43 protein-coding genes (1 of these 43 only partly in view) are annotated in these 57671 nt (G+C 59.0%); 14 read left to right on the top strand and 29 right to left on the bottom strand.

The window, feature by feature from the left end; genetic code table 11:
• Positions 1-1790: the 5' portion of a glycosyltransferase gene (locus J4D99_RS15595; protein ID WP_208132667.1), read on the bottom strand. It extends 49 nt beyond the left edge of the window; only the first 1790 of its 1839 coding nucleotides appear in the window; the start codon lies at positions 1788-1790; its stop codon lies off the left edge, out of view.
• A 151-nt stretch (positions 1791-1941) separates the two neighbouring features.
• On the opposite strand from J4D99_RS15595, the gene J4D99_RS15590 reads away from it, so the two are divergent.
• A complete protein-coding gene (locus J4D99_RS15590; RefSeq protein WP_208132666.1) occupies positions 1942-2571 on the top strand; it encodes a nitroreductase family protein in 630 nt (209 codons plus the stop codon).
• A gap of 95 nt (positions 2572-2666) precedes the next feature.
• On the opposite strand, the gene J4D99_RS15585 is transcribed toward J4D99_RS15590, so the two are convergent.
• Positions 2667-4565 carry an alpha-amylase family glycosyl hydrolase gene (locus J4D99_RS15585; RefSeq protein ID WP_208132665.1) on the bottom strand — a complete coding sequence of 633 codons (1899 nt, stop codon included), beginning with the start codon at positions 4563-4565 and terminating at the stop codon, positions 2667-2669.
• Between the two features lie 198 nt (positions 4566-4763).
• Positions 4764-8033, bottom strand: a complete 3270-nt coding sequence (locus tag J4D99_RS15580; protein WP_208132664.1) for a lamin tail domain-containing protein — start codon at positions 8031-8033, stop codon at positions 4764-4766.
• Positions 8034-8287: 254 nt separating this feature from the next.
• Between J4D99_RS15580 and J4D99_RS15575 the strand changes: the two genes are divergently transcribed.
• The 4 genes from J4D99_RS15575 (at position 8288) to J4D99_RS15560 (ending at position 11292) form a co-directional block, all read left to right on the top strand.
• The gene (locus J4D99_RS15575) at positions 8288-8704 is read left to right on the top strand and encodes a DUF6960 family protein (RefSeq protein WP_208132663.1); all 417 of its coding nucleotides are present in this window, start codon (positions 8288-8290) and stop codon (positions 8702-8704) included.
• A 49-nt stretch (positions 8705-8753) separates the two neighbouring features.
• Positions 8754-9623, top strand: a complete 870-nt coding sequence (locus J4D99_RS15570; RefSeq protein WP_208132662.1) for an urease accessory protein UreD — start codon at positions 8754-8756, stop codon at positions 9621-9623.
• A gap of 157 nt (positions 9624-9780) precedes the next feature.
• On the top strand, positions 9781-10611 hold the full coding sequence (locus tag J4D99_RS15565; protein ID WP_208132661.1) for a phosphatase PAP2 family protein: 831 nt from the start codon (positions 9781-9783) through the stop codon (positions 10609-10611).
• 216 nt (positions 10612-10827) lie between these two features.
• Positions 10828-11292, top strand: a complete 465-nt coding sequence (locus tag J4D99_RS15560; RefSeq protein ID WP_208132660.1) for a DUF7832 domain-containing protein — start codon at positions 10828-10830, stop codon at positions 11290-11292.
• 61 nt (positions 11293-11353) lie between these two features.
• Here the strand turns inward: J4D99_RS15560 and J4D99_RS15555 are convergent, their stop codons facing one another.
• From J4D99_RS15555 to J4D99_RS15540, 4 genes are all read right to left on the bottom strand, one after another.
• A complete protein-coding gene (locus J4D99_RS15555) occupies positions 11354-12823 on the bottom strand; it encodes a glutamate synthase subunit beta (protein ID WP_208132659.1) in 1470 nt (489 codons plus the stop codon).
• A 41-nt stretch (positions 12824-12864) separates the two neighbouring features.
• Positions 12865-17370 (bottom strand): glutamate synthase large subunit, encoded by a 4506-nt coding sequence (gene gltB, locus J4D99_RS15550; RefSeq protein ID WP_208132658.1) that lies wholly within the window; start codon positions 17368-17370, stop codon positions 12865-12867.
• A gap of 288 nt (positions 17371-17658) precedes the next feature.
• Positions 17659-18411: an urease accessory protein UreG gene (ureG, locus tag J4D99_RS15545; protein ID WP_208132657.1), complete on the bottom strand. Its 753-nt coding sequence runs from the start codon at positions 18409-18411 to the stop codon at positions 17659-17661.
• 140 nt (positions 18412-18551) lie between these two features.
• Complete coding sequence (locus tag J4D99_RS15540) at positions 18552-19217, bottom strand: urease accessory protein UreF (RefSeq protein WP_208132656.1); 666 nt, start codon at positions 19215-19217, stop codon at positions 18552-18554.
• Positions 19218-19446: 229 nt separating this feature from the next.
• On the opposite strand from J4D99_RS15540, the gene J4D99_RS15535 reads away from it, so the two are divergent.
• Positions 19447-21000 (top strand): FAD-dependent oxidoreductase, encoded by a 1554-nt coding sequence (locus tag J4D99_RS15535; protein ID WP_208132655.1) that lies wholly within the window; start codon positions 19447-19449, stop codon positions 20998-21000.
• Positions 21001-21015: 15 nt separating this feature from the next.
• On the opposite strand, the gene J4D99_RS15530 is transcribed toward J4D99_RS15535, so the two are convergent.
• The 16 genes from J4D99_RS15530 to J4D99_RS15455 all read right to left on the bottom strand — a co-directional run bounded on the left by J4D99_RS15530 (position 21016) and on the right by J4D99_RS15455 (position 37559).
• On the bottom strand, positions 21016-21423 hold the full coding sequence (locus J4D99_RS15530; RefSeq protein WP_208132654.1) for an endonuclease domain-containing protein: 408 nt from the start codon (positions 21421-21423) through the stop codon (positions 21016-21018).
• A 91-nt stretch (positions 21424-21514) separates the two neighbouring features.
• Complete coding sequence (gene ureC, locus J4D99_RS15525; protein WP_208132653.1) at positions 21515-23236, bottom strand: urease subunit alpha; 1722 nt, start codon at positions 23234-23236, stop codon at positions 21515-21517.
• 16 nt (positions 23237-23252) lie between these two features.
• Positions 23253-23786, bottom strand: coding sequence for a hypothetical protein (locus J4D99_RS15520; RefSeq protein WP_208132652.1), 534 nt, complete (start codon positions 23784-23786; stop codon positions 23253-23255).
• Between the two features lie 15 nt (positions 23787-23801).
• A complete protein-coding gene (locus tag J4D99_RS15515; RefSeq protein ID WP_208132651.1) occupies positions 23802-24557 on the bottom strand; it encodes a J domain-containing protein in 756 nt (251 codons plus the stop codon).
• Positions 24505-25233 (bottom strand): urease subunit beta, encoded by a 729-nt coding sequence (locus J4D99_RS15510; protein WP_208132650.1) that lies wholly within the window; start codon positions 25231-25233, stop codon positions 24505-24507. The genes J4D99_RS15515 and J4D99_RS15510 overlap by 53 nt, the downstream gene beginning before the upstream one ends.
• A gap of 145 nt (positions 25234-25378) precedes the next feature.
• Positions 25379-25975: an urease accessory protein gene (locus tag J4D99_RS15505; RefSeq protein WP_208132649.1), complete on the bottom strand. Its 597-nt coding sequence runs from the start codon at positions 25973-25975 to the stop codon at positions 25379-25381.
• Between the two features lie 83 nt (positions 25976-26058).
• Positions 26059-26550: a GNAT family N-acetyltransferase gene (locus J4D99_RS15500; protein WP_208132648.1), complete on the bottom strand. Its 492-nt coding sequence runs from the start codon at positions 26548-26550 to the stop codon at positions 26059-26061.
• A 45-nt stretch (positions 26551-26595) separates the two neighbouring features.
• A complete protein-coding gene (locus J4D99_RS15495) occupies positions 26596-27540 on the bottom strand; it encodes a Rossmann-fold NAD(P)-binding domain-containing protein (protein ID WP_208132647.1) in 945 nt (314 codons plus the stop codon).
• Between the two features lie 118 nt (positions 27541-27658).
• Positions 27659-30895: a carbamoyl-phosphate synthase (glutamine-hydrolyzing) large subunit gene (gene carB / locus J4D99_RS15490; RefSeq protein ID WP_208132646.1), complete on the bottom strand. Its 3237-nt coding sequence runs from the start codon at positions 30893-30895 to the stop codon at positions 27659-27661.
• Positions 30896-30950: 55 nt separating this feature from the next.
• Positions 30951-31343: a hypothetical protein gene (locus tag J4D99_RS15485; RefSeq protein WP_208132645.1), complete on the bottom strand. Its 393-nt coding sequence runs from the start codon at positions 31341-31343 to the stop codon at positions 30951-30953.
• 1 nt (position 31344) lies between these two features.
• Positions 31345-32448, bottom strand: a complete 1104-nt coding sequence (gene carA, locus J4D99_RS15480) for a glutamine-hydrolyzing carbamoyl-phosphate synthase small subunit (protein ID WP_208132644.1) — start codon at positions 32446-32448, stop codon at positions 31345-31347.
• A 71-nt stretch (positions 32449-32519) separates the two neighbouring features.
• Positions 32520-33683, bottom strand: coding sequence for an aspartate aminotransferase family protein (locus J4D99_RS15475; protein ID WP_208132643.1), 1164 nt, complete (start codon positions 33681-33683; stop codon positions 32520-32522).
• A 35-nt stretch (positions 33684-33718) separates the two neighbouring features.
• On the bottom strand, positions 33719-34489 hold the full coding sequence (locus J4D99_RS15470) for a hypothetical protein (protein WP_208132642.1): 771 nt from the start codon (positions 34487-34489) through the stop codon (positions 33719-33721).
• A gap of 56 nt (positions 34490-34545) precedes the next feature.
• Positions 34546-35535 (bottom strand): N-acetyl-gamma-glutamyl-phosphate reductase, encoded by a 990-nt coding sequence (argC, locus tag J4D99_RS15465; protein WP_208132641.1) that lies wholly within the window; start codon positions 35533-35535, stop codon positions 34546-34548.
• Positions 35536-35718: 183 nt separating this feature from the next.
• The gene (argG, locus tag J4D99_RS15460) at positions 35719-36903 is read right to left on the bottom strand and encodes an argininosuccinate synthase (RefSeq protein ID WP_208132640.1); all 1185 of its coding nucleotides are present in this window, start codon (positions 36901-36903) and stop codon (positions 35719-35721) included.
• Between the two features lie 113 nt (positions 36904-37016).
• Positions 37017-37559, bottom strand: a complete 543-nt coding sequence (locus J4D99_RS15455; protein WP_208132639.1) for a GNAT family N-acetyltransferase — start codon at positions 37557-37559, stop codon at positions 37017-37019.
• A 405-nt stretch (positions 37560-37964) separates the two neighbouring features.
• Here J4D99_RS15455 and argB point away from each other — a divergent pair, with 405 nt between their 5' ends.
• The 4 genes from argB to J4D99_RS15435 all read left to right on the top strand — a co-directional run bounded on the left by argB (position 37965) and on the right by J4D99_RS15435 (position 44745).
• The gene (argB, locus tag J4D99_RS15450) at positions 37965-38750 is read left to right on the top strand and encodes an acetylglutamate kinase (RefSeq protein ID WP_208132638.1); all 786 of its coding nucleotides are present in this window, start codon (positions 37965-37967) and stop codon (positions 38748-38750) included.
• The gene (locus J4D99_RS15445; RefSeq protein ID WP_208132637.1) at positions 38738-39805 is read left to right on the top strand and encodes a M20 family metallo-hydrolase; all 1068 of its coding nucleotides are present in this window, start codon (positions 38738-38740) and stop codon (positions 39803-39805) included. The genes argB and J4D99_RS15445 overlap by 13 nt, the downstream gene beginning before the upstream one ends.
• A 10-nt stretch (positions 39806-39815) precedes the next feature.
• The gene (argH, locus tag J4D99_RS15440; protein ID WP_255555113.1) at positions 39816-41228 is read left to right on the top strand and encodes an argininosuccinate lyase; all 1413 of its coding nucleotides are present in this window, start codon (positions 39816-39818) and stop codon (positions 41226-41228) included.
• A gap of 73 nt (positions 41229-41301) precedes the next feature.
• Positions 41302-44745, top strand: coding sequence for a pyruvate carboxylase (locus tag J4D99_RS15435; RefSeq protein WP_208132635.1), 3444 nt, complete (start codon positions 41302-41304; stop codon positions 44743-44745).
• A gap of 59 nt (positions 44746-44804) precedes the next feature.
• Here the strand turns inward: J4D99_RS15435 and J4D99_RS15430 are convergent, their stop codons facing one another.
• Positions 44805-45737 carry a PAS domain-containing protein gene (locus J4D99_RS15430; RefSeq protein ID WP_208132634.1) on the bottom strand — a complete coding sequence of 311 codons (933 nt, stop codon included), beginning with the start codon at positions 45735-45737 and terminating at the stop codon, positions 44805-44807.
• A gap of 270 nt (positions 45738-46007) precedes the next feature.
• Between J4D99_RS15430 and J4D99_RS15425 the strand changes: the two genes are divergently transcribed.
• Together J4D99_RS15425 and J4D99_RS15420 are read left to right on the top strand one after the other, a co-directional pair.
• The gene (locus tag J4D99_RS15425) at positions 46008-46721 is read left to right on the top strand and encodes a hypothetical protein (protein WP_208132633.1); all 714 of its coding nucleotides are present in this window, start codon (positions 46008-46010) and stop codon (positions 46719-46721) included.
• A gap of 30 nt (positions 46722-46751) precedes the next feature.
• Positions 46752-48071, top strand: coding sequence for a M20/M25/M40 family metallo-hydrolase (locus J4D99_RS15420; protein ID WP_208132632.1), 1320 nt, complete (start codon positions 46752-46754; stop codon positions 48069-48071).
• 43 nt (positions 48072-48114) lie between these two features.
• On the opposite strand, the gene J4D99_RS15415 is transcribed toward J4D99_RS15420, so the two are convergent.
• The 4 genes from J4D99_RS15415 to J4D99_RS15400 all read right to left on the bottom strand — a co-directional run bounded on the left by J4D99_RS15415 (position 48115) and on the right by J4D99_RS15400 (position 52804).
• Positions 48115-48588, bottom strand: a complete 474-nt coding sequence (locus J4D99_RS15415) for an META domain-containing protein (RefSeq protein WP_208132631.1) — start codon at positions 48586-48588, stop codon at positions 48115-48117.
• Between the two features lie 113 nt (positions 48589-48701).
• The gene (locus J4D99_RS15410; protein ID WP_208132630.1) at positions 48702-49559 is read right to left on the bottom strand and encodes a transporter; all 858 of its coding nucleotides are present in this window, start codon (positions 49557-49559) and stop codon (positions 48702-48704) included.
• 153 nt (positions 49560-49712) lie between these two features.
• Entirely contained in the window at positions 49713-52205 is a 2493-nt protein-coding gene (locus J4D99_RS15405) for a M1 family aminopeptidase (protein ID WP_208132629.1), read from the bottom strand.
• A gap of 146 nt (positions 52206-52351) precedes the next feature.
• Positions 52352-52804 carry a CHRD domain-containing protein gene (locus tag J4D99_RS15400; protein WP_208132628.1) on the bottom strand — a complete coding sequence of 151 codons (453 nt, stop codon included), beginning with the start codon at positions 52802-52804 and terminating at the stop codon, positions 52352-52354.
• A 359-nt stretch (positions 52805-53163) separates the two neighbouring features.
• Here J4D99_RS15400 and dnaK point away from each other — a divergent pair, with 359 nt between their 5' ends.
• Both dnaK and J4D99_RS15390 read left to right on the top strand, forming a co-directional pair.
• The gene (dnaK, locus tag J4D99_RS15395) at positions 53164-55095 is read left to right on the top strand and encodes a molecular chaperone DnaK (RefSeq protein WP_208132627.1); all 1932 of its coding nucleotides are present in this window, start codon (positions 53164-53166) and stop codon (positions 55093-55095) included.
• Between the two features lie 617 nt (positions 55096-55712).
• The gene (locus tag J4D99_RS15390) at positions 55713-56408 is read left to right on the top strand and encodes an LEA/WHy family protein (RefSeq protein WP_208132626.1); all 696 of its coding nucleotides are present in this window, start codon (positions 55713-55715) and stop codon (positions 56406-56408) included.
• Between the two features lie 136 nt (positions 56409-56544).
• Here J4D99_RS15390 and J4D99_RS15385 read toward each other — a convergent pair whose 3' ends face one another.
• On the bottom strand, positions 56545-57648 hold the full coding sequence (locus J4D99_RS15385; protein ID WP_208132625.1) for an endonuclease/exonuclease/phosphatase family protein: 1104 nt from the start codon (positions 57646-57648) through the stop codon (positions 56545-56547).
• Positions 57649-57671 lie beyond the last annotated feature (23 nt).

Below are 57671 nucleotides of genomic sequence, written 5' to 3'. Positions count from 1 at the left end.
AGGTTTTTCCAGTCGAAAATATCGGCCGAGCTCTCCACGCGGTTGCGCTGGGTGATGCGCTCGCGGCGATTGAGCAGCACGAAGTTCCAGAGCATCTCGGTGAGCTCTTCGGCGGCCTGGTCGAAGCTGCGCTCCTGGCGGCGCACCACGAAGATGCCTTTTTCTTCGTGGTCGGGCACGTTTTTCTGCACGTAGTCGCCAAAGCCGGAGAGGTCGCTGGTCACGGCCGGCACGCCGCGGGCCACGCACTCGAGCGGGGTGTAGCCCCAGGGCTCGTAGTAGCTCGGAAACACGCCCAAGTGGCACCCGCGCACAAACTGCCCGTAGTCCATGCCAAATAGGGGCGAGGTAGTGCTTACGAAATCAGGGTGATACACAATCTTTACCCGGTCGTGGCGGTGGTTGATGAGGTTGGCCCGGCGCACGAAGTTCAGGATGTCGTCGTCTTGGTCATTGACCAGGTTGTGGGTGATGACCGACGGCAATTGCGAGGTTTTCCAGCTTTGCAGGCCGCGCCGGTAGCGCAGCTTCCAGTAGTCGTCGACCATGCTATCGAGGTCGGGCAAGCGGTGGTCGTGGCTAGCGGCGGCGGCGTAAAACAGGCGCTCGCCCACCTGCTCCTCAATGGCGCGGCAAGTCTGGCGTACTTCTTCGAGCTGGGCGCGGCTTTGCAGCACCAAGGGGTTGATGCTGGTGTAGGGTCGCTTGGTAATGAAAAACATCACCACCTGGCCTTCGAGCCCGCTTTGCTGCAAGCGGTGGTTGAGGCGGGCTAGCGCCTCCAGCGTCAGGTCGAAGCCTTTGTTATGGTACTCGTAGCGGCCCGAGGTAAAGAGGTAAATCGTCTGGTCGAGGTCGAAAGAATACGACTGGAAGAAGTGCGCCATCACAAACTCGTGGATTTTATCCTTGTAGAGCTTGTGCAGGTTTTGAAACTCGTGCAAGGCCACAAATCGCTCGATGTTGAGGCCGTTGGGCAGCACCGCATCGGGTATTCTATCGAGCAGATAAATGCACTCGCGCACCGTCAGCTCGCTCACGGTGGTAAACACGTGGCTGCCGTGGGCAGCGGCGCGCTCCATGCTCACGGCCGGCTCGATGTTGAAGTGCCGGGCCTGGGCGCGCCAGTCTACGAGCATCAGGTTGTCGTAGAAGTTGGGGTCGTTCATGGCCAGGTAGCGGCCTAGTAGGGTGGCGTGGGTGGTAAAGAGCAGGTGCGCGGGCACCTGGCGGCGGCGCAGCTCCGGGATGGCCACACCCGTCATCCACTCGTGGAAGTGCGCGATTACTTTCCATTGGTCCACGGTTTGGCGGGCTACAGTTTCGATAAACTGCTGAGCCAGGTGCCCGAAGGCGATAACCTGGTGCAGGAGGTCGTCGTTGTCGGGCGCGGGTATCTGGTGGTCGCGCCAGAGGTCGCTCTTGAGCGTAGCCAGGCGGTCATATACCTGAAAAGGATTGATGAGCACGGCGCGGGGCCGGCCCGTCACGAGCCACACCCCGATGCAGATGTCCATGCCCTGCGAGCGCAGCGTGCGCACTGCCTGGGCGTAGGGGTCGTTCATGCCAGCCAGCTGCTCCTCGTCGTAGGCTTCAAACTCGCCCTGGGCCTGCTGCGGAAAGTAGGGCCCTAGCAGGCAGTAGCGCCCACCCCAGGCCGGCATGGTAGCCGGCACCTTCGAGCGGATAACGGTATAGATGCCACCTACCTGGTTGCACACCTCCCAGGCTACTTCGATTAAGAGAGAATCAGGAAACAAGGCGTCGGGCGCGGAAGAATGAGTCTGCATGAGGCAAATGAGCGTCGGGCGGGGAAATGGTGCTGGCAAGGTAAGCCAACTGGTAGCTACTTCCTACGCGAAAAAGCGGGCAGCAGTAGCGGCCGAGCCAAAACATAAAGTGGCCCCGGTACCTTTATAGGCGTCCATTTCACCTTTTTTTATGTCTGAGCTCACCAATGTGCTCCAGCCCGAGCATCCCATTCTGCCCCAGCTTGCCCAGCGCCGCAGCCCACGCGCCTACACCGCCCAGCCCGTGCCCGCCGAGGCCCTGAATCAGCTTTTCGTGGCCGCTGGCTCGGCCGCCTCGTGCTTTGGCGAGCAGCCCTGGCGCTACCTGGTCGGCAATAAAGAAGCGCATCCCGAGGCCTTTGCTAAAATCCTGAGTGCGTTGGGTGAATACAACCAGGTATGGGTTCAGCATGCGCCCGTGCTGGCCGTGAGCCTAGCCAAAACCACGTTCTCGCACGATGGCAACCCCAACCGCTATGCCCTGCACGACGTGGGCCAGGCCACGGCTACCCTAGCGGTGCAGGCGGTAGAGCTGGGCCTGCAAATTCACCAAATGGCGGGCTTCTCGCAAGACGCCGTACGGACCAGCTTCAGCATTCCGGCCGAGTATGAGATTGCGGCCGTATTCACCATCGGCTACCCCGGCGCCCTCGACCAGCTACCCGACGCCCTGCGCGAGCGCGAGCTAGCCCCCCGCGTGCGCAAACCCCTGACGGAGTACGTGTTTGAGGGTGGCTGGCCACAGCTTTCCACCGAGCGCTACGACCAGGCGCCGGTATAAGCACCGGGTTTAGCGAAGCAAAAAGAGGTTACGCCAGGCTGACATACTGTCAAGCTTGGCGCAACCTCTTTTTACGTCGCGAACCCTGGCGCTGGCTAGCGCGAGAGTATCACGGCTGCATACGGCCCCAGGTCGAAGCTGGCGTGCTGCGGGTAGCCGTCGTAGTCGCCGGTTTCGGTAGTGGTGCCGAAGCAGGAAAAGTCTTGAAAATCCTGGTCGTAGCCGTGCCAGTCTGAATTGAAGCGGACCGTCCAGTTACCTGCGGCGGGCAGGCCAATGGTGTAGCCCTGATGCGCCTGATTGGCGAAGTTGACGAGCACGACGGTGGCATTGCCAGGGTCGCCATCCCAACGAGCGAAGGCCAGCACCTTGTCGTCGTTATTAACGTGAAACACGTGGCAGCCCTGACCGCGCAGGCCGGGCGTGACACCGCGCAGGTCGCGCCGTAGGGCAATCAGGTCGCGGTAGAGCTGCGTGAGGCCGCCGTGGGCCGCGGCCCAGTCCCACTCCAGCGGTTCAGTATCGTTGAAGGAGCCGGGCGCCAGAAACTCCTGGCCCTGAAACAGCATCGGGATGCCGGGCGCTGTGAGCGTGAGCGCTGCCCCTAGCACCATGCGCTTCTTGGCGAAGTAGTTTTCGACATCGCCGGGCACTATTTCTTCGGGCAGGCGGCTCTTGCCATTGGCTACCTCGTCGTGGCTTTCGGTGTAGATAACCCGCTGAAAGGCATCGCCATTGTACGCCGTGCACACCGCCCGCCCAATGGCGTGCATGTCGCGGTCGCGGTCTTCCATCGTAGTCAGCGCGTCGTGCACGGGGTAGATAAACGAGGCCGACCACTGCGCCGAAAAGCCCTCGCCGCCCTGCTCGGTAGGCCCCGTGATGGCGGGGTTCGAGCGCAGGTCTTCGGCGATGGTGATTTTCCAGGGCTGCCGCTTCTTGATTTCCTCATTCACCCAGCGCATCAGGCTCCAGCCGTCGGGCAGGTCGGCGCCGGGGTCTTCCTCGCCGTGCACGTTGCGGATGAACGCAATGGCATCCATGCGCAGGCCATCGCAGTGGTAGTCTTCGAGCCACATCAGGGCATTGTCGAGGATGTAGCGGCGCACTTCGGGGCGGCCATAGTCGGGGCGGTTGTGGCCCCAGGGCGTTTCGGCACGCCAGTCGTTGTAAAAATAGATGCCGCCCCCGTCATTTTCCTGCCAGCCATCAAACTGCCACAGGTCGAGGTCGCCGGGCCCAAAGTGGTTGTACACCACATCGAGCACTACCGCAATGCCGTGCTGGTGCGCCGCCTTCACAAGTTCGCGGAAGGCCTCGGCCCCGCCGTAGTCGCTTTCAAGCGCAAAAGGGTTTGATGGGTTGTAGCCCCACGAATAGGCCCCCGGAAACTCGGTGGCGGGCATTATTTCGATGCAATTGATGCCCAGCCCTTGCAAGTAGTCGAGGCGCTCTATTACGTCGCGGAAGGTGCCGGGCTTGCCGGTTTCCTTTACATTGAAGGTGCCAATGTGCAGCTCGTAGATGACGAGCTCATTCCAGGCTGGCATCTGGAAATTATCGCCTTCCCAGTCAAAATCCAGCGGGTCGAACACCAGCGAGTGGCCCGCCGAGTTGGTCACGGAGCGGGCATACGGGTCATTGCGCGTGAGTTCGCCGGCCGGCGTTTGCAGCACAAACTTGTAGCCATCGCCGGGCTTCACGCCGGGCAGGTCGGCGGCCCAGTTGCCGCCTTCTTCGGCTTGCAGGGGGCTAGCAGCTTTGTCCCAATTATTAAAAGTGCCGATAACCGACACAGCGCTGGCGGCCGGTGCCCACACCCGAAACGTGGTGCCCTGGGCATGGGGTAAGGCTCCGAATCCATCGCGTAGGGGCGCGGCAGGGGTAGGCGAAGCAGCAGTAGCAGAAACAGCAGCGGCGGTTTTTGTATTGGCAGGCGAAGCGGCCGAGGCAGCCTTTTTGGGCTTAGAAGAGGCTAGGGTAGGGGTAGACATAAAAAAAGCCGCCGCGCGGGCTCTTACTGATGAGCCCCACAGGCGCGGCAAGCGAATAGATGGGCTTTTACGGCGCTAACCCGATTAGGATATGAAGAATCGCTAAGCGGGCTGGCAAAAGCCAAACAGGCTGCTAGTCCAAAGGCCCTCGCCGACAATCGGCAAGAGCCCCTGGGCTAGCGGCCCGGCAGCATCAGCCTACTCCTTCGCGAAGCGCTGCACTACCCTCCCCTCGGCCGTGCGCAATTCCAGGAAGTAGACTCCCGCCGGCAGTCCGGCCACGGGCACCGTAGCTGGCCCGCTAGCCACCGTGCCACTCAGCAGCACCTGGCCCAGCACCGAGCGCACGGTGTAAGCCGCGGGGTGCTCGGTAGTCAGGGTGAGGAGGTCGTGGGCCGGGTTGGGGGCTAGTCGCAGCTCGGTGGCCGGGCCGGTGGCCACGGCCACTACGGGCGAGAAATGGCTGGTGCCATCGCGGTCTACCTGGCGCAGGCGGTAGTAGAGCCGGGTAGCCGGCGCATTGCCATCGAGATGGGCATAGCCGCGCGGGTGCAGCGAAGTGCCAGCCGCAGCGGCTTGGCCGATAGCGGTAAACACACTTCCATCGAAGCTGCGCTCAACGTTAAAATGCGCGCTGTTGGCTTCGGAAGCGGTGGTCCAGGCCAGAGCCACCAGTCCGCCTGGCCGCCGGGTGGCCGTGAAGGCGGCTAGCTGCACGGGCAGCGGGTTGGTCGCCACCACAGGGTCGGTGCTGCCCAAGGCAAAATCGGAGAAAAACCGGAAGTCGCCCGAGGTAACGGTGCCGGCACTTACCGTATTTGGGCCTGTGCTAGTGCCCTGGCGGCCCACATTATACCAGGGCTGGGTGGCATCGGCGCGCTTGGCAATGACCAGGGAGCTAGCGTTAGGGGTGGCCACGCCATCATCGGCCCCGTAGCTCAGCGTCACGTTGCCTAGAAAGCCCTGCGGCTGCGTCACTATAGGCACCACATCAGTGCCGTAGGGCGTAAGCGTGAAGTAGCGGCGCTGGCTCACGCGCGTCAGGTCGGTGCCGCTAGGGTCAGGCAGGGTAAGGCTACGGCTGGCATTGCCCTCAAACTGCTCGGCTCGGTAAATGGTGGTGCTCGACTGGGTGGCTATGGTGAGGGTAATGGGCCGGTAAGCCGTGCCCTTGCCCACCGGAAACACGAACGGCGTGCTGCTCGTGATGGGCCCGATGGGCCGCTGCACGGGTCCGCTTACAAAGCTGGCGTCGGAGCCGCCCTGCACCGGGGAGGTGGCAAGCAGACTCAGGGGGCTGGCCGCATCGGTGGTGAGCACGCCGCTGGTGAGTACGAGCGTATTGCTCAGAGTGACGGGAGTGCGCAGCGTGACCCCGGCGGGGTTATTGATTTCGAGCTGCACGGCCGCGCTCAGGTATGAATCGGTGCCAGCGCTGGGGTCGGCCAGCGCTGTGCCGGCTATGATTTGCGGCGCAGTGCCCTGCAGTAGCAGGCGCGCTGTGGTGCCCGTATTATTGGGAGCAAAACGAAAATTGCCCGCATTCAGCAAGTTGCCGCGCAGCACAATGTTGCCAAGTAGCGTTGCCGCAAATGTTACGTTGGGTTCAATCGTAAGCGAGCCATTAATGGTAAGTGGCGCGCTGCCACTGGTGGGGTAGGAGCTAATCCCGGCGTTGGTGCTGCCGCGCTGAAAAATAAGGTTGCCGTAGGTGCGGCCCGCCGTGGTCGTGGTGTAGCTCGACACCGGCACGCGATAATAAAAATTGCCCGCCTCGGTGCCCGGCGCGGCCGACAGGTTTTCGACCAGTGAAATAACGCTGCGTGCCGACTGGTGGCGGTAGCTGCCGCCATTGGCCAGAAAGGCGGTAGGGTTAGTGCCCATCACTTCTAGCACAGCCGGCCCATTGGTGACACTCGGGGCCCCCGAGGCATTAGTGAAAAAGCCTCGGTTGCCCACGTACAAAGCCGTGTCGCCGCTCTGGCTGCGCGTCAGCGTAAGGGCAGGACCGTCAGTGGCACTGGCGGGCAGGGTATTGGTGTCCGGGATTCGAAACAGAATGGAATCACCTGCGGAAGGCCGCAGGCGGAGCGAGGCTACGCTGACCGCGGCCGTGGCGCTGCTAGCCCCCAGCACTACTTTATACTTACCCGCCACGTAGCGGTGGTCGAGCACTACGTCGTCGCCGGGGCCAGGCAGCACGCCGCCCTCCCAGTTGGCCGCGTCAAACCACGATTCAGTGCCGGCGGCGCCCGTCCAGCGCCGCGGGGCTAGCGGGGTTACTACTGTGCCGCTTATGGCTACGCTGGCCGTGGCGGTGCCGCTGGTGGCCGTCACGGTGCCCGATACCAGCCCCACGGCCACTCCGCTCGCCACCCGCACATACACCGGGGTAGGGGCCAGCGTGGCGCTGCCGGTCAGGGCCAGGCTGGCAGTGGGGCCGAAGGTGAGGCCGTCGAGTGATACTTCGAGGCTGGCCGTTGAGGGCTTAATGAGCACGGCCGTGCCATCGAGCGAGCTGCCGCTGAGGCGAAACGCTTGGGCCGGCGATGCCGCACCCTGCGATGCCACCAGGCCCGCAAGCATGATGGGGCTAGCCGAGAGTACGGGCACCGTCACGGTAAAATTGGTGGTTGAGGTGGCGGTGCCGGTGGCCGTGGTGACGGCAATAGCCCCGGTGGTGGCTCCGCTGGGCACCGTAGCCGTGAGTGTGGTCGCATTTACAAACGCGACAGTGCCCGCTACTCCGTTGAAGGTCACGGCGGCGCTGCTCGTAAAGCCCGTGCCGCTGAGCGTGATGCTAGCCCCCACCGGCCCGCTGGCCGGCGAAAAATTGCTGATAGTCGAGGCCGGGCCATTGCATAGATTGCCGACCGCACCCGAGTTGCGCGGTGCAGGAGTGCCTGCCACAAAGTCGGTGGCATTGTTGCCAGCATCGGTGCAGCCGCCCAGCACCCGAAAAATAGCCGTTGTGGTTGAGGGTGCCGGCGCCGCGCCGCTCCCTTTATAGGTAGTCGCGGTGCCAAACCCTACCCGGTCGGCTAGGGTACCGGAGAGCAGTAAATCGAGCCGGCCCGCAGTGGCACTCATACTGATGGTAGTCGTAGACTGGTCGGGAGTGGTTAACGCAGCTCCCGCTGCCGTTGCACTGCCCGCCAATTGCACTAAGTAGTAGGCTCCAGCGGGAATCGACCCCGCTGCTAGGGTGTAAGTACCACTAGCCGAGCCAGAAGCAGAAAAATAAGCCAGTGAATAGCCGCTAAGCGAAACTGAGCTGGCGCTGCGGTTAAAGAGTTCGACGTAGTCGTTTTTCAGTGAGGCGCCACTATTGCCGCCGGCCCCGTATAGCTGGCTGATAACTAGCGGGCTAGCCTGCCCCCAGCCTGCCAGTGGCAGCATGAGCAGGGCGGCCAGCCCACGCAGGCCAAGTCGCATTCGGGTCAATAAAATGGTAAGGGTTTCGTTCATAGCTCATTAAGGTGTAAGTACACCTATGTTGGTAGTAGGTTAAGAATAGATGAAGCTGTAAAGCTAAATAATAACGGGTAATAATAGAAAAACTAAAGAGTATAAGCTGCGCTCTATTAGCGTGTAAGTAGTGCGGCGCGCTAGGCCCCCCGCGCGATGCTGCCCGGTAGCCGGGCCACAAGCCGGCGCGGTGGCAACTTGCGCCCGCTTTTGGTGGTTAGCCTATCGGCCGCCGCTAGGCCACTTTTCGATTTATGCCCCGTCCTGCCCGCCTTACCTACGGCCTCTATGCCTGGCTGCCCGCCTACGGCTACCGCTACCTGCACCCCGCCAACCGCCGCTCATTCGAGCTGCTGGAGCCGGTGGGCAAGGTGTTTGAGAAAATTAGCCCCGACGACGACAGCGCCGAGTGGATAACCCTGCGCTACGACGAGCAACAGTTTCTGGTCAGCCCCGAGCTATTTAAAGAGCTGTATACCAAGCCTGCCTTTGGCTTTGGCGACCTCGTGGAGGAGGCGCACCCAGCCCCTGGCCAGGCGGCGCACCGCGGCCTCATCTCCGATATTTATTGGAGCGATAGCCTCGACCAGGCCTCGTATCAGCTCGTGGAGCGCAAGCGCAAGCTGGCGCGTCATTTTGAAGCCAACGAGCTGCGCAATGTGTACAAGTAGGGCCTAGCCTGCGCCGGGCGCGTATTTTGCCGCTTTATTTTTCGGCCTGATGCCCGACGATTATCCTTTTGGCAGTTGGAGCGAACTGACTGTGGCGCAGGTGCGGCAGCAGTCGCGGCTGATAGCCAGCCGTAGCCTGCAGCCGCTCAAAATCATTAACCCCGCCGCGCCGGCTAGCCCTGCCTGCCACGCTGTGCTGGCCAGCTATGGCGGCGGCTTGGTGGCCGGCGACAGTATCCGGCTGCGCGTGCGGTGCGAGGCCGGCAGCCGCTTGCTGCTCTCTACCCAGGCCAATACCCGCATTTTCAAGTCGATAGATGGCAGCCAGGCCGAGCAGCTCACGGAGGGCTACCTGGCCGAAGAGGCCCTGGCCGTGGTGCTGCCCGACCCCCTGGTGCCCCAGGCCGCTAGCCGCTATCACCAGGCCCAGCACTGGCACCTGGCGCCCAGCGCCACCCTGCTGCTGGCCGATTGGTGGCACGCCGGCCGCACCGATGCCGGCGAAAAATTTGCCTTTACCTCCTTTGCTACCGAGCTGCGCATCAGCGTGGCCGGCCGGCTAGCCCTGCTCGACCGCTTCGGGCTGCACCCCACCGAGCACCTGGCCATGTCGCAGGCCACGTTTGGGCCGTATGCGTCGGCCCTGTCGCTCTACCTGGTGGGGCCACCGGGAGGGGTGCAATTTGAGCGGCTGGCCACTGCCTTGCGCCAGCTGCCACCGCCTGGCCAAACCGACCTGCACGCCAGCCTGGCCGGGCGGCCCTGCGTGGTAGCCGTGGCCCAGGCGCGGCCCAACGTGCTGGTTGTGCGCGCGCTGGGCCGTACGCGGCTCGACCTTGAGCCCGTGTACCAGGCCGTGTCGGCCGTGCTGGTAGCCGAAGAACTGCTGGGTTTCAGCCCCTTGGCGCGCAAGTATTGAGGCAGACACCTGTCGCGTGTCCAGCGCAGGGCTAGCGGAGGCGCATAGATGAAGAAAGTCTGAGCAAAATGCGCTGTAATTCTGTGGATTTGTGCGGCATACTGTTAGCTTAACCCTAGCCGCGCTGCCTACGTTTAGGCAGCTTTATTTCCTTTGTATGAAGCAGTTTTTCGCCCCGATGCTGGCGGCTTCGCTGAGCCTGGCCGCCCTCACTCCAGCCGCCGCCCAGCAGGCACCTTCGCCCTACCACACGCGCTTCGCCGTCGATGGCCCGGTTATCCTGGCCGAAGGTGCGCTCAGCGCTTTCGGGCTTCATCGCTCAATGCAGCGCAACGGACTGACGAACGCCGAGTTAGCCACCCTCAATAAGAATGACATTCCAAAATTCGACCGCTTTTCGGCCGGCTACTACAGCGAAGGCTACCAAACGGCCGGCGACCTGCTCTGCTACCCCTCGCTGGTCATTGCGCCGGGCCTGCTAGCCCTCAATCCGGCCGTGCGCCACCGCTACGGCCAGGTAGTGGTGCTCTACATCGAAACTGTGGCTGCCGCCGATGCCGTGTTTGCCACGGCCATCGGCAACATTCCGCGCTACCGGCCCTACCTCTACGGCACTGAGGGCGGTGACCTGCGCAACGGCCACATTGCCACCAACTCGTTTTTTGCCGGCCACACCGCGCACACCGCCGCGGCTACCTTCTTCGCCGCCAAGGTCTTCCACGATTTCAACCCCGACTCGCGGGCCCAGCCCTACGTGTGGGCGGCTGCCGCATTGGTGCCGGCTGCCGTCGCCTTCACCCGCGTCGAAGCCGGCAAGCACTTCCTTTCCGATAATATCACGGGCTATGCCGTGGGCGCCACCATGGGCGTAGTAGTGCCGCAACTGCACAAAATGGCTAGCCGCCGCGGCATTTCAGTATCGCCGCTGCAAGGCGTGAACATAAATGGGTATTCATACAGCGGGCTGTCGCTGCGTAAGCAGTTGTAAATTACTAGCTAGTCGATGCGCTTTGGGGTGCGGCACATATGCCGCGCCCCTTTATCTTATCCTGAGCTACGACGGAACAAACGGCTGCGAGAGGCTAGCGCATTTGGTGGGGACATTTAATGGCAATTAAGTAGACAAGGTATATTTGAGGGGTATAGAAACGGCTTAATCTGATTTGCTCGAAGCAGATAAAATAACGCGCTAGAATAAAGAATCATGGCAAAATACGATGATGCTTCATGGCATTACGAAGGTGATTATCCCGAGTATTTGCCCCGCGAAAATGCGGCTACTCATATTGGTATGTTTCTCGCTTGGTGTATCAATAATGAGTTGATGTCGGACGAGCAGCTAGAAGATTTTGGTTCTGATATTGATGAAGTAAAAGCAAGGCGTATGACTGGTGCAGAATACTTAATTAGGATTTGTGACGAAAAGTTATATGACGAAGACTTAAATGGGGCTGGCAATGAATTTGCAAAGTCCTATTATGAATACACAAAACCTACAGCGTTTTCCAGGGCCTATGCTAATTATATGCAAGACTACTTAATGGTATTAAATAATAATTCTGAAAATAACAGTTATAGTATAAAGGATACATGGCAAAATTATGACTTGTTACAACCTGTGCTTGACCAGCGCTTTAAGGAATGGCAGGCTTTTGCCGCTAAAAACTAAAAGAGAAGCCCCGAAAGCTGCAGCTTTCGGGGCTTTTTCTCGTAGTTGCTCTTCAGTATTCTCACCCAAACATCCCCACCGCGTTTTTGCTCGGCAGGCTGGTTTTACCCATCAAATACATATCAATCTGACGGGCTGCCTCCCGGCCTTCCGAGATGGCCCACACGACGAGCGACTGGCCCCGGCGCATGTCGCCGGCCACGAATATGCCGGGCAGGTTGGTGTGGTAGGTAGTTTCGGGGGCGTGCACGTTGCCGCGCTCGTCCAGCTCAACCCCTAGCTGGCCGAGCAGGCCTGCATTGGCCGGGCCGGTGAAGCCGAGGGCTAGCAGCACCAGCTGGCAGGGGATTTCGCGGTCAGAGCCGGGCACTTCTTCGAACCGGATGCGGCGGCCCATGTCGTCGGTTTCCCAGGTTACGTCGCTCACGAGCAGGGCGCGCACGTCGCCATTTTCGTCGCCCAGGTAGGCTTTGGTGTTCACGCCCCAGTAGCGCTGGCAACCCTCTTCGTGCGAGCTGCTGGTGCGGAACACGGTTGGGTAGAGCGGCCAGGGCGTGTGGGCCGGGCGTTCCTCGCCGGGCTGGTGCATCATGGCAAACTGCGCTACCGACTTGGCCTGTTGGCGGTTGGCGGTGCCCACACAGTCAGAGCCCGTGTCGCCGCTGCCGATAACTACCACGTCGAGGCCATCGGCCAGGATGTGCTCGCTGTCCACGGGCGTATCGCTCACGCGGCGGTTTTGCTGCGTCAGGTACTCCATGGCATAGTGAATGCCTTTGAGCTCGCGGCCGGGCAGGTTAAGCTCGCGCGGGGCCGAGGCGCCAGCCGCCAACACCACTGCATCGAATGCTTGGCGCAACTCGTCGGCCGAGAGGTCGCGGCCAATTTCCACGTTGCAGCGGAAAGTCACGCCGGCTTCTTCAAGCAGCTTGATGCGGCGCTCAATCACCCATTTTTCGAGCTTGAAATCGGGCACGCCGTAGCGCAGCAATCCGCCCGGGTGCGGGTCGCGCTCGAACACCGTGACGGTGTGGCCGGCCTCGGCGAGCTGCGCCGCCACCGCTAGCCCCGCCGGACCCGAGCCCACCACGGCTACCTGCTTGCCGGTTTTCAGCACTGGCGCAGTGGGCTGCACGTAGCCCTTCTGGAAAGCGATTTCGATGATATGCTTCTCAATTTCCTCGATGGCCACCGGCGCACTGTGGATGCTCAGCACGCACGCCGACTCGCACGGCGCGGGGCAGATGCGGCCCGTAAACTCAGGGAAGTTATTGGTAGAAGACAGGATGTCGTAGGCCTCGCGCCAGTCCTGCCGGTACACCGCCTCGTTGAACTCGGGGATGATGTTGCCCAGCGGGCAACCCGAATGGCAAAACGGCACCCCGCAGTTCATACAGCGGGCCGACTGCTTGTGCAGCTCCGGCTCGGGGTAGAGGCCGATGAATTCTTGGTAGTGCGCCACGCGCTCGGTCGGGGCCGCTTTGGGCGGCGCGGTGCGCGGGTATTCTTTGAAGCCAGTAATGTTGCCCATGATTAGCTATCGTTGTTATTGCTTGTCTACTGTGCTCAGCCTTACTTCACCTTCACCGCCTTTTCCAGCACCCGCTTGTATTCCAGCGGGAACACCTTCACAAAGCGTCCGGCTTCCTCCTCCCAATTGCCTAACAGGAAGTTAGCCAAGTGACTGCCCGTCAACTCATGGTGCTGCTTCAGCAGCGTCTGAATCTCGGTTTCGTCGGCTTCGGTCAGGCCTTCGAGGGCTACCATGTCGGGGTTGCAATTGGTCGGAAACTGGCCGCTAGGGTCATAAATCCAGGCCAGGCCGCCGCTCATGCCGGCGGCGAAGTTGCGGCCCGTGCCGCCCAGCACCAGCACCCGGCCGCCGGTCATGTACTCGCAGCCGTGGTCGCCCACGCCTTCGACTACCGCCGTGGCGCCCGAGTTGCGCACTGCAAAGCGCTCGCCCGCCTTGCCGCGCACGTAGAGCTCGCCCGAGGTGGCGCCGTAGAGCGCCACATTGCCGATGAGGATGTTATTCTCAGGGGTAAAGGTGCTGGTGGCGGGCGGAAAGATGGCTAGCCGGGCGCCGCTTAGGCCTTTGCCCACGTAGTCGTTGGCTTCGCCTTCGAGCTTGAACGTGAGGCCACTAGCCGAGAATGCGCCGAAGCTCTGCCCGGCCGAGCCAGTGAATTTGTAGCGAATGGTATCGGCGGGCAGGCCAGCTGAGTGGTAGCGCTTGGCAATCTCGTTAGAGAGCAGCGTGCCCAGCGTGCGGTCGGTGTTCTTGACCTCAAACTCGGCCGTTACCGTTTCCTGGCGCTCCAGCGCGGGCTGGGCGTGTTCAAGCAGTTGCCAGTCGAGCACTTCCGCAATGCCGTGGTCCTGGCTTTCGCTGTTATACAAGGTGCCGCCCGAGATATTCGGGGCGGGCGTCAGCACTGCATCGAGGTCGATGAGCTTAGCTTTCCAGTGGCCCGCCTCGGGATTCACTTTCAGGAATTCGCTGCGGCCCACCATCTCATTAATAGTGCGGAAGCCCAGCTCAGCCATGATTTCGCGCAGCTCTTCGGCCAGGAAGCGGAAGAGATTCACAATGTGCTCGGGCTTGCCGCTGAATAGCTTACGCAGCTCGGGGTCTTGGGTAGCCACACCTACGGGGCAGGTATTGAGGTGGCACTTGCGCATCATGATGCAGCCGCCCGCGATGAGGGCGGCCGTGGCTACGCCAAATTCTTCGGCCCCTAGCAGGGCAGCCACGGCGAGGTCGCGGCCGGTTTTCATCTGGCCATCGGCTTGCAGCACCACGCGGCTGCGGAGCTGGCTGCGGAGCAGCGTTTGCTGCGCCTCGGCTAGGCCCAGTTCCCAGGGCAGGCCAGCGTGGCGGATGCTGCTGAGCGGCGAGGCGCCCGTGCCTCCGTCGTAGCCCGAGATGAGAATCACGTCGGCGTGCGCCTTAGCTACGCCCGCCGCGATGGTGCCCACGCCCGCCTTGCTCACCAGCTTCACGTTGATGCGGGCGGCGCGGTTGGCATTTTTGAGGTCGAAAATCAGTTGGGCCAGGTCCTCGATGGAATAGATATCGTGGTGCGGCGGGGGCGAAATGAGGCCCACGCCAGGTGTGGCGTGGCGCACTTTGGCAATCCACTCATCTACTTTGTGGCCAGGTAACTGACCGCCCTCGCCAGGCTTAGCGCCCTGGGCCATCTTGATTTGCAGCTCGTCGGCATTGGTCAAGTAGTGCGCCGTGACGCCGAAGCGGGCCGAGGCAATCTGCTTGATGGCGGAACGCATCGAGTCACCGTTTTCCAGGTGCTCGTAGCGCAGCGGGTCTTCGCCGCCCTCGCCGGTGTTGCTCTTGCCGCCGATGCGGTTCATGGCAATGGCTAGGGTGCTGTGCGCCTCGTGCGAAATCGAGCCAAACGACATGGCGCCGGTCGCAAAACGCTTCATGATATTCTCGGCCGGCTCAACCTCTTCCAAGGCAATGCTGGGCCGGTGCTTGGCAAAGCCCAGCAGCCCCCGAATGGTGAAGAGCTGGTTGGGGTGCTCATTCAGCAACTGCGCGTACTTCTTGTACGTCTGGTAGTTGCCGGTGCGGGTGGCGTGTTGCAGCAGGTGCACCGTTTCGGGGTTGAACATGTGGGCCTCGCCCTGGCGGCGCCACTGGTACACGCCGCCCGCGTCGAGCAGCTCGGGGCCCACGGTGCTTTCCTGCTTGAAGCCGTGGAAATGCTTGAAAAGCGTCTCCTTGGCAATCTCATCGAGCCCTAGCCCCTGAATGCGCGTAACGGCTCCGGTGAAATACTGGTCCACCACGTCCTGGTTAAGGCCCAGAATCTCAAATACCTGCGCGCCGTGGTACGACTGCAAGGTTGAGATGCCCATCTTCGAGAAGATTTTGAGCAATCCATCGCACACCGCCTTGATGTAGTTGTAGGCCAGTTTCTCAGAGGGCAAATCGGCCCCTAGCAGCCCGGCCGCGTGGCGCGTCTGGATGCTGGCTAGGGCCAGGTACGGGTTCACGGCCGTGGCCCCGAACGACAGCAGGCAGGCAAAATGATGCACTTCCCAGACATCGCCGGCCTCCACCACCAGGCCCACCGAGCCGCGCATACCGCGCTTGATGAGGTGGTGATGCACGGCCGAAACCGCCAGCAGCGACGGAATGGGCGCGTGCTCCGAATCCATGGCCCGGTCGGAGAGAATAAGCACCTCAAAGCCGTCATTGACAGCATCTTCGGCGTAGCGGCACAGGCGCTCTACGCCGCGCTGCAAAGCGCCGGCCTTGCCATCGGCCTTGAAATACGTCTGGAGCGTCTTGGCCTGAAACGAGCCGGTGTCGATGCTGCGCAGCTTCTCCAGCTCGCGGTTGCTGAGGATGGGCTGCTTGGCGGCTACGCAGTGGCAGTGGCGCGGGTCCTCGTCCAGAATGTTGCCATTGTTGCCGATAAACGTGGCTAGGCTCATCACCAGCCGCTCGCGAATGGGGTCGATGGGCGGGTTGGTGACCTGGGCAAAAAACTGCTTGAAGTAGCTGCTCAGGTGCTGCGGCTGGTCGGAAAGCACGGCTAGGGGTACGTCCACGCCCATTGAGCCGATGGGCTCCTTGCCTTCCAGCGCCATTGGGGCCAAGATGGTTTCGAGGTCCTCGCGGGTGTAGCCGAAGGCTTGCTGGTACTTCAGTACAGCCTCGGGGCCGAGGTCGGTGAAGGTGAGGCGCGGTTCGGCCAGGTCCTCCATCCGAATCTGGTAATTATCCAGCCACTGCCCATAGGGCTGTTGGCCAGCAGCTTGCGCCTTTATCTCACGGTCGGTGAGAATGCGGCCAGCCTTGGTGTCCACCACGAACATCTTGCCCGGCTGCAAGCGCCCCTTCTTGATGATAGTTTCGGGGGCTAGCGGCAGCACGCCCGCCTCGGAAGCCACCAGCACGCGGCCATCGTTGGTGATGGCGTAGCGCAACGGGCGCAAGCCATTGCGGTCGAGCATGGCGCCCACTAGGGTGCCATCGGTAAAGTTGAGCGCAGCCGGGCCATCCCAGGGCGCCATAAAGGTGGCGTGGAACTCGTAGAATGCCTTTTTGAGCGGGTCCATCTGCTCGTTGCCGTCCCAGGCCTCGGGCACCAGCATCATCAGCACGTGGGGCAGCGAGCGGCCGCAGTGCAACAGCAGCTCCACGATGTTGTCGAGGCAGGCCGAGTCCGATTGCCAGGGGTCGATAACGGGCAGCAGCATCTCCATTTCCTCGGCCGAAAAATAGGGCGAGGTGTAGGTGGGCAGGCCCGCAAAAAACCAGTTCAGGTTGCCGCGCAGCGTGTTAATCTCCCCATTGTGTGCCAGGTAGCGGAAGGGCTGCGCTAGCTTCCACGAAGGCATGGTGTTGGTCGAAAAGCGCGAGTGCACCAGGCCAAAGGCCGAGGTCACGCGCTCGTCGCTAAGGTCGGGGAAGTACATGCCGACCTGAAACGTGGTCAGTTGCCCCTTATACACGATGGTGCGGCACGAGAGTGAGGCGAAGTAAAACGCATCCAGTGCTGCCGGCAACTGCTCGTTCAACGACTTGATAACCAGCCGGCGCAGCACGTAGAGCTTGCGCTCAAAATCTGCCTCAGTGGCTAGCCCCACCGGTCGCCCCAAGAATAGCTGCTCAATCGCCGGCTCGGCCGACAGCGCCGTGATGCCGATGCCCTCGGTGCGCACCGGCACCGGCCGGTACCCTAGCACTGGAATGCCTAGCCGCTGCGCCGCGCTCGCAATTACTTGCTTGCACGCCTCGCGTAGCTTTTCTTTCTTCGGTAAAAACAGCATGCCCACGCCGTAATCGCCCGGTTCGGGCAGCCGGATGCCGTGCTTCACGCACTCTTCCAGCAAAAACCAGTGCGGCAGCTGAATAAGCACGCCCGCGCCGTCGCCCGAGTCGGAATCGCAGCCGCAGGCGCCGCGGTGCTCCATATTGGCGAGCATGGTCAGCGCATCGGTCACCATTTGGTGGCTCTTGCGCCCGTCGATGGAGGTAATAAAGCCCGTGCCGCACGCATCGTGCTCAAATTCGGGCCGGTAGAGGGTGGGCGTAGTCATGATTAAGTTGTAAGTAGCGCGGACTTTTAGTCCGCGACCTGGTGCGATTATTACCCGCGGACTAAAAGTCCGCGCTACTTCTGGGCACGGCTTCGCGGCGCTGGCCCCAAGCTGCTTTCGAAAAAACAGCGAGGCTAGTGCCGAAAATCGGCATCCGTGATGGGTGGGGAGGGGGAGGAGAGGGCAGAGGCGCCAGCCAACAATGTTAGCCATTGCCGAGGCAATTTGGGCAGTGGGTGCGCCAATCGCCGGGTAATATACAACGCCGAAGCTCAGCTCGCGCTATGGCTAGCGTCGGTCAGCACGCACGGCGGCCAGCGCATGCGCCTTGGCCGTGTGAATATGGTCGATAATGGCGGCTAAGTTATACCCATCGGAGGCACGCGCAAAAACGAATGGTCCATCGCCGCGCATGCGGCGCGAGTCGCGGTCCATCACGCCGAGGTCGGCTTTGACCAGGGGCGCCAGGTCTATCTTATTGATTACGAGCAAGTCGGCCTGCGTAATGCCGGGGCCGCCCTTGCGCGGCACTTTGTCGCCGCCCGACACGTCGATGACATAAATTGAGTAATCGACCAGCTCGCGGCTGAAGTGCGCGGCCAGGTTGTCGCCGCCACTTTCCACAAACAGATAATCAAGCTGATTATCAAACTTATGCATGAGGCCTTCGAGCGCGTCCATGTTCAGCGAAATGTCTTCGCGGATGGCGGCGTGGGGGCAGCCGCCGGTTTCAACGCCCACAATGCGGTCGGCGGTGAGGGCGCTTTCGCGGATGAGAAACTCGGCATCCTCGCGGGTGAAGATGTCGTTCGTAACAACCCCCAGCCGGTAGTCGTCGCGCAGGTTTTCGCACAGCGCCTTGAGCAAGGCCGTTTTCCCAGTGCCTACCGGCCCGCCAATGCCCACCGTAAAGGCCCGCTTACGGAAGTTGCGGTAGGGCGGCAGGCGCCGGGTTTCGCGCTCGGTAAAGTCGCCGGGCGACTCCAGTACCTCATGGCTATGGCCATGGAGCAAAAGGGCGAGTTTATCGACGAAAGCCATTGCTAATTGATTTTCATGCTCCTAAGTCAGATGCCAATGCGAGCGCAGCGAAACAATCGCATCTGCACGAAACCCGAACGAGTCGTTCTAGTGCGATGGCTTCGCGGTGCTCGCACTGACAGATGGCTAGGTAAGAAAGCCTAGTTCTGAAAGAGTCGCGAGTAAATGTCGTCGTGTAGTATTTGAGCTACATCGAGTAATAAAGTACAACGAGTAGCCTCGGTGTAGGGCCGAATATCGGCGGCATCTAGCAAATTCTCAAAAATTTCGTAAAAATCGTGTTGCAGCAGGTGCCCCGCCATTGGCCCGATAAAGCCCAGGCGAATGGCGGCACTCAGCTGGTCGCGCAGGGCCAGGTGCAGGTAAGTAGCCTGAATATCAGCCACGGCGAAGCCTGCTTTGCCTAAGCTCAAGCCAAATAGTGGTACAAAATGCGCGGGCAATTGCTGTCGCGCCAGCTCCTGGCCCAGCTCGGCTAGGCCCACTTCGGGGTAAAAAGTAGCCAGCAGCTTCAGCCAGTTTTTGCCCTGCGTGAGGCTGGCCTGGTGCAGCGCGGGCGTGAGGAGTTGGGCGTCGTACTCTAGCAGCAGCGGCTCTAAGTCGTGGCTAGCCCCTGCTGCTGAGGTGATAAACGGTAAGTCAAAGCCAACTGCCTGCTGAAGAAAGGAATATAAGTAGGCGCGAAACTCCGTTTCGGTGCGCACGAGGCCAAAGGTGAGGCTGCTTTCCAGCCCGTAGGAGTAGGCAAAAGAACCGGTAGGTAGGGCCGAGTCGGCGAGGTGAAGCAGGCGCGCGAGGTGAGGCATAGCAAAACAGTCGGCCCGCAAGCTACGGCATGGGCTCGGCTAGCTGGAAGTTGCGCGGACTTTGTAGTCCGCGTTTGCGCCCGTAGAGGTGCTTTTTTAGTGCCAAACGCGGACTACAAAGTCCGCGCTACTCCCAAGCCACCTGACTAGCCCATAGGTAAGCTCGTCCTTAACGCTTTGCCAGCGGCGGGCGTACGCCGGGAAGTATTCATCAATATTCCTGTTTCGAATGGCTGTTTCTGTTGACCCTGCCCGTACCTCCGGCGCTACCGAGTCTAGTTGGTTTCCGACGGCCCCCGCCCGGCCCACCTTCCCATCGCTCACTGAGAATACGACTGCCGATGTAGTGGTGGTAGGTGCTGGCATCGCGGGCCTTACCACGGCGTATTTGCTGGGCAAGGCCGGTAAAAAAGTAGTGGTGTTGGAAGACGGCGAAATAGCCAGCGGCGAAAGCGGCCGCACTACGGCGCACCTCTCCAATGCCCTCGACGACCGCTATACGACCCTAGCCCAGCTTTTTGGGGAGGAGGGCGCCCGGCTAGCCGCCGAAAGCCACGGGGCTGCCATCGACCAGATTGAGCAGATTGCAAAAGACGAGCAGATTGCCTGCGATTTCCTTCGCCTCGATGGCTACCTGTTTCTACCCAAAAATGGCACCCACCAGGAGCTGCAAGACGAACTCGAAGCCACCCACCGCGCCGGCCTCACGGGCGTAGAATGGCTGGCCAAGTCGGGCACAACCGGCTTTGAAGCCGGTGAGTGCCTACGCTTTCCAAACCAAGGGCAATTCCATATTATTAAGTACCTCAATGGCCTTGCGAAGGCTATTGCGGCGCAGGGCGGCCGCATTTTTACCAACACGCACGCCACGGAGGTGAGCGGCGGCAAGGAGGCGAGTGTGACAACCACCGAGGGCTTCGCGGTGCAGGCTCAGGCCGTGGTCATTGCCACCAACACACCCTTTAACGACCGGGTAGTGATGCACACCAAGCAAGGCTCGTACCGCACCTACGTGGTAACTGCGCGGGTGCCCAAAGGCTCGGTGGCCACGGCGCTGTACTGGGATACGGCTGACCCTTACCACTATATCCGGCTGCAAGCGGTAGAAGATGCCGACTACGACTTGCTCATCGTGGGTGGTGAGGACCACAAGGTGGGCCACGACGACCCCGAGGAGCGGCTAGCCTGCCTGGAGGACTGGACGCGCACGCGCTTCCCCCAGTTCACGGGTATCGAGTACCGCTGGTCGGGCCAGGTGCTGGAGCCTAGCGATGGCCTAGGCTACATCGGCCGCAACCCGCTGGATGCGGAGAATGTCTACATCATCACCGGCGACTCGGGCCACGGCATGACCCACGGCACGCTGGGCGGCATGATAATCCGCGACCTCATCCAGGGCCAAGCTAACCCCTGGGCCGACCTCTACGACCCCGGCCGCGTAACGCTGAAACCGGAGTCAATCAAGGAATTTGCCCGCGAAAATGCCCTGGTGGTCGCCGATTACACCGAGCTGCTGACGGGCGGCGACGTGGCCTCGGCCGATGACATCAAGCCCGGCACCGGTGCGGTGCTGCGCCACGGCCTCACCAAAGTAGCTACCTACAAAGACCCCCAGGGCCGGGTGCACGAGTGCTCGGCTATTTGCCCCCACCTGGGCTGCGTGGTGCACTGGAATGACCTGGAAACCAGCTGGGACTGCCCCTGCCACGGCTCGCGCTTCGATGCCTACGGCCACCTGTTGGCCGGCCCGGCTAACTCTGATTTGGCGCCGAAGGAGGCCTAGCCATATCCGCTTTATCTAGCTCGGCAGCTGCGTTAAGTGCTGGTCTATTTTGGCCAGCACTTGTGGCAGGCGGTGCAGCACTTGCTCGTTGGTAAAACGAACAACAGAAAAGCCGCACTCTTGCAATGCCTGCGTGCGGCCGCTGTCATATGCCACTGCTTCGGGCGCTTGGTGGACGGCCCCATCTACTTCTACTACGAGCCAAGCCGGCAGGCAAACGAAGTCTACAAGGTAGTTTGCTATGGCATGCTGTCGGCGAAACCGGTAGCCTAGCTGCCCGCCGCGCAGTACTTGCCACAACTGCTCTTCGGCCGGGGTAGGCTGTCGACGGTTTTCGCGGGCAAAACCCTTGAGGCCCTTCCAGCGCTGCCGGTCGGTGGTGAAGGTATGAATAGAGCTATCGGTGGGGCCAAGGTTTGCCATTGGTTGCTAGGGCAGTGTTTTACCGGGCGATTGACCTCACCCCCCGGCCCCCTCTCCTTGGGGAGAGGGGGCCGGGGGGTGAGGTTTAACGCTAGAACAAGTTATACAGCTGCGCCAGCGGCAGCGTCTGCGCCGGCTCGCACGTCAGATGCACGCCATCAACCATCACGCGGTACGTCTCCGGGTCCACCGAGATATTGGGTAGATAGTCGTTTAGGGCCATGTCTTTCTTGGCCACCGTGCGGCAGCCTTTCACCGCTAGCACGCACTTACTTAGGCCATATTCGGAAGAAACCTTCTCTACCGAAGCACCCGACACGAAGGCCACCGAGCACGGCCCGGTAGCCTTGCCATACGCCCCAAACATGGGCCGCGAAAACGACGGCTGCGGCGTTGGGATGGAGGCGTTTGGGTCGCCCATTTGGGCCTGCACGATAACGCCACCTTTTAATATCATCTCCGGCCGCGAGCCGAATAGGGCGGGTTTCCAGAGCACTAAATCGGCCAGCTTACCGATTTCAACCGAGCCGATTTCGTCGGCCATGCCGTGGGCGCGGGCGGGGTTGATGGTGTACTTGGCCACGTAGCGGCGAGCGCGGAAGTTGTCGTTGGGGCGCTGGGCGTTGGCATCCTGGGGTAGGGGGCCGCGCTGCTGGCGCATCTTGTGGGCCGTTTGCCAGGTGCGGGTGATGACCTCGCCCACCCGGCCCATGGCCTGCGAGTCGCTGCTGATGATGCTCAGGGCACCTAGGTCGTGCAGAATGTCTTCGGCGGCAATGGTTTCGGGGCGGATGCGGCTCTCGGCAAAGGCCACGTCCTCGGGGATATTCTTGTCGAGGTGGTGGCATACGAGCAGCATATCGAGGTGCTCGTCGATGGTGTTCACCGTAAACGGCCGCGTGGGGTTAGTGCTCGACGGAATGACGTTGGGCTCGCCGCAAATCTTGATGATGTCAGGCGCGTGCCCGCCGCCCGCGCCCTCCGTGTGGTACGAGTGGATGGTGCGCCCCTTGAAGGCCGTCACCGAGTTTTCGACGAAGCCGCTCTCGTTGAGCGTATCGGTGTGGATGCACACCTGCACATCATACTTGTCGGCGATAGTCAGGCAGTTATCAATTGTGGCCGGAGTAGTGCCCCAGTCTTCGTGCAGCTTAAAGCCCAGCGCCCCGGCCTCTACCTGCTCGGCTAGCCCCTCGGGCTTCGAGGAGTTGCCCTTACCTAGGAAGCCGAAATTCATGGGGAAGGCATCGGTGGCCTTGAGCATCATTTCGATGTAAAATGCGCCCGGCGTGCAGGTAGTGGCCGTGGTGCCCGCGGCCGGACCAGCGCCGCCGCCCACCATCGTGGTCACGCCCGAGGCCAGCGCCTCAGTTATCTGCTGCGGGCAAATGAAGTGGATGTGGCAGTCGATGCCGCCCGCCGTGAGGATGTGCCCCTCGCCGGCCACCACTTCGGTGGTCACGCCCACCACCAGGCGCGGGTCCACGCCGGGCATGATGTGCGGATTGCCCGCCTTACCAATGCCCACGATGCGCCCGCCCTTGATGCCAACATCGGCCTTGTACACGCCGGTGTAGTCGAGCACTAGCGCGTTGGTAATCAGTAGGTCGAGCGCCTCGGCCTGCCCGATGCCGGCCGCCTGCCCCATGCCATCGCGCAGGGTTTTGCCGCCGCCAAACTTGCATTCCTCGCCGTACACGCAGTAGTCGCGCTCGACCTCAATCAGCAACTCGGTATCACCGAGGCGCACTCGGTCGCCCACGGTCGGGCCATACATAGCAGCATACGCCTGTCGAGAAAGGGGTAGGGACATGGGACTTTAATTAAGATTAATAATTCCTGTATCTACAAAGTAGATTTTTATTAAATAACGCTAAGTGAGAACCTAGCTCCACAGCTCTGCTCCATACTATACAAGCAGAATCCTTTTTTGACGTATCATCAAGGCAATTTCCAAGCATCAAAAGTGCTGTTGTATCATTAGGAAACGTGCGTTGCAGCACCCTGGCGTCGGATAAAGCTTCGTCAAATCTTCTGTCATCGACTAGCATGTGATAGCGTAGATTTCTTGCTTGCGTGTCAGCTGGATTTATCACTAACGATTGATTAAAATCTTCATAAGCCTCTGCTCTGTTATCAAGTTTCAGCATCAACTGCCCACGATAGGTATAATCCCAGCTATCCGGCTTTTTCCTAATCCTAATTGCTTCATTGTAGTCTTTTGTAGCACCAGTGTCATTCTGAATTGTATGCTTTGCATAAGCACGCATAAATATTAAATCAGCCTTTTCAAGAGTCTTGTAATTTTTTGCAGTACCATAAATGTAAGATTTTGAAGTATCAATAGCGCTACCAGAGTGCAACGAAGAATCTACCCGTTATATAATCTTAGTCCACTGACCTTGTGCCGCAAAAGCTCGTAATTTAGGGTATTCTGTTCCTATGACAAGTTCAGCAGGTTTAGGCTTGAGTAGTTCGTAGGAAAAGTATAATGCTAGAATAGTTGCGCCTGAGATATAAAGGCGTATTTTATTGCGCTTTAAAAAGTTTATTACATTTATAAAAAATAAAATGATGCTTTTTAATGCGCTTCTAGCATAATTTTTTCGTTTAACTCGTTTTCCTAAAACCGAATGGCTTTTTTCTAAGATTAAATATTTTCTTTTAAAATATTCATACTGAGTTTGTAAAGAATCTATTTTTTCCCGCTCTTGATTAAGTAAATTTCTTAGATGAAAAACTTTGTCTTGCTCTTCGGCAAGTTGTTTTTTGAGTTGCTCGTTAATAAAGCGTTCGATTTTTGAAGACTCAGACGTTTTATTGCTATGCGATTTATTATTGAAAAATTCTCTGTCGTATCTACTTCTCTTCTGGCTGTCAACTAATGTTTCATAAGCTAATAAAACTTCTTGGAACCTTTCTTTAAAGAAAATGTCATTTAGATGCAAATCTGGGTGCATCTTTTTAGCATACGTTTTGTATGCTTTTTTAATATCTTCAGTTGTGCAGTTTTGGGTTAAGCCTAAAACCTGGTAATAGTTAACCACTTTATTTGGCGAAATACTCTGAATAATTAGAAAGTTATCCCAGCTTCCCCAGCGCCTGCTGCTTGCCGGCTTCATCGAGCGGGCCATCTATCCAGCCGTTGCCGCCGTACACGCGGCGCTCGCCGGCCAGCGCTACGAGCTGCACGCGCTTGCGCTCGCCCGGCTCGAAGCGCACCGCCGTGCCGGCCGGGATGTTGAGCCGGAAGCCAAAGGCCGCTGCCCGGTCGAAGTCTAGCCCCGCGTTGGTTTCGAAGAAGGGGTAGTGCGAGCCCACCTGCACCGGCCGGTCGCCCCGGTTGAGCACCTCTAGCTCAATTACTTCGCGGTTGTCGTTGAGAATCAAGTCGCCATCGGCCAGCAGGTACTCGCCGGGCACCACGGCGGGCGCGGGCGGCGCGGTGCTAGGGGCCACCCGGCTCAGCCCGCTGCCGTAGAGGGCCAGCTCGGGCGCGCCGTGCTCGCGGCAAATGGGCTGGTGCACGGTCACGAGCTTGGTGCCGTCGGGGAAGGTGCCTTCTACCTGCACCTCGGCTAGCAGCTCGGCCACGCCCTCCAGCACGTCGGCGAAGCCCAGGAGCTGCTTGCCCTTGTCCATGAGCGCGGCCACCGATTCGCCGTCGCGGATAAACTCCAGCAGCTGGGTGGCGAGCAGGGCGGCGGCCTCGGGGTAGTTGAGGCGCAGGCCGCGGGCGTAGCGTTTCTGGGCCACTACGCCGGCCTGGTGCAGCACGAGTTTGTCGAGGTCTTTGGGGGCGAGGTGCATGGCGCTAGGGTTGAATTGCGAATGTAGGAATGTAGCGCGGACTCTGCTAGCCCGCAAGAGAGCAAAGCGAGCAGTAAGCACTGGACGACACCTAACGCGAGCTACTCGCTACGCTCGCACGCGGACTCGCAGAGTCCACGCTACATCACACATGCGCCCACACCAGCCAGCCGCCATAGCCTACGCTCAGCGCCGACGACAGCACCACGGTGCTAGCCCGCAGCCGCTTGCCTAGCCGCATGCGCTGGGTGAAAGGCAGGTGCATGAGGCTTACAGCGGCTAGCATGCCCAGCACCGACCCTAGCCCAAACACCAGGATGTACGCCACCGCCCACGCAGGCTGCGGAATGGCCCCCAGCACCGCCAGCACCAGCGCGCCGCCGCCCGCTAGCCCGTGCACCAGCCCCACAGTGTAGGCAAAGCCCGCCTGCTTGGGCTTCTGCAATGACTGATACGAGTTTCTGTCCAGTAGCCGGCTAATGCCCAGCCCGATAAGCATGACGCCCACCGCCGCTTCAAAGTAGCCCGAGTGCAGCCAGGTAGCCCGGCTGAAGATGATAACTGACCCGAACAACACCAGCATGGTGGTGTGCCCCAGGCCCCAAAATAGCCCGTCGCGCAGGGCCGGCCCTAGCCGGTCGTGGCGCGTAACGAGCGTGCTCACGGCCAACAGGTGGTCGGGCTCGAAGGCGTGCCCCATGCCGACTACGGCCGCGAATAAAATAGGAATAAGAGGCTGCATCACTACAAAAAAGCGCCTGCCGTGCGGCGCAAGCAAATGCTAGCTAAGCACAACAGGCGAATTATTCCAAGCGCAGCGGCAAATCAGACGGACTTAACCATCCAAATCTGGCAGCCGAAATGGCCGCTGTCGCCCAGCGCGGCGGGCAAATACGTGAAGCCCAGCTTCTCATACAGCGGAATGGCCTGCGTTAGCTCCTCGGTAGTTTCGAGGTAGATGCGCGCGTAGCCGTTGGCGCGGGCCGCTTCAAAGCAGTGCGTAATCAGGGCCTTGCCCACGCCCCGGCCCCTGGCGGCGGGTAGCAGGTAAAGCTTCACCAGCTCCACGGTATCGGCGGGCAGGTTGGCGGTGGGAAAGATGCCGCCGCCACCCAGCACCTCGCCGTTGTCTTCGGCCACAAAGTAGGCGCTGCGGGGCGTTTGGCTAAATAGCTCGTAGAGGTGGTCGGTAGCCTCGTCGTAGTAGGCGGTGCCGGGTTTGGCAGCGCCAAATTCAGCTAGGGTGTCGCGCACGGCGCGGGCCAGCGCCGCATTATCGCCGGGCGCGATGGGACGGATGGTGATGGTGGAACTCATGAATAAGGTAATGCTGGCTTAGGTTTACCTCGCCCGTCAGGTCGATTATTTCAACAGCTCGTGGAGCACCGTCTGCATCGAGAACGTCCGATTACCCGCCTCCTGAATGATGAGCGAGCCCGGCGCGTCGAGCACTTCGTCGGATACCTCCACGTTGCGCCGCACGGGCAGGCAGTGAATGAACTTGGCATCGTCGGTGAGGCGCATGTGCTCGCTCGTGAGCATCCAGCTAGGGTCGTTGCTGAGCACCTGGCCGTAGTCGCGGTAGCTGCTCCAGTTTTTGGCCTGCACGTAGTCGGCGCCTTCCAGGGCCTTGCGCTGGTCGTACTCAATGGTGGCGCCTTTCGTGAACTTGGGGTCCAACTCGTAGCCGTGCGGGTGGGTGATAACGAAATCCACCCAGTCAATTTCTGAAAACCAGTCGGCAAACGAGTTGGGCACGCACTGCGGCAGGGCACGCACGTGTGGCGCCCAGGTGAGCACCACTTTCACGCGCTCCTTTTTCTTGGTTTCAGCTACCGTAATGAGGTCGGCAAACGACTGCAAAGGGTGCAGCGTGGCGCTTTCCAGGCTGATTACTGGCACCGTGGCGTATTGCAGAATCTTGCTCATTACCTCCTCGCTGTAGTCGGCTTCCTTGTCTTTCAGCGTGGGGAAAGTGCGCACCCCTAGCACGTCGCAATACTGGCTCATCACCGCGATGGCGTCCTTGATATGCTCCTGCGTCGAGCCATTCATTACGGCGCCGTCGGCCATTTCGAGCGTCCACGAGTCGGCTCCGGCGTTCAGCACCCAGGCTTGCGCACCCAGGTTGTAAGCGGCCTTCAGGCTGCTGAGGCGGGTGCGCAGGCTGGGGTTGAAAAATATCAAGCCCACGGTTTTGTTCTTGCCCACGTGCTGATAGCCGTAGGGATTTTTCTTGATTTCAAGGGCTTGCCTTAGGAGCGCTTTATAATCGCCGGCATCGGCGAAGGAGAGGAAGTTCTTCATAGAATAGCGCGAAGCATGTAGTTCGCGAATAAGTAAAGTCAACTGCAAAAAAACAAGGTGCAAAGCCAATCAGCTTTGCACCTTGCCACCTTACGCTAGCTAAGTAGAACCGCCGCGGCTATGACATCGCCTTGTACTCGTTCCAGCTCTTAATCTTCAAGTCCTTCATCTCCAGCGAGCAGAAGGCCCGGATAAATTTCGAGGCTAGGCGCGCATTGGTCAGCAGCGGGACGCCGAAGTCAGTGGCAGTGCGGCGGATTTTATAGTCGTTATCCAGCTCGCCCTTCGACAGGTTTTTAGGCACGTTGATAACCAAGTCGATTTTCTTCTCGCGCAGATAAGTCAGCACGTTAGGCTCCTGGTGGTCGTCGGGCCAGAAGAGCAGGCTGCTAGGCACTTTGTTCTCGGCGAAGAAGCGGTGCGTGCCTTGCGTAGCGTAAACCTGGTAGCCCTTTTTCACCAGCAACTCGGCGGCCGAGAGCAGGGCCACCTTCGACTTGATGGGGCCGCCCGAAATGAGTACCGATTTCTGCGGGATTTTGTAGCCCACGCTCAGCATCGACTTTAGCAGGGCCTCCTCGGCGGTATCGCCCAAGCAGCCTACTTCGCCCGTGCTTACCATATCCACGCGCAGCACCGGGTCAGCACCTGGCAGGCGGGTGAAAGAGAATTGCGGGGCCTTCACGCCCACAAAGGGCAGGTCGTACACGCGCTCGCTGTCGTCGCGGACGATATCCTTCTTACCAAGCAGCACCTGCGTGGCTTTGGTAACCAAGTTGTTGCCGGAAATCTTCGATACGAAGGGGTAGCTACGCGAAGCGCGGATGTTGCACTCGATTACCCGAATCACGCCGTTTTTTTCCAAGAATTGAATATTGAACGGACCGCTAATGTCGTAGCGGCGGGCAATTTTCTCGGCGATGTTCTTGAGCTTGCGGATGGTGCCCACGTACACCCGCTGCGGGGGGTAGTACATGGTGGCGTCGCCCGAGTGAACCCCGGCAAACTCGACGTGCTCCGATATGGCGTAGCTCACAATTTCGCCGTGGTTGGCCACCGCATCCAGCTCTATCTCCTTGGCTTCCTGAATAAATTCCGAAACCACTACCGGGTACTCGGCGCTCACCTCGACAGCCGTTTGCAGGAATTCTTCCAGTTCCTGCCGGTTCGATACCACGTTCATGGCCGCGCCTGACAGCACGTAGCTCGGCCGGATGAGCACCGGGTAGCCCACCTCGCCCACGAAGGCGTGCATGGCTTCTAAAGAGGTCAGCTCGTTCCAGCGGGGCTGCTCGATGCCCAGCTCGTCCATGATGCTCGAGAACTTGTGGCGGTTTTCGGCCATGTCGATGCTAGCGGCCGAGGTGCCCAGGATAGGCGCGCCGGCTTCATCGAGGCGAGTGGCCAGGTTGTTCGGAATCTGCCCACCGGTGCTCAGAATCACGCCCGTTGGCTTCTCAAAGTCGAGAATGTCCATCACCCGCTCGTAGCTCAGCTCCTCGAAGTAGAGGCGGTCGCTCACGTCATAGTCGGTCGAGACAGTTTCCGGATTGTAGTTGATGATGAGCGTTTTGTAGCCCTCAGCAGCGGCTGTTTGCACGGCATTCACGCCGCACCAGTCAAACTCTACCGACGAGCCGATGCGATACACACCCGAGCCCAGCACGGCAATCGACTTCTCGGTTTCGGGCGCGAGGTCGTTTTCGGTGCCGTGGTAGGTGAGGTACAGGTAGTTCGTCTTGGCCGGAAACTCGGCGGCCAGCGTATCAATCTGCTTTACCACCGGCAGCACCCCTAGGGCCTTGCGATGTGCCCGCACGCGCAGTTCGTCAGCCTTCACGTCGCCCGCGCCGAGTAGCTGCACGGCGAGCTGTTGGTCCGAAAAACCGGCCTTCTTGGCTTCGCGCAGCAGGCTGGTTTCTAAGCCTGCCAAGCCCTGCTCGCGCTGACCAGCCAATCGCTGACCAAGCTCAAAAATGACGTACAGACGCTGCAAAAACCAATGGTCGATTTTGGTCAGCTCATGCACCTTGTCCAAGGTGTAGCCAGATTCAAACGCTTGGTTGATGGCGAAAATGCGCTCCTCGTTGGGCTCGCTCAGCAGGCGGTCAATGGTTTCGTTGTCAGCCGCATCGGGCGCGTTGCCCACGAAACCGCGCTTGCCGGTGTCCAGCATCCGCAGGCCCTTCTGAATGGCTTCCTCAAACGACTTGCCAATGGCCATTACCTCGCCCACGCTCTTCATGGCCGAGCCAATCTGCCGCTGCACGCCCGCGAATTTGCCTAGGTCCCAGCGCGGCAGCTTCACCACCACGTAGTCGAGCGCCGGCTCAAAAAACGCCGTCGTGGTCTGCGTTACGCTGTTTTTTAGCTCGGCCAGCGAGTAGCCCAGGCTGAGCTTGGCGGCCACGAAGGCCAGCGGGTAGCCCGTGGCCTTAGAGGCTAGCGCCGACGAGCGCGACAGGCGGGCGTTCACCTCAATCACGCGGTAGTCTTCCGAAACCGGGTCGAGCGCGTACTGAATGTTGCACTCACCCACGATGCCCAGGTGCCGGATGGTCTTGATGCCAATCGAGCGCAGCTTGTGGTACTCACGGTTGCTGAGCGTCTGCGACGGGGCAACCACGATGCTCTCGCCGGTGTGGATGCCGATGGGGTCGAAGTTCTCCATGTTGCAGACCGTGATGCAGTTATCGTAAGCATCGCGCACCACTTCGTACTCCACTTCCTTCCAGCCCTTCAGCGATTCTTCCACCAGAATCTGGTCGGAAGTCGTGAAGGCCTTCTCGGCCAGCGCCCGCAGCTCGTCCATGTTATTGGCAAAGCCGCTACCCAGGCCCCCTAGGGCGAAGGCCGCGCGCACAATAATCGGGAAACCGATTTTTTCGCCGGCCGCTAGGGCGTCCTCCATCGTCGTCACGGCCACGCTGCGGGCCGTGAGCACGCCAATCTGGTCGAGCTTCTCCTTGAAAATATCGCGGTCCTCGGTGTCGATAATCGACTGCACCGGCGTGCCGAGCACCGGCAGGTTGTATTTCTCAAACACGCCGGCCCGGTACAGCGCTACCGCGCAGTTGAGCGCCGTTTGGCCGCCAAACGCCACCAGAATGCCGTCGGGCTTCTCCTTCTTGATGACTTCCTCCACGAAGTAGGGCGTCACGGGCAGGAAATACACGTCGTCGGCCATGCCCTCCGAGGTTTGCACGGTGGCGATGTTGGGGTTGATGAGGATGGTGCGGATGCCTTCCTCTTTCAGCGCCTTCAGGGCCTGCGAGCCAGAATAATCAAATTCGCCGGCCTCCCCGATTTTCAGTGCGCCGGAACCGAGGATAAGAACTTTAGTGGGTTTGTTCATCTATCGTGTGGGCTGAAAGAAAGCTTTCAACTATTCTCGCTAGTAAGAAAATTATTTAGTGATGTAAGAGCTGGGCAAAGCCTTTTTTGAAGGCTGCATTGTCAGGGTCAGTCCGAGCGTAAATGACTGCTATTGTGTCATTAACTACGTAGTCGCTTAATACTTCTCTTGGTACTCGGCGTCTAAATGAATAGACACTGCCTGCCGCTTTAAATTCTACGACGACATATGCATCGCTTCTGACGTGCATAATCTCTCCGGTTGCATATGCAGGGTCTTCCAGAATATTCCTGATTTCGTACTCGGCATATTTTCCTGAGATGTAATACAGAAAGGCAATTGATGTGACAATTACTAAAACGATTTTGAGCGCTTCTGCACGTTCTTGTTTCTGGGTGTTGTACCCATCAGAAATACGTTTCTTAAATCGTTTTTTCTTATGCCACATGTCAAAAAATAAGGCAACTAGCTTTAGTTGCCTTATGCTTCTTAACTGCTTCGATAAAATCATCGAACATGAACTCCGTGTCCTGCGGGCCGCCGGCGGCCTCCGGGTGGAATTGCGTGGAGAAGAAAGGCTTGGTCTTGTGCTTGATGCCTTCGCAGGTGCCATCGTTGAGGTTCTCAAAGAGCATTTCCCACTCGGCGGGGAGCGTGTCGGTATCGACGGCGAAGCCGTGATTTTGGCTGGTGATGTAGCTGCGCTGCGTGCCGGCCAGGCGCACGGGCTGATTGTGGCTGCGGTGGCCGTACTTCAGCTTGAAGGTGTCGCCGCCCGCCGCCAGGCCCATGAGCTGCGAGCCGAGGCAGATGCCGAAAATCGGCTTGTCCTGCTGCAAGGCGTGTTGCAGGTGCTTGATGGTGGCATCGCACATTTTGGGGTCGCCGGGGCCGTTGCTCAGGAACAGGCCGTCGTAGTCGAGCTGGCTGTAGTCGTAGTCCCAGGGTACCCGAATCAGCTCCACGTCGCGCTCCAGGAAGCAGCGGATGATGTTGGTTTTGGTGCCGCAGTCCACGAGCACGATTTTGTGCTGGCCGCTGCCGTAGTGCTCCACGCCGGGCGCGCTCACCTGGGCTACCAGGTTGTCGAGGTTGGGGTCGTGCAGGGGCACGTCTTCCTCGGCCACGATTTTGCCCAGCATGGCGCCTTTCTCGCGCAAAATCTTGGTGAGCATGCGCGTGTCCACGCCCGCAATGCCGGGGATGTTGTACTCTTTCAGCCAGTCGCCCAGGCTCTTGGCGGCGTTCCAGTGGCTGTGCTCTTCCGAGTAGTAGTTCACGACCAGCCCAGCAATGTGGATTTTGTCGGACTCGAAAATCTTCGAAATCGACTCGTACAAATCCTCGCCGGGCACGCCGTAGTTGCCCACGATGGGGTAGGTGAGCACCAGAATCTGACCCGCAAAGGAGGGGTCGGTGAGGTTTTCGGGATAGCCCGTCATGGCCGTGCTGAACACGACTTCGCCCGCCACCGAGCTATACGCGCCAAACGATTGGCCCTGAATCTCGGTGCCGTCTTCGAGGATGAGTTTTACTGTTTTCGAGTTTTCCACTGTGCTAACTAAATGCCTGTCAGGTATGTAAGGGTAAGAAAAACAAAGCCACTCGGCCAGTGCCTGCCCCGTTAGTCCAGCGCGCTAGGCTCCTGAATAACGGTCACCGCTTTTTCGGTGAGGGCATACAGCGCCTGCAAAAATACGTCAACCTCGGCCTTGGTTATGTTCAAGGGCGGCAACAAACGCAGCACCGTAGGGTCGGAGGCGTTGCCCACGAAAATGTGGTGCTCGGTGAGCAGCTTGTCGCGCACGTCCTTCACGGGGAAGTCGTACTTGACTCCAATCATCAGGCCGCGGCCGCGAATTTCTTCGGCCCCGGCGTGGGCCAGCAGCTCGGTGCGGAGGTAGTCGCCTAGGGTGCGCGCGTGCTCCACGAGGTGCTCTTGCTCAATAACTTCGAGCACGGCCAGGGCGGCGGCGCAAGCCAGGTGGTTGCCGCCAAACGTGGTGCCTAGCAGCCCGTAAGAAGCCTTCAGGTGCGGCGCGATGAGGATGCCGCCGATGGGAAAGCCGTTGCCCATGCCCTTGGCCACCGAGATAACGTCGGGCTGGATGCCGGCCCACTGGTGGGCAAAAAACTTGCCGCTGCGGCCGTAGCCGCACTGCACCTCGTCGGCGATGAGCAGCGCACCGTACTGCTGGCACAGCGCCGCTAGCCCGCGCAAAAAGTCATGGGAGGGCATGATGATGCCGCCCACGCCCTGAATCGGCTCGATGATGGCCGCACACACGTCGCCAGCTTGCAGCGCCTGCTCCACGGCCGCTAGGTCGTATTCCAGGAAGGAAACGGCGTGCCCGGCGTTGAAGGGCGCCACAATTTTGGGGTTGTCAGTGGCGGCCACCGCGCCGCTCGTACGCCCGTGAAACGCGCCCTTGAAGGCCAGCACGCGCGTCTTGCCGGTGTGGAACGACGCCAGCTTCATCGCATTCTCGTTGGCTTCGGCGCCCGAGTTGCACAGAAACAGCGCGTACTCGGGGTAGCCCGACACCTCACCCAGCTTCTCGGCCAGCTCGCGCTGAATCGGAATCTGCACCGAGTTGGAGTAGAAGCCAATGTTTTGCAGCTGCTCGCTGAGGCGCTGCACGTAGTGCGGGTGGCTATGGCCGATGGAAATAACGGCGTGGCCGCCGTAAAAATCCAGGTACTGCTGGCCCTGGTCGTCCCACAGCGTCGCGCCCAGCGCCCGCACCGGCGTGATGTCAACCAGCGGATAAACGTTGAAGAGATTCATGGTTTTGATTGGTTGATTCTTTGGTAAAATATCTGCTAAAATGGCAGGTCATTACCTCCCAAATCGTCAATTTTTTCGCGTAAATTACGTATTTTCTCTATCAATTTTATATGCCACACATGGTCTTTTTCGTATAACTTTCTATTTCGTATTCTTTCTCGCCATGGATTTTCTTTTTCGTATTTTTCACAAATAATTTCGTGAAAAGCAAGAGCTTTCTTGTAATACTTTAGTGCCTTATTGCTGTTTTTGTATTCATTCTCATACATCAAAGCAATATCATGGTATGGGGTTTCGCTTTCTGAATAATGTCTGTTTAGGAAAATACGAATTCTTTCTTCTTCCTCTTGGCTTGAATGCTGACTTTCAGAATGGCTATTTGAAAGATGGTAAGATACCTCATTCTCATATTTTTTTAGTGCCTCTACTACCGAAATACTAGCGGTTGTAACATCCCATACTTTTTCGAAGAATATGTCCTGAGATTCCTCCTGGCGGCTATAGTATTTGCAGTAGGCCGATTTAATGAGCTTCTTGGATACTTCTAGAATAGTTGTGTCATCTTGAAAGTCGAAATCCATATCTGCTTCGCGAGCTTCGTTTGCCAGGACTTTAGATATATAGTAACTTGGCCTCTTTATCCAGTCATAGACAAAGACATTTCCTGAGTTATACTCAATTACAATATCATGTCCTCCTGGTTGGTAAGAAAGTTCATTTACTCTAAATTGACGTTCAATCCACAAGGCTTTAGAAGCAATATGTTCAGGCAGGCCTAGGTATATTTTTTTGATGCCGTCATTCATAGTGAAGAACTCTTAAAGTTTGAGGCTCATAAAATAATTGCCAAATAAAATTTACCTTAAAAAAACGAAGCCTTTATCCCTAGGCCCGCCGTTTCCTCGAAGCCGAATAGCAGGTTCATATTCTGAATAGCCTGCCCCGACGCGCCTTTCAGCAGGTTGTCGAGCGCCGTAGTGATAAGCACTTGGTCGTCGTGCTTGGCCACGTGGACCAGGCATTTATTGGTGTTCACCACTTGCTTGAGGTGAATTTCCTTGTCCGACACAATCGTGAATGGCGCGTCGCGGTAGTAGTCGGAGTACAGCTTTTGTACTTCGGGTATTAAAAGTTCGCAAGTGGTATAAACCGAAGCGAAGATGCCCCGCGTGAAATTGCCCCGGTAAGGAATGAAGCGAACTGGCTGATTGAATACGGGTTGCAAGCCAACCAGTGTTTCGCCAATCTCGCCCAGGTGCTGGTGCGTGAAGGTTTTATAGGTCGAGATGTTACCGGTGCGCCAGGTGTAGCCGGTGGTTTCGACCAGGCCGCGCCCCGCGCCCGTGCTGCCCGTGATGGCCGACACGTGCACGGCATCCATCAGCTGCCCGGCGGCGGCCAGCGGCAGCAGCGCCAGCTGAATGGCTGAGGCAAAGCAGCCGGGATTGGCGATGCTGTCGGCCGTGCGAATCTGCTCGCGGTTGGCTTCGGGCAGGCCGTACACGAAGTGCCGGCCGGCTACGTCGCGGTCGGCCGCCAGGCGGAAATCATTGCTTAGGTCAATGACTTTGGTGCTGGCGGGCAGGTTGGCTTCGAGCAGCCACTTGCGCGAGTTGCCGTGGCCGAGGCACAGGAATATTACGTCCTCGTTGCCAACCAACTCGCTGGCAAATGCTAGGTCGGTATCGCCCAGCAAATCGTCGTGCACGGTGTGGATGGGCTGCCCGGCCTGCGTCGAGCTTACTACCGCGCCGATTTCGGCGTGAGGGTGATGCAGCAGCAGCCGCACTAGCTCGCCGGCCGTGTAGCCCGCGCCGCCTACGATACCGACGTTGATTTTTTGGTTTTGCATATTCTGGCGGGGCGCCTCACCCCCCGGCCCCCTCTCCAAAAAGGAAATGCGTCAAAAGCATTTTTCGGGGGAGCCACGGCGGCGCGAACGCGGAAAGCAAGAGCTAAAAAACTAACACTAAAAACTAGCGCTAGTCCCCCTCTCCTTTTCGGAGAGGGGCTAGGGGTGAGGCGCTACGCCAAGCTAGTCCTCCAGCGAAGCGTGAATCTTCAACTGGTTACCGAAGATTTTAATAAAACCGCGAGCATCACGCGAATCCCAGGCGTTGTTTTCCTCACCGTAAGTCGCCACCTTCGATTGCATCATGTCGTACTTCGACTCGATACCCAGCAGCTCGAAGTGGTAGGGGCGCAGCTCCACGAACACCGTGCCCGTTACGCGGGCTTGCGATGACAGGAGGAAAGCCTCGAAATCGCGCATGGCGGGGTCAAGGTATTGCGCCTCGTGCAGCAGCGTGCCGTACCAGGTAGCTACCGGCTCCTTGTGCAGCTGCTGCCAGCGCGAGAGCGTGTGCTTTTCCAGCAGGTGGTGCGCCTTAATGAGCAACAGCGCAGCCGGCGCTTCAAAGCCCACGCGGCCTTTGATACCCAGGATGGTATCGCCCACGTGCGTATCGCGGCCAATGGCGTAGGCGCCGGCAATATCATTTACTTGCTGAATCAGCGACACAGCATCCATGCGCTGACCGTTGAGGGCTACCGGCTCGCCTTGCTCGAAAGTAATTTCCAGCTGGCTAGGCTCCGTTTTAGAAAGTTGGGTAGGGTAAGCACTTTCAGGCAGCGCCTGGCGCGAGGTCAGCGTTTCGACGCCGCCTACGCTGGTGCCCCAAATGCCCCGGTTGATGGAGTATTTGGCTTTCTCCCAGCTCATCTCAAAGCCCTGGTCTTGCAGGTATTGTATCTCCGCCTGACGCGACAGCTTCTGGTCGCGGATGGGCGTGATAATCTCAGTAGTGGGGGAAATAACGGCGAAGGCCACGTCGAAGCGTACCTGGTCGTTGCCGGCGCCGGTGCTGCCGTGCACAATATATTCGGCGTTTTCGCGCTTGGCATACTCCGCAATGGCTAGGGCCTGAAACATGCGCTCGGCACTCACACTCAGCGGGTAAGTATCGTTCTTCAGCACGTTGCCAAACAGCAGGTAGCGCAGGCAGTCGTGGTAGTAGCGCTGGGTAATGTCAATTACCTCGTGCTTCACCGAGCCGAGCTCATAGGCGCGCTTCTCAATGGCTGCCAATTCTTCGGCCGAAAAACCGCCCGAGTTTACGATAACGGTGTGCACCTCCAGGTTGTGCTCCCGCGAGAGGTTCACCACGCAATACGACGTGTCGAGCCCGCCGCTGTACGCTACAATTGCCTTTTTCTTCATGGCCTGTTAAAACGGACTGCTCATCCGCTAGTCGTTGTTGTAGTTGAGTATAAAGCTACTAAATGTCGAGCTGCGAGTGGGCGTTAGTTTCCGCTAGTCGGCTCTTCAGGCGACTAGCGCGCTGGCAGCGGCGCCGAGATATCGTCGAACACCATGCCCGTGCACAAGCACATTTTGCGCTCGTTTTCCATTAGGATGCCGAAGTTTTTGCAGCTCTTGCAGCCTTTCCAAAAGTCTTCACTAGTGGTTAGCTCGGAAAACGTGACCGGCTTGTAGCCCAAGTCGCTGTTGATTTTCATTACGGCCAGGCTGGTCGTGATGCCGAAAATCCTGGCGTCGGGATACTTGGTGCGCGAAAGCCGAAACACTTCGCGCTTGATGGCGCGGCCCAGGCCGTGCTTACGCAGCTCGGTGTTTACCACGAGGCCCGAGTTGGCCACAAACTTGCCGCTCTCGAAGGTCTCGATATAGCAGAAGCCGGCTAGCTCGTCATCGACAAACGCGATTACAGCGTTGCCCTGCACCATTTTAGCTTTCACGTACTCGGGGTCGCGCTTCGCGATGCCAGTGCCCCGCTGCTTGGCCGATTCGATGTACCATTGACACAGCAGGTCCGCATACTGCGTGTCTGCTGCTGTCGCAACCCGTATTGTCATTTATGTAGAAGGGAAAGACTTAGGAGAGAAACGTAGTTTACCGGCCCTCGACTCGGCGAGTTGCGGCAGAAAACCCGAAATCTATCGGTAAGTGGCCGAGCTCGTTTACAGGTGGCTCAGCAAAGCTGGCTCGCAGCCAGCACCCGGCAGTTGAAGCCGGCTAGGGTCGTCGCAGCAATGCGCAAACTACGGGGCGCACGCCTTCCACGCCCAAGCGGGCCATGGTGGAAAGCAGAAAATTGGTGCGAGCCAAGTAAGTCATTGCAGGAAAGAGCCGTGGGCTAGTAAGTGCACTAGCAAACCAGGGGCCATAATGGAGCCGCAAAGGTAAAAGTTCCTACTTTTGCCTGCAATAGGCTGAGCAGTTTTTTTCGTTAGTAGGCAGCAGCTAGCGATTAAGTAATTATGAGCAAAACAGAGATAACGATTTATAAAATTGGTGGCGGTATTATTGATGATGCGGCCGAGCTAAGTAAATTTCTGCAGCTGTTGGCAGGCACTAGCGGCCTCAAGCTGCTGGTGCATGGTGGAGGCAAAGGGGCTAGCACCATGATGCGCGAGCTAGGTCTGGTGCCCCAGCTCATCAACGGGCGCCGCGTGACAGATGCCGCAACGCTCGATATTGTCGTGATGTTTTACGCCGGCAAAACCAATAAGCAGGTTGTTGCTGCGCTGCAGCAGCTGGGCGTGAATGCGCTGGGCCTGAGCGGGGCCGATGGCAACGTATTACAGGGTACTAAGCGGCCGGTAAAGGATATTGACTATGGCTTTGTGGGCGATTTGACCTCCGCCAGCGTGAACGCTGCCTTTTTGCAGCAATTACTTAAGGCTGGTATTACGCCAGTGCTGTGTCCGATTATTCACGACGGGAGCGGGCACTTATTAAATACAAATGCCGATACCATTGCCTCGGCGGTAGCCGTAGCCCTGGCTGGCGAGTTTGACGTGACTCTTCATTATTGCTTTGAGAAGAATGGTGTGCTGCGCGATATCAATAATGAGCAATCAGTAATTGCCGAAATTAATTCGGACAGCTATGCTGTGCTTAAGCAGCAGGGAGTTATTGCCGATGGCATGCTGCCCAAGCTGGAAAATGCCTTTGCGGCGCTGAATAGCGGAGTCAGGAAAGTAATTATTGGACATGCCCTTAATATTGGCTCTGACCTACATACGGTGTTATGTCTGAAGTAATTACTCGTCTTAGTGACGAAGCGATTGAGTTATTAAGTCAATTAATTCAAACGCCGTCATTTTCGCGCGAAGAAGCCGACACAGCTGATATTCTGGCGAATTTCTTAACTCAGCACGGTATTCCTGCGCGGCGGCAGGGTAATAATGTGTGGGCTGTAAGCCGCGATTTTGACCCGCAAAAGCCGACTATCCTGCTTAATTCGCACCACGATACCGTAAAGCCGGGCGTAGCCTGGACGTACCCGCCTTTTGGGGCAGTGCGGGAAGGTGATAAATTAATTGGCCTGGGTAGCAATGATGCTGGGGCGGCGGCGGTGAGCTTGCTGGCTGCTTTTCGGTATTTTAATGACCGCACTACGGCGTTTAATTTAATTTGCGCCATTACGGCTGAAGAGGAAATTTCGGGTGCTAATGGTATTAAAAGTATTTTGCCGGAATTAGGAAAGATTGACCTGGGCATAGTGGGTGAACCCAGCGGCATGAATGCGGCGGTGGCTGAAAAAGGACTGCTCGTGCTCGATGGTGTGGCCCGCGGGCGCACCGGCCATGCTGCGCGCAACGAAGGTGACAACGCGCTGTATAAGGCCCTGGATGATATTGCGTGGCTGCGCGGCTACGAGTTTCCGGAAGTCTCGCCGCTGCTAGGGCCGGTAAAAATGACCGTGACCCAGATTGCTGCCGGCACGCAGCATAATGTAGTGCCAGATGAATGCCGCTACGTGGTCGATGTGCGCCCTACGGAATGTTATTCTAACGAAGAAATTCTGGCAACGGTGCGGGCGCATGTACAGGCCGAAATCACGCCGCGCTCTACGCACTTGCAGTCGTCGGGTATTTCGCTAGCCCATCCGCTGGTACGTAAAGCCGTTGAAATGGGTAAAAGCACCTACGGCTCGCCCACGCTTTCTGACCAGGCGTTAATGCGGTTTAATACCCTGAAAATGGGACCCGGCGACAGTGCCCGCTCGCACGCGCCGGATGAGTATATTTTGCTGAGTGAAATTCGCGCTGGCATTGCGGATTACATTAATTTGCTGACTGACTTTACATTTTAAGCGCAAGGTTTTGCAAGGGCAAAGGAGGTTTCGCAGCCTCTACTCAACTACTTGTCAGCTAAGAAAACCTTGCGCAACTTCTTTTAACCTTGCGCAACCCCGCGTTATGAAAATCTGGGAAAAAGGCTTTTCGGTTAACGATAAAATCGAGCAGTTTACGGTGGGTCAAGACCGGGAGCTGGATATGTATCTGGCCCCATTCGACATGCTGGCCTCAAAGGCGCAGGCCAAGATGCTGGCCAGCATTGGCTTAATCTCCAAGGAAGAAGAAGCCCAGCTTTTGCAAGGACTCGAGGAGCTGCTGACGCAGGTCGAAAACGGCACGTTTAAGATAGAAGCTGAATTTGAAGACGTACACTCAAAAATTGAGTATTATTTAACGGAGAAATTTGGCGACGCAGGCAAAAAAATTCATACGGCGCGCTCGCGTAATGACCAGGTGCTGACGGCCATTCAATTATTTATTAAGGATTATACCGAAAGGATTGGTGCAAAAATTCTGGAATTAGCCGAATTATTAATACAGCAAGGCGAGAAATATAAAAACGACTTATTACCGGGCTATACGCACTTTCAGGCGGCGATGCCCAGCAGCTTCGGGCTGTGGTTCGGGGCCTACGCCGAGCATTTGCTGCTGGATATGAGCTTGCTGGAAGCTGCGCACACGGTGGCCGACCACAATCCGCTAGGGTCGGGGGCCGGCTTTGGCAGCAGCTTTGGCATCGACCGTGAGCAGACGACGCGCGAGATGGGCTTCGGCAACGTGGCCATCAGTGCAGTGGGGGCGCAGATGCTGCGCGGCAAAACGGAGAAAACGCTGGCTTTTGCCATTGCCAGTGTGGCGGGCACGCTGAGCAAGCTGGCCTATGACCTCGTGTTGTACAACAGCCAGGATTTAGGCTTTGTGAAGCTGCCCAAGGAGTTTACGACGGGCTCCAGCATTATGCCGCACAAGAAAAACCCCGACGTATTCGAACTGGTGCGGGCGCATTGCAACCGTCTGCAAGCTTTGCCGAACGATATTATCCTTACGATTAATAATCTGCCCAGCGGGTACCACCGCGACTTTCAGATTTTGAAGGAAATATTATTTCGGCCTATGATGCAGTTTGCTAATATTCTGGACATTCTGCTTTTCGCGGTGCCCGTGCTGGAAGTAGTGCCGGGCGTGATAGACCAACCGAAATACGAAGCTATTTTTTCGGTCGAGAATATCAACCAGCTCATTCAGCGCGGGGTGCCCTTCCGGGATGCGTATAAGCAAGTGGGCCAGGCGGTAGATGCGGGTACGTATGTACCGCATAAGGAGTTTGCTGCCAGCCACTTGGGTAGTGTGCATCGGCCGGGGCTGGCCGAGCTGGGCGAGCGCTTGCGGCAGGCACGCGAGCGCCTGAGCTGGGCTGGCCCGGTGGCGGCGGGCTAGGGGTGGGGTAGGAAAGGGACAGACAGCGGCGTAGTTTAGCCGCCAAACTGCCGCTACTTCTACCAAAACCCGTATGAAAATCACGAAGCTGCTCGTCGCCAACCGCGGCGAAATAGCCATCCGCGTGTTTCGCGCCGCCACCGAGCTAGGTATGTCAACCGTTGGCATTTATACCTATGAGGACCGCAACTCACTGCACCGCTACAAGGCCGATGAGGCTTATCAGATAGGCCGAGACGATGAGCCGCTGCGGCCCTACCTCGACATAGAGGGCATTATTCGCGTAGCCAAGGAAAACGGGGCCGACGCCATTCACCCAGGTTACGGGTTTTTGAGCGAAAATGCGACCCTAGCCCGGCGCTGCCGCGAAGAAGGCATCATTTTCGTGGGGCCGCGCCCCGAGGTAATGGAGGCGCTCGGCGACAAGGTGGCCGCTAAAGAGGTGGCGCTCAAGTGCCAGGTGCCACTTATTGAAAGCAGTGAGGCCGACCTCACCGACATCGACGTGGCCTTGGCCGAGGCGCACCGTATTGGCTATCCCGTGATGCTGAAGGCGGCTAGCGGGGGGGGCGGTCGCGGCATGCGCGTGATTCGCGATGATGAGCAGCTGCGCAAAGGCTTCTTCGAGGCCCGCAACGAGGCCCAGAATGCCTTTGGCGACGACACGGTGTTTCTGGAAAAATTTGTGGAGCGGCCCAAGCACATTGAGGTGCAACTGGTGGGCGACCAGCATGGCCACCTCACCCACCTCTATGAGCGCGACTGCTCGGTGCAGCGTCGCTTTCAGAAGGTAGTGGAGGTAGCACCGGCCGTCGATTTGACCGAATCATTGCGCCAGCGGCTGTATGCCTATTCGTTGCAAATCGGCAAGGCCGTGGGCTACGACAACGTGGGCACGGTGGAGTTTCTGGTAAACCCGGAGCTGGACCGCATTTATTTTATTGAGGTTAACCCCCGCATTCAGGTCGAGCACACCGTGACCGAGATGATAACGGGCGTCGATATCGTCAAAACCCAGCTTTATATCGCCTCAGGCTACCCGCTCGAGTCGCCCGAAATCGGGCTAGGGCCCGACGTGACGGTGCCGCGCATGGGCGTGGCCGTGCAATGCCGCATCACCACCGAAGACGCCACCAATGACTTTAAGCCCGACTACGGCACCATCGTGGCCTACCGCTCGGCGGGCGGCTTCGGCATTCGGCTCGACCAGGGCTCGGTGTATCAGGGCGCGATTATCTCGCCGTTCTTTGATTCGCTGCTTGTCAAGGTGTCGGCCCACGCGCCGACCCTAGCGGGCGCGGCCCAGAAAATGCTGCGCACCCTCGACGAGTTTCGGGTGCGCGGGGTAAAGACGAACATGCAGTTTTTGCAGAATATTGTGCGCAGCCCCGAGTTTCAGGCCGGGCACGCCACCGTCGATTTCATCAAGGATAATCCTGACCTGCTGAAATTTAAGACCCGGCTCGACCGCGCCACGCGCTTTCTGCACTACATAGGCGAGGTGGTAGTGAACGGCAACCCCGACGTGGCCGGCCGCGTGGACGAGCGCCGCCAGCCGCGCAAAGCGCCGCTGCCCCAGGCCGACCTCAGCCAGGCGCCCGCCCCCGGCACCCGCCAAAAACTACAAGAGCTAGGCCCCGAAAAATTCGGTGAATGGCTGCGAGCCGAGCCGCTCATTCACTACACCGACACCACGCTGCGCGACGCCCACCAGAGCCTGCTGGCCACGCGTATGCGCACCATCGACATGCTGCGGGTGGCCGGCCGCTACGCTCGGCAGCACCCGCAGACGTTTTCGCTCGAAGTGTGGGGCGGCGCAACCTTCGACGTGGCGCTGCGCTTTTTGCACGAAGACCCCTGGGCCCGGCTGACCCGCCTGCGCGAGGCCGTGCCCAATATTCTGCTGCAAATGCTCATCAGGGGCGCTAATGGGGTGGGGTACAAGGCCTATCCCGATAACCTGACCGAACGCTTTGTGGCCGAGGCCGGCGCCAAGGGCATCGACGTTTTTCGCATTTTCGACTCGTTGAACTGGATGAAGGGTATGGAAGCCTGCATTCAGTTTGTGCGCAAGCAAACCACCGGGCTAGCCGAAGGCAGTATCTGCTACACCGGCGATATTCTGGACCCTAGCCGGCCCAAGTACAACCTGCAGTATTACCTGACCCTGGCCAAGCAGCTCGAAGATGCCGGCGCGCACATCCTCTGCATCAAGGACATGGCGGGCCTGCTGAAGCCCTATGCGGCGCAGGAGCTGATTCCGGCCCTGCGCGACACCGTGAAGCTGCCCATTCATTTGCACACCCACGACACGAGCAGCCTGCAAGCGGCTACGTATTTGAAAGCCGTGGAGGCGGGTGTGAATGTAGTTGACGTGGCGCTGGGCGGCCTTTCGGGCCTTACCTCGCAGCCCAACTTTAACTCGGCGGTAGAAATGCTGCGCCACTCGCCGCGCCACCGCGAGTTCAATCAGCAGAGCCTGAATGAATTCAGCGACTATTGGGAGGCGTTGCGCGAGCAGTACTACCCCTTCGAAAGCGGCCTGCTGGCGGGCACGGCCGAGGTGTACGAGCACGAGATTCCGGGCGGGCAGTATTCTAACCTGCGGCCCCAGGCGGCGGCGCTAGGCCTGCTCGACCGGTTTGAGGAGGTGAAGCACCGCTTTCACGACGCCAACCAGCTGCTGGGCGATATTCCGAAAGTAACGCCCTCGTCGAAAGTAGTAGGCGACCTGGCGTTGTTCATGGTTTCCAATAAATTAAGCCCCGAAGAAGTAGTGAGCCGGGGCGAGAGCCTGAGCTTTCCGGAGTCGGTGCGCGAGCTGCTGCGCGGCGATATTGGCCAGCCGCTAGGGGGCTGGCCGGCCGAGGTGCAAAAAGCGGTGCTCAAGGAAGAAAAGCCCTTTACCGACCGGCCCAATGAGCACCTGGCGCCCATCGATTTTGAGAAAGAATGGGCCGCATTTCAGGAAAGCCACCCCGGCGCGCAGTTCACCGATTTGCTATCGAGCCTGCTTTACCCCAAGGTATTTGAGGAGTATTGGAAGTTCCGGCTCAACTACGGCGATGTTAGCCGCATTCAAACGCCGGTCTTTTTCTTCGGACTGAAAGAAGGCGAGGAAACCATCATCGAAATTGCCAGAGGCAAGTCGATTATCATCCGTCTGCAGTCGATAGGCCCGGTAAATGAGGAGGGCATGCGCACGGTGTTCTTCACCCTGAATGGGCAGACGCGTAACCTCGAAGTGCGCGACCAGCACGTAGAAGTGAAAACCGTGCACAACGCCAAGGCCGACCGCGCCAACCCCAAGCAAATAGCCGCCCCGCTGCAAGGGCTGCTCAGCAAGGTGCTCGTGGAAGCTGGCCAGCAAGTGGCAAAAAACACCCCGCTCTTTGTCATCGAGGCCATGAAGATGGAAACCACCATCACCGCCCCCGACGACTTGACGGTAGGCGCGGTAGCGCTCGGGTCGGGCACCCGCGTGCAGGCCGACGACCTGGTGCTGACACTGGCCTAGCAAAGGCTAGCTACCGCCGGGGCGGGTGGGCCAGGGCCCACCCGCCCCGGCGGTAGCAGCTAAAGCGCGTGGCGCCCGGCCTGCGCTGGCCGGGCAGCAGCCGGCTCTGGCCCCGTGTGCCGGGCACTACGGGTAGCTGCTTCCAGCGCTTCGCGCAAGGCCCGCACTTGCTGGCGGGCTCTTGCTAGAGCCGTTGTGTTGTAGGCAAAAACCGATAGGCGGTCGGCGTGGCCGTCTTCGAGGTGAGCCTGGTAGGTAAAGCTGAAATACTGGAGCGACTCTTTTGCACCTGGGTGCGGGCTAGCCAGCGGCACCTCCGCTTCCAAAAGCGTTTCGCCGGTGCTATATACACGGTCGAGCAGGGCAAGCAAGCCTTGGTTGAGCGCCTCGGGCAGCACGTCGGCGGCGGGCAGCCCTTCGAGGGGGCGGCCGCCAAATAGCTGCGCAAAAGCCGGGTTTACGTAGTCGAAGCGGTACTCGGGCCCGCGCAGCAGGCAAATGGCGGCGGGCGTTTGGGCCAGCACTTGGCGCAGCGTGGCGCACTCTTGCGCAAGCTGCTGGTTGGCCTGCTGCGCCCGCGCCAGGGCCCCGTCGGTGGCGGCCCGCCGGGCGGCATCCTGGCCCGCCGGGCGACCGGTGGGGGTGAGGCTTACTACCAGCTGCGAACCCTGCCGCTGGGCCTGGGCCCGCCAGCCGGGCAGCGTGCTCAAGTGGTGAGCGTCCACTGCGTCGGCCAGGTAAGTGAAGCGAAAAAACTGAAAAGCCGCCGTATCGCCTGGCCTGAGCGTGCGCAGCGAGCCCGTCGGAAACTCGGGCAAGCTCAGCAGGCGCTGGGCCGCCGGGTTGAGCCGTAGAAATGTAAAATCGACCAACCGCGCCGGGTCGCCTTCTGCATAGAGCGGCTGCAGGTGCATAATACCGGTTTCCGAAGCATCCAATAAGCCAGCCGGAATAGAAAGCTCAGCGGGCGATGGGGCTAGGGAAATGGGCATAAAGTGGACGCACAATTGAGTGTGGTAGAGCGAAGGTAATCAACAGGCTATAGCACTGGAATTTATTTGTTCAGCTAACCTGAAGGCATGATGAACTTGACTTTTTTTCGGTATTTAACAGGAGAAAAATCAGCGATATAGCCAGCAGCTAGTGCCTGCCTGGAAGCGGGTAGCATGGGCTTTCGCAACGTTTAGGCGGGCCTATTGAAGGCATTGCACAGGACGAAAACAGAAAAGCGAATATCTTTCGCGGTCTAATTCAACCCTGCCATGACTTCTCGCTTGTTCTTACCAGCCCTGCTAGCCTTGCCCCTGCTAAGTGCCGCCCAAAACACCGACTTAGGTCGCACGAATGATGGCAACTTTAATAACGGGTATGCGCTGGTCGTGCCCGATGATGGCCAAGTGCGCGGCACCCCGTTTTTGGTAGCCGGGTGGGAGCCGGCCAGCGTGCAGCTCATCGGCAATAAGGCCCCCACGCCAGCTACCTTGCGGTACGACGTGTACCGGCAAGAGCTGCGCGTGCGCCGGCCCAAGGGCGACTCGGTACTAGTGCCGCTCAACCGGGTAAAGGAGTTCACGCTTACGAATACCTCTCCGAGCCGCCGCTTTGTGTGCTACCCGGCAGCTACCCTACCTGCCGACGTAAAGGGGGCCTGCGCCGAAGTGCTAGCCGACGGCCCCCACCTGCAGCTGTTAAAGTTCTGGGGCAAAGAGGTGGTGAAGCAGCCCGGCGATAACAATTCGTATGCCTCTAATAGCACGGTGAATGTGCTGCAAGAAACTACGCATTACTACCTGCGCTGGCCCACCGATGGGCACCTGACGGCCGTGCGCCTCAAGCGCAGCAGCCTCGAGCAGGCCCTGGCCGGGCAGCCTGCGGCCCTGGCAGCCCTAAAAGCCCGCAAAGGCAGCCTCAGCTCCGAAGTCGACGTGGCGGCGGCCGTGCTGGCCCTCGACCCCGTGGTAGCGGCTGGGCATTAACCTTTCCATCCTGTTCAATAAACTTGTTTGATGCGTAATCTTTTTTTGCTAGGGCTGCTGGCGGCTAGCACGTTGCCAACTGCTGCCCAGCGCCGGGCAGCCGAGGTGTCGGGCGCTACCGTGGAGCGCGTGCTCACCACCCTGGCTGCCGACGACATGCAGGGCCGCGCCACCGGCCAGCCGGGTAGCCTCAAGGCCGCCGAGTTTCTGGCCGCCGAGTTTAAGCGCATTGGCTTGCAGCCGCTGCCGGGCGCCACGGGGTTTATGCAGGAGTTTCCGGCGTATCAGTCGGCCGTGACGAGCGCCAGCGCCACCCTCAACGGGGTGGCCGTGCCGGCTAGCCAGGTGCTGGTGCTCACCACGCAGCCTGAGCTGAACTGGACCGAAAAAGACGGCGCCGACCTGCTGGTACTAGGCCCCAACGATAAGATACAGCCACACTTTCGCGATATTTTTCGCCCTTCGAAGAATCTGGTAGTACTGCTAGACCCTAGCCAGGCGGCCACATTCAAGTCATTAGCCGAGCGGTCCAGCCGCCCTCAGCTGCGGGCCGAGCAAGCGGCCAATCCGTATTCGAGCGTGGTAATATTGGCGGCTGCGCCTACTGGCCCGCCCAGCTACCGGGTGGCTGCTACCAGCACTACTGCCACGCTCACGCTGCGCAATGTAGCCGGGTACCTGCCGGGCCACGATGCGGCCCACGCTGCCGAAAAAGTTATTTTTTCGGGGCACTACGACCACCTGGGTATCCTTAAGCCGGCTATCAACGGCGATTCTATTGCCAATGGCGCCGACGACGATGCCAGTGGTACCACAGCCGTAGTGGCCCTAGCCGAGTATTTTAAAAAGAAGAATGACAATGCCCGCTCACTCGTTTTCGTAGCCTTTACGGCCGAGGAAATAGGGGGCTTTGGAGCGCGCTACTTTTCGCAGCAGCTCGACCCGAAAGAGCTGACGGCCATGTTCAACATTGAGATGATTGGCAAGCCGGCCAAATTTGGCCCCAATACGGCCTTCATCACGGGTTACGACAAGTCGGATTTTGGCCAGCTGCTGCAAGCCAACCTGGCGGGCACCAAGTTTAAGTTTGAGCCCGACCCATATCCCGAGCAAAACCTGTTTTATCGCTCCGACAATGCCACCCTGGCCCGGCTAGGGGTGCCGGCCCACACCATCAGCACCGACCAGATTCCGACCGATAAGCTCTATCACAGCGTGGATGACGAAGTGAGTAGCCTCGACGTAAAGAATATGACGGCCGTGGTATCAGCCATTGCACGCAGCGCCAGCGGCATCGTGGCCGGCCGCCAAACGCCCACCCGCGTAGCGGCAGAAAAGATTGATAAATAGTAAACAGTGAGCAGTTTTTTAACTGCTCACTGTTTACTGATAATTACGGGAGGGGTACGGCCTCCAGCTGGGCTAGCGGGGTGCCGGTGCGTTGGGCATCGGCATACAGCAGCAGCAGCTTACCGGTGATGCGGTAGGCGTGGGTGCTTTCGAGCGCCTGGGCAAAAGCCTGCTCGGTGACGAGCTCGGGGCAGGCCATGCGCGTGCTTTGGAGGGGGGCAAACTGCAGCTCGGCATCCTCGGTGGCGGGTTTGAGGGCGCCCCGAAAGCGGTTGCAGCCGCCCAGGCCCTCGGCCGTGCCGGCCGCGCTGATAAATAGATAAGGCTCCTGATTGGCGGTGGCTACCCCGGCTATGGGCTGGCCACCCACTTGCCGCAGCACCCAGCGAGTTTCGCGCAGCGGGGCATCGGGCGTGATGGATGTCGAAACCGAAGTGCCGCTGGAGCCCTCCGTAACGCGCTGGCAGGCGGCACCAGCCAGCAATAAACAAGGCAGAAAAAGGGTACGAAATTTCATGATAGCAGTGAGGTAAAAAAATAGCCGACCTGCCCTATACGTGGCAGGTCGGCTTAAAGTGGCAATGACAGCAGGCGTGGCAGCACTTAAAGCCACCCGCAAAGTACGCTAGGTTAGTTGCCCCCCAGCCGGAAGGCCAGGCCCGCCCCCACGGTAGTGGCGCCGGCATTTAGCCCGCCCAGCACCCGGCCCAGCGTGGCATCGAAGCGCAGGCCAGTCCAGGGGCGGTAGTAGAGGCCAGCCGTGACGCCGCTCGTGAGGGTGGCGCGGCCGCGGCCGTAGCCTTCCAGAAAATAGCCTGCCTTATCGCCAATGGGTGCAGTGAGGGCTAGCGAGCCAATGTACTGGCCACCCACCTCGCCATTAATAAGGTCGGCCAGCTTCAGGCCGCTTTGTACAAAGCCGAAGTTGCCCTCCAGCACGGCCCGGCGGCCTAGCTGCTGGCTCAGCAGCAGGCGCCCGGCGGGGGCCCAGCTGGTGCGGCGCAAGCCATTCTGTCCAGTGTTGGGCAGCACCGTTTCAAATAGCAGCGTGGCTTGAAAGCGGCTGGCCCGGTCGGGCGTCAGCATCAGCTTGGTGCCTACCGTGAGCGGCGCCCAGCCCACCGAGTCGGCCCGCACTATGGGTACCTCGCCACGGCTGTAGCCCGGTGCAGCGGGCGTGCCAAACAAATAGGGCTGCGTAATGCGCAGCTCCATGCTATTCCAGAAGCCGATGCGCAGCGTGTTTACGTTGCTGCTTACGCCCACGCCTGCCCGGGGCGAAAAGCGCTGAATACCCGTTTCGAGCTGAAACTGACCCGGCCGTAGCACGCCGGCCGTGATAGTCTGGCCGGGGCGGTCGGGCCGAATGTGCTGCACAAACGGCGCGTCAGCATTTTCGTTATTTTCATCCGGCGTATTCTGGGCCAGGGCGGGGGTGAGGCGGCCTGCAAGCAGGGCGGCCAGCACCAGCGGAGTGGTCTTGCGCATGGCTACCCGACACGCAACCCGCCGCGATAGTTCAACGTAGGGCGCCGCTCGGCTTCGCGAAACGTTAAAAAAGAGGGGTTAAAAGCCCTTATTGTGGCCTTTAACCCCTCTTCCAAGCAGTGCTGATTTTTTGCCGGAAACCGTCGGCAAAAATTATTTTGCCCCCTGAATAGCTTGCACAGCGGCGGCAGCTTTCGCCTGGTTTTCGGCGGCGTGAGGCTTGCCGGCCTGGGCAGTGGCGCCCTTTTGCAGAGCATCGACGATGCGCTTATCGAGGCCGTAGGCCCGCAATTGCGGTATCAGGGCCAGCGCCTGAAGTCGGTCTACATCCTCGCCAAACGAGGTAGGGTCGTCGAGGCGGCTGAGCATCTGCACCATCGGCGCAATGAGGCTGTAGCGGCCCCGGCCCTGGGCATTGTCATAAGAAGTGCGCAGGTAATTCCACTGCTCGGTGCCGCCGTGCTGCGCATACACGCTCGTAACGGCGCCTGCCAGGTGGGCATCGCCTTCCAGGGTTTTGGCGCGGGCTAGGGCAGTGGGGGCGTCAATCTCGGCCAGGGCCTGCAAGCCAGCGCCCTGCACGCCATACGACTGGTTCGTAAGCGCGGCGGCCAGCGTCTTCTGGTCCTTTTTGTCTTTGAAGTGCCCTAGCGCCACTAGCGCGGCAGCGCGCACGTGGTTCTCGGTTTCCGAAGCAGCGAGCTGGCGCAGGGTGGGCGCAGCCGCCTTGGCAACATCCTTATTATCCAGCTTCAGGCCCTGAATAGCGGCTATGCGCAGCCCGTAGAACTTGTCTTTGAGGGCGGCCAGCACCACGGCGCGGGCGGCGGGGCTAGTGGTTTGGGCGGCCAGGGCAGCAGTCAGCGCCTCGCGGCGGTCTACGTACAGCGGGGCGTGGCTGTACTGGTAGAGGCTCTCGGCCAGGGGTTTATTGTCGGTTTTCTGCCAAACGGTAAACTTCTCGGCGTCTACGTTCACGAGCTGTGGCTGGGCCGCTAGGGGCATCGTAAACGTCTGCGTGGCCTGGGTCATCATCACGCGCTGGCGCTGGGCCTTGCCATTCACGTAGTAGTCGATGGCGAGCGGCAGCTGAAATACCTGGCCCTGCTGGGTCTGCTTGATGGTGACAGTCTGCGTTTTAGCGCCGCCATCCCAATTGTAGTCAATAGTCACCACCGGGTGCCCGCTGCCGTAGTACCACTGGTTGTAAAACCAGTTGAGGTCCTGCCCCGACACAGCTTCCATCGCGAGGCGCATCTGGTGCGCTTCGCCGTTGCCGAACTTGTTATCGGTGAGGTATTTCTGCAAGCCAGCGAAGAATACGTCGTCGCCCAGATAGGTGCGCAGCATCTGCACAATAGCGCCGCCCTTCTGGTAGCTCACGAGGTCAAAAACGTCCTCCTTGTTATTGTAGTGGAAGCGCACCAGGTTTTTGGCCGCGTCGGGGGGGCTAGCCAAGTAGCTCTGCACGTAGCGGTAATTATGGGCATCGCTAGCATCCTGGCCGTACTTGTGCTGGGCGTAGAGGGCCTCCGAGAAGTCGGCCATCGACTCGTTCACCGTGATGTTCGACCACGATTCGGCCGTGACGTAGTCGCCAAACCACTGGTGAAACAGCTCGTGTGCAATCACCGACTCACTACTGTACTCGCGGTCTACTAGCTCGCGGCCGTCCATCTGCACTTGCTCGCCGTGCAGCGTGGCGGTGGTGTTTTCCATGGCGCCGCTCACGTAGTCGCGGGCCACAATCTGGGCATACTTATTCCACGGAAACTCAACCCCTAGCCGGGTCGAGAAAAACTCCAGCATGTCGGGCGTATTGCCAAAAATCTGCTTGGCAAAGGGTGCGTATTTGGGCTCCAGGTAATAGGTAACGTCCTTGCCGCGCCACGTGTCTTTGTAGATTTTGAAGTCGCCCACCGCCATCATAAACAGGTAGGGCGAGTGCGGCAGGTCCATCTTCCAGGTGTCGGTGCGCAGGCCGGGGCCGGCGGGCACCTGGCTCACCAGCTGGCCGTTTGAGAGCGTGGTGTACTTGGCCGGCACCGTCATGGCGATTTCTTCGGTCGTCTTCTGGTTGGGCCGGTCGATGGTCGGAAACCACGCCGACGAGCTTTGCGTCTCGCCCTGCGTCCAGATTTGCACCGGCTTGCCCTTCACCGCGCTGTCGGGATTAATAAAATACAAGCCTTTAGCATCAGTAATAGCTTGCGAACCTTGCACTTGTAGCTCGTTGGGCTTTGCTGTGTACTCGATGTACACCACGTACTGCTCGCCGGGCTTGAACGTGCGCCCCAGGTTAATACGCAGGTTGTTCTTGTCGGAGTAGTCGTACTTGAGCGGCTGTTGGCTAGCTCCGTTCATGAGTGCCACGGTCTTGATATCCATGCCCTGCGCATCTAGCCGCAGCGTGTCGGTGGCGATGGCGTGGGGCTTGAGCGTCACCCATTCCTGGCCGTAGAGGTAGCGCTTGGCGTAGTCGAAGCGCACAGCCAGCTTGGTGTGCACCAGGTCGTTGGTTTTAGTAGCCGATGGCTGGTAAGGCGAGTTGGCAGCGGCCATGGGCGTAGACGGGGCCTGGGCCTGGGCAGTGCCCGCGAGCAGTAAGCAGCCCGGCAGCAACGCGGCAAGAAGGGTGGGTTTCATCAAAAAAGGGGAGGGGAAGCGGAGTAAAGGCCAAAGATGCATAGCCGCTTGGCAAAGTTGCGTACCACCCGCTGCCCTAAACGCAACGAGCCGGCCGCTAGGGTAGCGGCCGGCTCTCAATATATAGTAGCGGAAGGACGGGAGCGTTACTTTAAGGTCACGTTGGCACGCACTTCGCCGCCGGGGTTGTTGGCGGTGTGCAGGTTGCTATACACGTGACCTAGCTTAAAGGAATCGGCCTGCATGGCCGTGAGCGTAGCCGAGCCCGACACCGTTCCGCTAGTAGCGGCGGGCAAGGCTGGAAACACTACAAACACCCCGCCCGAATGCTTGGCGTCGCCAAAGTGAAAGTGCCCGGCGCTCGGGTTGGCCGTAAGGTTTGAATACGTAATGGTGTAGTTGAGCACCATCGTGCTCTGGTCGAAGGTGCCCGTTACGGAGCCCGTGCCCGTAGAGGCGACTTTAACGGCTGGCACTTCGGTGCTAGCGCTCATAGTGCCCGCCAGTTGCATAGCAGCCGGGGTGTTGTTATCGTCTTTTTTGCAGGCAGTGGTGAGGGTGAGAGCCGCCAGGCCCATGAGGAGGAAAACGTTCTTCATATTAAACTTTAAAAGGTGAGGAAGTTGAAGGAGAGGAAAACTGCCGCCATAAACGGTTCTGTGAAGGTCCTTGGATTGCCTGCCCGAAAATAAATTTTTAGCTCAACAGCAGCTGGCTGCCGCTGAATGCCTCCGCTGGGCTAGCCGCTGCATCCGGCAACTTCGGCAGGCCGGGGTGGGGCCGCCCCCGCTGCTGCCCGCCGCCCTGGCAGCCCATCGGCTTATTGTGGGGGCTAGCCCGCCAATGTGGCAGAAAAACACGGCTGGTACGCGGCTTGTAACAAGGCCCGCAGCGGCTTCGTAGCCCTAACTCCCAACCCAGACACCATCTCACTTTAAACTTCAGCACCCACACGATTATGGGCAAAATCATCGGTATAGACTTGGGCACCACCAACTCGTGCGTCGCCGTAATGGAAGGCAACGAGCCGGTTGTAATCCCCAACTCCGAAGGCCGCCGCACCACGCCGTCGATTGTCGCGTTTCTCGACAATGGCAAGGGTGAGCGCAAGGTAGGCGACCCGGCTAAGCGCCAGGCCGTTACCAACCCCAAAAACACTATCGCCAGCATCAAGCGCTTCATGGGCCGCCACTTCAACGAAGTGACTCAGGAGCAGAAGTATGTGGCCTACGACGTGGTGGCCGGCCCCAACAACACGGTGGCCGTGAAAATTGGTGACCGCAACTACACGCCCCAGGAAATCTCGGCCATGATTCTGCAGAAAATGAAGCAGACGGCCGAAGACTACCTGGGCACCACCGTAACCGAAGCCGTTATTACGGTGCCGGCTTACTTCAACGACGCCCAGCGCCAGGCTACCAAAGAAGCCGGTGCCATCGCGGGCCTCGACGTGAAGCGTATCATTAACGAGCCTACGGCTGCTGCGCTAGCCTACGGCCTCGACAAGAAGCATAAAGACCAGAAAATCGCCGTGTATGACCTCGGTGGCGGTACGTTCGATATCTCCATCCTCGAGCTGGGCGATGGCGTGTTTGAAGTACTGAGCACCAACGGCGACACTCACCTCGGTGGCGACGACTTCGACCAGGTTATCATCGACTTCCTGGCCGACCAGTTTAAGAGCGACAACGAAGGCCTTGACCTGCGCAACGACCCGCTAGCCCTCCAGCGCCTGAAAGAGGCCGCTGAAAAGGCCAAGATTGAGCTGTCGAGCTCAAACGAGACCGAAATAAACCTGCCCTACATCACGGCTACCGCCAGCGGCCCCAAGCACCTCGTGGTAAAGCTGAGCCGCTCGAAGTTCGAGCAGCTGAGCGACAAGCTCGTGCGCCGCTCGATGGAGCCCTGCAAAAAGGCCCTGCAAGATGCTGGGCTGAGCGCTTCGCAAGTTGACGAGGTTATCCTTGTGGGTGGCTCGACCCGTATTCCGCGCATCCAGGAAGAAGTAGAGAAGTTCTTCGGCAAGAAGCCTAGCAAAGGCGTGAACCCCGACGAAGTAGTGGCCATTGGTGCTGCTATCCAGGGTGGCGTACTCACCGGTGAGGTGAAAGACGTGCTCCTGCTCGACGTGACTCCGCTGTCGCTGGGTATCGAAACGATGGGTGGCGTAATGACCAAGCTCATCGAAAGCAACACCACCATCCCGACCAAAAAATCAGAGACTTTCTCAACGGCTTCGGACTCGCAGCCTTCGGTAGAAATCCACGTGCTGCAGGGCGAGCGTCCGCTAGCCTCGCAGAACCGCACCATCGGCAAGTTCCACCTCGACAGCATTCCGCCCGCGCCCCGCGGCGTACCGCAGATTGAGGTAACGTTCGACATCGACGCCAACGGCATCCTGAACGTGACGGCCAAGGACAAAGGCACCGGCAAGGAGCAGAAAATCCGCATCGAAGCCTCGTCGGGCCTCTCGGAGCAAGACATCGAGCGCATGCGTCAGGAAGCTGCCGCCAACGCCGACGCCGACAAAGCTGAAACCGAGCGCATCACCAAAATAAACCAGGCTGACTCGCTCATTTTCCAGACCGAGAAGCAGCTCAAAGAGTTTGGCGACAAGCTGAGCGGCGGCAACAAAACTGCCGTGGAAGGTGCCCTAGCCGACCTCAAGAAGGCCCACGAAAGTAAAGACCTCGCTGGCATCGATGCTGGTGTAGCTGCGCTGAACAAAGCTTGGGAAGCTGCCTCGCAGGAGATGTACGCTGCTGCTGGCGCCCAAGGCGGCCAGCCCGGCGGCGAAGGTTTCCCCGGTGCCGATGGCCAAGCCCAGGGCGGCCAGCCAGCCGGCGACCACGTAACCGATGTCGATTACGAAGAAGTAGATGGCAAGTAGACCCTAGCCAGCAGTAGAGGCCACTAAAGGCTTGTTTCTAAAAAATAGAAAGGCCGGTAGCTTGTGCTACCGGCCTTTCTATTTTTTAGAAAGCTGATTTCGCCAGTAATCAGCACAGCCTGCCCTACTCCTCGCGCTTCGACTACGACCAGAACAGATTGCGCTGAAAAATAATTGTGATTTTTTGCTTTCCTCTTTATAAGAAATTCTGGTACTTTGTTTATGAAAATAAGGCCTGTTTAAAAATTAAGTGGTTTTAAATCAATAAATTAAATAAAAATTGTACTTAAAGATGACTTGTATAATTTGAAGATAATTGCTTGCTCATTCGCGCTACTCTTTATAACTTGCCTCATAATTACGAAAAACAGATTATTTGCGGCAACTTCTAGGCAGAGTTCTTTTCAGGGTAGAAGCCAGTTACTTGAGATTTTAAGGTGGCCAAGGGCCAGCATTCGCCGTAAAAGCGGAGTGTGCTATCAGCCTACCAGTCATTAACAGACTCAAATGGCGGGTGCATCCGGTGAAGGGAGAAGTTTGACGAAAAGCAGTCTCGGCACGGTTTTTATTTTCTTGTTTTGCCAACCACTTAGCCAAGTCACTTCGTAGGTCTGGCCATGAACACAGTTACTGCTATGTCATTCATCCGTCGCTTTACGTTGCTGCTGCCGGCCATGGGCTTGCTGCTTGCCACGAGCTGCACCTTGCGCGAAACGCGCCAGGAAGGCTCACCCAACGTAATGCCCGAAGTGAAGCTACGCAAGGTGGAGCAGGCCAGCCTCGGTACGCTGGATGTGCTAGCGCTGCGCACCCCTAGCGACGTAGACCTGCCCAAGCGTAACCAACTCATTGAGGGCTATGTGAATAAGAGCCTGCCGCTGAAAATGCGCTTGCAGCTCAATGCCTATAACCCCAACCTAGAGCCCACCGCCATCACCGGCCTCGACTACACGGTGCTGGTCGATAACAAAGTGCTGGGTTCGGGCCGCATGCCAATGACGCTCGAACTACCGCCCCGCGACTCGGTGCGCGTGCCCTTCGAGTTTGAGATGAATACCTACAAGCTGCTCGGCAACGACGCCTTGCCGGCGCTACGCAATTTTGCCTTAGGTTTTGGCGACCTCAACCGCAAGCGCATGGTCCTGAACCTGCGCCCGATTGTGCGTAATGGCCGCGGCCGCCTCAGCACCCTCATCAGCCGTATTCCGCTGCCCATAGCCAGCGCCAAAAGTAAGCCGACCGTTCGGACCCGTACCCTGCCCGCTAGTGCCGAAGCCAATGTGCGTGCCAAGGCTGGTAAGCAGGTTTTATAAGTTGAGTACCTTTTGCATAACCCTATTTATTATTCGTTGAACTACTGAGTGTCAATTATTTGTGTAGATTATAAGAGCGACCCGCCTGCTTATCCTTCGGGATAATCGGGCGGGCCGCTCAGCTTAAGGGCAATGGCTAGGCCTCGGCTTCTTCGGTAGCGGCCTCCTGAATCTTTTCGCGGGCTTCGAGGCGGTCGGCAGCATCGGGGGTTTCCAGCTCGGCTTCCTGGGTTTGCCAGCCCTGCGGCTCGTAGCTGAGGCGAATAAAAATAGGGTAGTGGTCGGAACCGATATGCGGCAGGCGCTTGAGGGCCTGCAAGCGGAAGTGCGCCGAATGAAAGACGTGGTCAAGGGGCCAGCGCAATAGCTTATAATCGGCGTGAAAAGTGGGCAGCAGGCCCCGGCCCACGCGCGGGTCGAGCAGGCGGGCTAGCCGTCGAAACAGCTCGGAGGTATGGCTCCAAGCCACGTCGTTGAGGTCGCCCGCCACGATGGTAGGTCCGTCGTGGGCCTGAATGGCGCGGCCCACCAGCAGTAGCTCGGCATCGCGCCGGGTGCTGGTTTTCGACTCCTGGGGCGCGGGCGGCTTGGGGTGCAAAAAGTGCAGGTTGGCCTCGACGCCGCTCGGCAGGCGCACCCGCCCGTGAAAAGATGGAATGCCGGGGTCGAGAATAAATTGTATCTCTTTGTACAGTAGCGGCAGGCGCGAAAATACCAGCATACCATAGGTATTGGGCAGCGGGGCGTGGCAGGTGTGCGGGTACTCTTTCGCGAGGCCAGCCAGCTGGCTCAGCCACCACTCGTCGGTTTCGACGGCTAGTACAATGTCGGGCCGCTGCTCGCGAATGACGCCCAGGCAGCGCGAGGCATCGCGGTTGTACATTAGTACGTTGGTAACCAGCAGGCTGAGGTGGTTGGCATTGTCTGTGGCAGGGCGCTGGCTGTCCTGCACCTGCTTGCGGTGCCAGGGTGTGTAGGGCCAGATGCGCGTGGCCTGATACAGAACCGCCGCGCCCATAGCCACCACGAGCAGCGGCGCGTGGGCTAGTGCTGGCCGGCCACCAGGCAGCTCTAGTAGCAGTACGCTCAGGAGGAGCCCGCCTACAATCTGGAGGCGCGGAAAATCAAAGACCCGAATCCACCAAGCAGTTTGGCGCAACAGCGGTAGCAGCGTGGCCAGCACACCCGCGCCGCCGAGCAGCAGCCCCAGGCTGTATAAAATAAAGTAAAGAGTAGGCACGCAGGCAGAAAAGCAGGTGGGGA

The organism is Hymenobacter sp. BT559, from assembly GCF_017571525.1.
In the GTDB taxonomy this organism is placed as follows: domain Bacteria; phylum Bacteroidota; class Bacteroidia; order Cytophagales; family Hymenobacteraceae; genus Hymenobacter; species Hymenobacter ginsengisoli.
The sequence above is the reverse complement of the archived record's forward strand: the minus strand, read 5'-3'. Positions and strand labels throughout refer to the sequence as shown.

Coding starts and splice junctions, on each gene's coding strand:
- J4D99_RS15535 (WP_208132655.1), top strand. CDS start 19,447: ATGGCTGTTTCTGTTGACCCTGCCCGTACCTCCGGCGCTACCGAGTCT.
- J4D99_RS15410 (WP_208132630.1), bottom strand. CDS start 49,559: ATGCGCAAGACCACTCCGCTGGTGCTGGCCGCCCTGCTTGCAGGCCGC.
- J4D99_RS15555 (WP_208132659.1), bottom strand. CDS start 12,823: ATGGGCAACATTACTGGCTTCAAAGAATACCCGCGCACCGCGCCGCCC.
- J4D99_RS15445 (WP_208132637.1), top strand. CDS start 38,738: ATGTCTGAAGTAATTACTCGTCTTAGTGACGAAGCGATTGAGTTATTA.
- argB (WP_208132638.1), top strand. CDS start 37,965: ATGAGCAAAACAGAGATAACGATTTATAAAATTGGTGGCGGTATTATT.
- J4D99_RS15455 (WP_208132639.1), bottom strand. CDS start 37,559: ATGACAATACGGGTTGCGACAGCAGCAGACACGCAGTATGCGGACCTG.
- gltB (WP_208132658.1), bottom strand. CDS start 17,370: ATGACTACGCCCACCCTCTACCGGCCCGAATTTGAGCACGATGCGTGC.
- J4D99_RS15420 (WP_208132632.1), top strand. CDS start 46,752: ATGCGTAATCTTTTTTTGCTAGGGCTGCTGGCGGCTAGCACGTTGCCA.
- argG (WP_208132640.1), bottom strand. CDS start 36,903: ATGAAGAAAAAGGCAATTGTAGCGTACAGCGGCGGGCTCGACACGTCG.
- J4D99_RS15540 (WP_208132656.1), bottom strand. CDS start 19,217: ATGCCTCACCTCGCGCGCCTGCTTCACCTCGCCGACTCGGCCCTACCT.
- J4D99_RS15415 (WP_208132631.1), bottom strand. CDS start 48,588: ATGAAATTTCGTACCCTTTTTCTGCCTTGTTTATTGCTGGCTGGTGCC.
- ureC (WP_208132653.1), bottom strand. CDS start 23,236: ATGTCCCTACCCCTTTCTCGACAGGCGTATGCTGCTATGTATGGCCCG.
- J4D99_RS15515 (WP_208132651.1), bottom strand. CDS start 24,557: ATGGCCCGCTCGATGAAGCCGGCAAGCAGCAGGCGCTGGGGAAGCTGG.
- argC (WP_208132641.1), bottom strand. CDS start 35,535: ATGCAAAACCAAAAAATCAACGTCGGTATCGTAGGCGGCGCGGGCTAC.
- J4D99_RS15475 (WP_208132643.1), bottom strand. CDS start 33,683: ATGAATCTCTTCAACGTTTATCCGCTGGTTGACATCACGCCGGTGCGG.
- J4D99_RS15400 (WP_208132628.1), bottom strand. CDS start 52,804: ATGAAGAACGTTTTCCTCCTCATGGGCCTGGCGGCTCTCACCCTCACC.
- dnaK (WP_208132627.1), top strand. CDS start 53,164: ATGGGCAAAATCATCGGTATAGACTTGGGCACCACCAACTCGTGCGTC.
- J4D99_RS15510 (WP_208132650.1), bottom strand. CDS start 25,233: ATGCACCTCGCCCCCAAAGACCTCGACAAACTCGTGCTGCACCAGGCC.
- carB (WP_208132646.1), bottom strand. CDS start 30,895: ATGAACAAACCCACTAAAGTTCTTATCCTCGGTTCCGGCGCACTGAAA.
- J4D99_RS15430 (WP_208132634.1), bottom strand. CDS start 45,737: ATGCCCATTTCCCTAGCCCCATCGCCCGCTGAGCTTTCTATTCCGGCT.
- J4D99_RS15575 (WP_208132663.1), top strand. CDS start 8,288: ATGCCCCGTCCTGCCCGCCTTACCTACGGCCTCTATGCCTGGCTGCCC.
- J4D99_RS15590 (WP_208132666.1), top strand. CDS start 1,942: ATGTCTGAGCTCACCAATGTGCTCCAGCCCGAGCATCCCATTCTGCCC.
- J4D99_RS15580 (WP_208132664.1), bottom strand. CDS start 8,033: ATGAACGAAACCCTTACCATTTTATTGACCCGAATGCGACTTGGCCTG.
- J4D99_RS15530 (WP_208132654.1), bottom strand. CDS start 21,423: ATGGCAAACCTTGGCCCCACCGATAGCTCTATTCATACCTTCACCACC.
- J4D99_RS15405 (WP_208132629.1), bottom strand. CDS start 52,205: ATGAAACCCACCCTTCTTGCCGCGTTGCTGCCGGGCTGCTTACTGCTC.
- J4D99_RS15500 (WP_208132648.1), bottom strand. CDS start 26,550: ATGAGTTCCACCATCACCATCCGTCCCATCGCGCCCGGCGATAATGCG.
- J4D99_RS15390 (WP_208132626.1), top strand. CDS start 55,713: ATGAACACAGTTACTGCTATGTCATTCATCCGTCGCTTTACGTTGCTG.
- J4D99_RS15495 (WP_208132647.1), bottom strand. CDS start 27,540: ATGAAGAACTTCCTCTCCTTCGCCGATGCCGGCGATTATAAAGCGCTC.
- J4D99_RS15435 (WP_208132635.1), top strand. CDS start 41,302: ATGAAAATCACGAAGCTGCTCGTCGCCAACCGCGGCGAAATAGCCATC.
- J4D99_RS15570 (WP_208132662.1), top strand. CDS start 8,754: ATGCCCGACGATTATCCTTTTGGCAGTTGGAGCGAACTGACTGTGGCG.
- J4D99_RS15470 (WP_208132642.1), bottom strand. CDS start 34,489: ATGAATGACGGCATCAAAAAAATATACCTAGGCCTGCCTGAACATATT.
- J4D99_RS15565 (WP_208132661.1), top strand. CDS start 9,781: ATGAAGCAGTTTTTCGCCCCGATGCTGGCGGCTTCGCTGAGCCTGGCC.
- J4D99_RS15425 (WP_208132633.1), top strand. CDS start 46,008: ATGACTTCTCGCTTGTTCTTACCAGCCCTGCTAGCCTTGCCCCTGCTA.
- ureG (WP_208132657.1), bottom strand. CDS start 18,411: ATGGCTTTCGTCGATAAACTCGCCCTTTTGCTCCATGGCCATAGCCAT.
- J4D99_RS15560 (WP_208132660.1), top strand. CDS start 10,828: ATGGCAAAATACGATGATGCTTCATGGCATTACGAAGGTGATTATCCC.
- J4D99_RS15505 (WP_208132649.1), bottom strand. CDS start 25,975: ATGCAGCCTCTTATTCCTATTTTATTCGCGGCCGTAGTCGGCATGGGG.
- J4D99_RS15485 (WP_208132645.1), bottom strand. CDS start 31,343: ATGTGGCATAAGAAAAAACGATTTAAGAAACGTATTTCTGATGGGTAC.
- J4D99_RS15585 (WP_208132665.1), bottom strand. CDS start 4,565: ATGTCTACCCCTACCCTAGCCTCTTCTAAGCCCAAAAAGGCTGCCTCG.